This window comes from Kaistella jeonii (assembly GCF_000812865.1).
Classification (GTDB): Bacteria; Bacteroidota; Bacteroidia; order Flavobacteriales; family Weeksellaceae; genus Kaistella; species Kaistella jeonii.
Window position 1 is genome coordinate 171,879 of sequence record NZ_JSYL01000003.1, and the last position, 57,671, is coordinate 229,549.

The following is a 57,671-nucleotide window of genomic DNA, read 5'->3' on the forward strand; positions in this document are numbered from 1 at the left end:
TTATGGTGATGGAACCAATGCTCAGGATTTATCAAAATTATAAAGTTTATGTCGTAGATGAACCCAATACCAAATTTACAGTTGCAGAAAGTAATGCGATTGTAAATTTTGTGAAAAATGGAGGTTGACTTTCATGATCATTGATCATACAATGATTGATAGAAATAGAGATGGATGGGATTCTCCTGCAATATGGAATGATTTAATGACAAATAATACGGTGATGTCAAATCCTTTCGGAATTACTTTTGACCTTAAAAATATATCGGGAACTTATACAAACCTTGCAAACCAACCAGCAAATCCTCTTCTGCACGGGACTGCTGGAAATCCTTCGCAGATTCAACTTTCCAATGGAACTACGATGACTTTTGATCCTACGAAAAATTCTTCGGTAAAAGGTTGAATGTTTACTACAGAAACTTCTGGCAACACGAATACACTTGTTTCAATGGCAAATTATGGAGCGGGAAAAGTTGTCGCTCTTGGTGACAGTTCGATTCCCGATGATGGAAGCGGAAATTCAGGAAATACACTTTTATAACGGTTATACAGGAGAAGCGAATGGAAGTCACAAACCTTTATTACTCAACGCTGTAATTTGGCTGGCTTTATCCAGTAATTTAAATATTCCAAATGTTTCGACCTTAGAATTTATTTTTTATCCGAATCCGAGTTCAGATTTCCTTTATTTTAAAGGATATACTGGGAAAAATATAGAATACTCAATTATTGATGCTTCAGAAAGAATGATTTCAAAATCTGTTACTAATTGAAATCAGGTTGATGTTAGAAATCTTTCTAACGGGATTTATGTTTTAATCCTTAATATAGAAGGTCGGACGAAAACAGTGCGATTTATGAAAAATTAGTTTTACTGAAACCTACACAAACACTTAGCTTTTTACAATTATAGAAATGGAATTTAAATATACTTCAAAATGTTTTTAGATTCCATTTCCTTTTTATAGTTTTGCACTCGAATACTTCACGAGGAAAAATTTGAACTGATTGCAACCTCCATAAAAAATTGCTAAAACAGAATTTCTATTTTAGTTTCTTTTGTAATCACTTCGTTTTTCTTTAAAATTAATTTTTTAAAAAACAAAAGAAATATGTCATATTTATTTACGTCTGAATCTGTATCAGAAGGACATCCTGATAAAATCGCGGATCAAATATCTGATGCGCTCATCGATAATTTTCTTGCAAATGATCCCAATTCAAAAGTTGCGTGTGAAACATTAGTTACAACCGGACAAGTAGTTTTGGCGGGAGAAGTAAAATCTACTGCTTATCTTGATGTACAGGATATTGCCAGAAAAGTGATCAACGGAATTGGTTATACCAAAGGAGAATACATGTTTAATGGTGATTCTTGTGGGGTAATTTCTTGTATCCATGAGCAGTCTTCCGATATTAATCAAGGTGTTGACCGGAATTCAGCAACTGATGATTTTGAAACTAAAGCAAACAGTCAGGGAGCAGGAGATCAGGGAATGATGTTTGGTTACGCAACCAACGAAACCGATAATTATATGCCATTAGCATTGGATCTTGCTCATACTATTCTTAAAGAATTGGCGATTTTAAGAAGAGAAAATGATGCGATCAAATATCTTCGTCCAGACGCGAAATCTCAGGTTACCATCGAATATTCTGATGATCATAAACCCGTAAGAATCGATTCTATCGTAGTTTCTACTCAACATGATGAGTTTGGAAGCGATGAAGCAATGTCAGCAAAAATCGAAAAAGACATGATCGAAATTTTGATTCCAAAAGTAAAAGCGAATCAAAAGAAAGATATTCAAGATCTTTTCAACGATAAGATCAAATACCACATTAATCCAACCGGGAAATTTGTGATCGGTGGTCCACACGGAGATACAGGTTTAACAGGTCGTAAAATTATCGTAGATACCTACGGTGGAAAAGGTGCACACGGTGGTGGAGCTTTCTCTGGAAAAGATCCTTCTAAAGTTGATAGAAGTGCAGCTTATGCAGTTCGTCATATTGCCAAAAACCTGGTTGCTGCAGGAGTTGCAGACGAAATTTTGGTTCAGGTTTCTTACGCGATCGGTGTTGCTGAACCTTGTGGTTTGTATATCAATACTTACGGAACTTCAAAACTGGATATCAATGACGGTGAACTTTCTGAAAGAATTAAGAAGATTTTCGATTTGAGACCATACGCAATTGAGCAAAATCTGAAATTGAGAAATCCTATTTATCAGGAAACTGCTTCTTATGGACACATGGGAAGAGAACCTTATATTGCTGATAAAACTTTCAGAAAAGCAAATGGAGAAGATCTGGTTATAAAAGATTTAGAATTTTTCACCTGGGAAAAACTAGATAAAGTCGATGAAATTAAAAAAGAATTTGGACTTTAATTTTCTTAAAATAATTAAACTGCTTTATCCAAAACGATAAAGCAGTTTTTTTTTAACTTTACGCACAGAATAAATTTCCCCTATGAAGAAAATTCTTTTTTTCTCCCTTTTTCTAATGATGTTTTCCACGAGTTTTGTCAAGGCACAATATACCATGCACAAAATGATTCATGTCGGTTACGCCTATCAAAATCAGAGTTTTGGTGAGGTAGGCGGTCGTTTGCTTTTCCTGAAAACAGATGATGTTATTTACAGAATCGGTGCTTCTGCTTTGATGGGAGTTGCGAACAGTGAGTTTGCCATTATGCCGAAATTTCAAGGAGATATTTTAATTAATTTTGAAAGAAACGTCGATTTATATCATTCCTATTATTTTTTAGCAGGAGCAGAAGTTACTACCAAATACGCCGCTCCAAAAATTGGCGTCACGCTTTTTGGACTTATTGATTTAACCGCAGGTTACGCTTTCCCAATTGATAAAAAGGGAATAAATGGGAAAGAATTAAAGGGTTTGAATATTAATTTTACTCTCAACATACCGCTTGTTTTATTGCGTGATTTAACGAAAAAGTAAATTTTTTGTAAATATTTAAAATATTTTAACAGAGTATTAACTTTTTTACTACTTTTACCACTCCAACAAAAACAGTTCTATCGATTAAAACTATACTTCTTTAAAAGAAACCGAAATCAAAAGCCCGAATAAAATATTTGGTGTAATACTCGGGGTAAAAAACAGAAGTGAGTTATGACGACACAAACAGATAGCTGGTTAATCTCTGAATTTAGGAACGGAAACGAACGAACACTTCCTATTTTGATCAAGAGACATCAAAAAGATCTTTTTTCCTTTATATTCTTTAAGTTGATGGATGAAGATCTGGCCAACGATATTTTCCAGGATACTTTTATGAAAATTATTGTCACTTTGAAAGAGGGGCGATATAATGAAGAAGGTAAATTTATCCTTTGGGCAAAAAGAATTGCATATAATCTAATTATTGACCATTTCCGGTTGAAATCTAAACATGTGAAAGTTTCTGAAACGACTTATGAAAATGATGAGTTTTCAATATTCGATTTAATTTCAGAAAAAGAAGAAAACATTGAGGAGCGATTAATTAGTCAGCAAATTCAGGAAGATCTCATGAAGATGCTGGTTTATTTACCTGAAAATCAACAAGAAGTGATCAAATTACGCTTTTTTGATGGTTTAAGTTTCAAAGAAATTGCAGATCAAACCGATACAAGTATCAATACAACATTGGGAAGAGTTCGTTATGCCTTGATCAATTTGCGAAAAATAATGGAAGAACATAAGATTATTTTAACTCGTTCATAATAATTAAATTAAAGTTTCGTTTTTAGGGAAATAAAAGTTTCGCCTATGAAAAAAAATGACACTTTAAACGAAAACCTTTTGAAACCAAAAAGACAAACAATCGATTTTCTCTTGAGTTATTCCAAAAGTATTGCAGTTTTGAAAACCAGAACTAAAAATCAGATTGTTTCCCAAAATTAACCTTAATTTATTTAAATTTGTGCTGTATGAAAATTCAGCACATTTTTTTTGACCTCGACAATACTTTATGGGATCACCGCAGAAATGCCTATCTCACTTTGAAAGAAATCTTTAAGAAAGAACAGGTATCGGAAAGATACAATCTTGATTTTGAAGAATTCCACACCGAATATTTTACAATCAACGAAAGGCTTTGGGAGCAAATTCGTGATGGAGAAATCGATAAGGAATATCTGCGTGAACATCGTTTTTACGATACTTTCGTCTTTTTCGGAATTGATGATTTTGAACTTTCTCAAACCTTCGAAACTCAATTCCTCGATGAGATTCTGAATTATAATGATTTGGTAGAAGGTGCCTTTGAAATCTTAGAATATCTTTCCGAGAAAAAATATAAACTCCATATTCTTTCGAATGGTTTTAAGGAAGTTACTTTTAAAAAATGTGAACTTTCGGGAATCAAGAATTATTTTCAAACCATCACAAGTGCCGATGAAATTAACATCCGCAAACCACAACCCGAAGTTTATGATTACGCTTTAAAAAAAGCTGAGGCAAAAATTGAAGAATCAATGATGATTGGCGACGACTGGATCGCTGATGTTGAAGGCGGAAAATCTTTTGGTTTAAAAGTAGTTTTCTTTGATGTTTTTAATGATAATTTCGAAGCAGAAGACGTGAAAGTCATCAAAAAATTAAAAGAGCTTAAAGACTTTTTATAAAAAAAAACGGCACCTTTCGGCACCGTCTTCCTTTTTCCATCTTTTGTGTTTATTTGGAAAATTATTTACTGAATTTTAAAGTTTACAGCGTTCCAGTATTTTCATAAAACCTCCTGTAATTTCCATAATTACTATTTTGGTTTGGAATCTGATCAGATATTTCAGTTCTAATTGCATTATCTACCTCTTTAATATCTTTGGGCAAATGCTAATATTGGAAATGCAACTTGCTACGGATAATAATTTCCTTATAATAATTATAAGTTTTAATGATAGGCAAATATGAGAAAATGGTTCGCGGAAAGCGCTAACCTTAAGGTTAGTCTTTTTGTAAAGACAATAATTATAATTATGTAATTAATTGAAAATCAATATTATTGACTTGTAAATAAAAATATGAATCTATTTTCATATTTATTTTGGGATTTTTTCTTTAAAAAGAGAAAAATACAAGTATTTAAAAATGGAGGAAAAAATTTATTTTTTTGACAGTTTTGCCAATATATCTTTTCGGTTTTTAATATCTAAAATTGCATAGATGTTTCTCAGGTGATACTTCACCGTCGCCTCTGTGATCGAAAGTTTTTCCGCAATTTCTTTGTTCGATAATCCTTCCGAAACCATTTGCAAAAGTTCTTTTTGTCGCCTATTGAGTTGGGAAGAATTTAAAATATCATTTTCCATCTGATTTTGGGAAAATTGCATGGTAGAATAAAGTTTTAATTCTTCCTTGATTCTTTTTATTTCATCTTCAAAAACAATCGTTTCTTTCTTATGCAATTTCGATCTGCGAAAATAGTAGATTCCTAAGATCATCAATAATAAACCCAGGAAAAAAGCTAAAAGTATAAATAGGAAACGAGAACTTTTTTCCGATTCATTTTCTTCTTCCAAAGAAGTCTGGTTTTTCAAATGCATTTCCGAGAGGTTGTGATCTCGGTTATACTTCAAATTCAAAGAGTCTAATCTTGCGCCATATAAAAATACCTTCTGCTGGTTATTTTTACCTACATAAATATTCTTAATCTCCTCTGTGGCGTAAATTTTATATTTAATGATTTTGCAGGAGTCGGCAAGTGTCATGACATCTTCATATACTTGATCAACTTTGTCGAAAATTTTTAGTTTGGCGTAAAGTTGCATTTGCTTTACCATTACAACAGGTTGATTGCAGGTTGAATTTTTTTTCAAAATTCCCAGAGCTTCTAAATATTGTAATTCCGCGACACGATAATTTTTTTTCAAATAATTAATATAACCGATTTGCATGATTATATATGCTTTATCGGTCAATTTTAAATTGACATATTTTTTTTCGGTAATATTTTTGATGATTTTTTCGGCTGAATCATAATCACGATTATCGAAGTACGTAAAAGCCATTTCCGCAGCAATATTCATCTTCAAAGAATCATTAGTGCTTAGATTTTCCGCTGCTTTCTGGGATTTTTTCAAGTAGTTGATGGAACTACCATAATCATCGATGCTTCTAAAAGTAGTTGCCAACAACAAATTTATTTTTGCCTGTTCCTCCATAGTGCAATTTTCCTCCTCCAACAGTTTCATTAGCTGTTTCTGGGAGGTTAAATGTTTGCCGACTCTGTTGTTTTGCTGAACTTCCTTTTCAATTTCTTTTAGATTTAAATGCTGCGAATTTAAAATTCCAAAAAAAAAGATAAAAAATATAAGTGATTTATTCATGAGGGTTTAAGGAAAATGTGAACTTAATTTTATAAATTTTTCACGAAAATAACTTTACTTTTATTAGAAAATTAGCTCTAATCCTGAAGAAAAATTGGGATCAAACACCCAGACTTTCCCGAACCTTGGCCAGAGTTTGCGCTGCGATAGCTTTCGTTTTTACTGCGCCTTCATTCAATTTCTCCTCTAATTCTGGTAAATTATTCATGTAATAATTGAAGAGTTCTCTTTCTTTTGAGAATCGAGTCAAAATTAAATTCAACAATTCCGTTTTAGCGTGACCGTACCCAAAATTCCCACCTAAATATTTTTCTCTTAAAACTGCGGTTTGTTCCGGAGTTCCAATCAATTCATATAATGCAAAAACTTTGTCGGTTGCAGGATCTTTCGCTTCTTCCAAAGATTTAGAATCCGTTTCGATTCCCATAACTTGCTTTTTCAGTTCTTTTTCCGTTAAGAAAATATTAATGATATTTCCTCTTGATTTCGACATTTTCTGCCCATCAGTTCCGGGAACATATTTTGTGTCTTCCTGCAACTCTGCTTTTGGCAGCACGAAAACTTCACCCATTTGATGATTAAATCTCGCACCAATATCTCGCGCCATTTCTAAATGCTGCAACTGATCTTTCCCAACAGGAACTACTTCTGCATTATACAGTAAAATATCTGCAGCCATCAAAACCGGATACGTAAATAATCCTGCGTTTACATCGTCTAAACGATCTGCTTTATCTTTAAATGAATGCGCTAAGGTTAATCTTTGATAAGGAAAGAAACACGACAAATACCAGGATAGTTCGCAAACTTCTGCAATATCACTTTGTCTGTAAAAAAAAGTTTTCTCAGTATCTAAACCGCAAGCAATCCATGCTGCAGCAGTTTCATAAGTGTTTTGTTTAAGAACTTTGGCATCTTTAATCAAGGTTAAAGAGTGCAAATTTGCGATAAACAAAAATGATTCGTTTTCTGCTTTTTTCGAAAGTTCGATGGCAGGGATGATCGCACCAAGTAAATTTCCTAAATGTGGAGTTCCTGTTGCTTGGATTCCCGTAAGTATTCTGGACATTTTGTAATCTGATTTGGCGCAAAAATACGAAACAAATGCTTCTTTGCCAACCAAGTTCACTTTCTTTAAAGAACTTTTTTAACTTTGGTCAGTGTTTCTATCATTTTTCTTTGGCGACGATTCCTTTTCTTGAGGGAATAAATTTTCTTAGTGATAAAAGCAACTAAAAGCAAACTTACTAAAGCAGTAATGATTTGGTACAGTCTAAACTGTTTGTTGGTCAAAGTATTAGTATTTTGCTCCTCCAAACTCTGGGTGTCCAGATATCTATTGAGAGATTTCAGTTCGTTCTGCTCCAAAGTTTTTTGAACTGCGAGATATTTATTATTATAATTCTGAAATTTCTCAAAATTATTGAGAACCAAGTTATTATCGGCGATCAGTTTATAAAGTCCTTCGTTTAGAACCAGATCTCCCACTGGCAAAGCCATTTCTTCTGCCAGATAAAGCGTCTGGAGCGAAGAAGAATAATCCTGCGTCAAAAATAAAGTTTCACCTTTTCCCTTTAATGAGTAAGCTTCCAGACTTTTTGCCTTTGCAATTTTTGCGTAATCCTCCGACTTGTCAAAATTTTCTGAAGCTTGTTTCAACTGAGATAAGTCGATGTAACAGTAACCAATATTGTAGTAAATGATGCTTAAGTTTGCAGCAGATTTTCGGTCTAAACTGAGTTTTTGAAAATTGACTGCCGCCATTTTAAATTTCTCCAAAGCCAGATCAGGATTCGACTGATTGCGGTAAATCATGCCTCGAACCGCATAATTAAATCCCGCATTGAAAAGGCGGTCTTTATCATTCGCCTCTAATTGTTCAGTCAATTGAAGCGACTGATCCAAGGTTTCCAGCGCTTTGCCATACAGTTCCATTTGTTGGTATTGAACAGCAACTGAATTCAGAATTTTAATTTTCGTCGTCGGTAAAGCTTCTTTGTTAATAAGATCTGCAGCCTTTAATATATAAAAGAGAGAACTGTCATTATTTCTTTTCGCGATGTAAGCATTAGAAAGCAACATGTAAAGATGTGCAACTTCATCAACTTTCTTTTCTTCTTTAAGCAACTTCAATGCGATTGAAATGGTTTCATCAGGTTGTTCATAAATAACCGAATACGCCCTTTTTCTCAAGGAATCATTATTTTTTTGAGCTGTAAAATTTACAGACCAGAATAGAAAAAACAGAAAAGAAATTTTAAATAATCTCATGTTTAGTCTTTTCGTAAAGTTTGCATGTATTCTTGCGGCGACATTCCCGTAACTGATTTAAAAATATTGGTAAAAGCACTGTGAGAAGTAAATCCACCAATTTCGGCGATGTAGCTTATTTTATATTGCAGGTAAGAGCGGTCTTCAGATAATAATTGAATCACGTGTTTTATACGCAGCTCATTGATATAAGTATTAAAGTTTTTGTCTTTATATTTATTGATGATCTCTGAAACATATTTCGTGTTGGTTTCCAGATGAGCCGATAAAATTGCCAGTGACATCTTGTTATCCAGATATTTTTTAGATTCTTCAAACTGTTGCAAACCTTCCAGAATTTCGTTTTCGGTTTGCTTTGGAATAAGCAGTTGCTTTTTCGACGGATCTTTTTCCTTGATTTTTTCTACAATGATTTCGCTCGGAATATTAAGCGATTCGAAAAATTTAATCTGTCTCGCAAGTGTTTTGTCTTTTTGAATTTCTCTTACGTAGAGGTAAATAAAAACGGCGAGAATCATGAGCGAGATTCCAACGAAATAGAGTAGTTGTGTGGTCTTTTTCTGTTTTATTAACTTATTATTATCAGAATTTAGTTCGGTGCTGAGTTGGATGAGATCCCGTCGTGCTTCCTTTTTTTGAGCTTCTAAAAATTTACTGCTTTCACTCAGCTTTTTCTTATAAATTCCATACTCGTCATTTTTTTTGATGACGAGATAATTTTTGGTTAAATCTGCGTAAATACTATTTTTTAAAGGCTCGTAACCAATTTGCTCGATGGGCAATAAAGCATCCTGTAAACATGCAGCGGCTTCCTCATATTTTTGATCTTCAAAATACAAGCTGGCCCGAAATTGCTGGGTTAAAGAGCGAAGATAAACTGCTCGTGGAAATTTATCTAAACTTTTCAGTAGTTCATCTGCGACCTTCCAAGCTTCTTTTATTTGGCCTTTTTCTGATAAAATTCGTGCAGTAAGTAATTCATTTTCCTTTAAAATTAAGTCGAAGGTAATCCCAATATTTTTAGCAAATTCTGAACTTTGATTTAAGCTTTTCTGTGCTTTGTCTAATTCTTGGAGTGCAATGAAATTTTTAGCTTGTAACTGAAAAAGCTGCGCAAATAAAACATCGTCTTTTTCCGGATTTTTAGATTTACTTTTTCCAGAAACTAAGGGTGAAATTATTTTAGAGGTTTGTTCATAAAGATTTAAATGATAAAATTCCCGCGAGATCACCAAACTTCTGAGTAAGTTCTGATGAGAATTGCGCAGATCTGATTTTTCAAAAGCGCTGCGAACAGATTCCAGATAATCGCCTTTCAACAGATAAGCTTTCGTCAAAATATCTTTGATGATGGTTTGATCTCCTTCGTCCCGAATTTCTTTAGCAGCACGAATGGCAACATCTGGATTTTCGTATAATTTGATAAAACTGTTTTGCACGCGCAATTTCAGATCTGATGAACTTTGTGCCCACAGAATACCCGAACTTGAAAGAACGATAAAGAATATTGTCCAGAAATTACGCATCACGCAAAAATACTCAATTTTGAACTTAAATTAATTTTTAATACAGCGTTTGTAAATGATTTTTGGTCTAATTAAAAAGCATTTAATCATCGAAAATTACGTGCATTCTAATTGTTGGCTCTGAAAATTAGCAGTACGCTGATTCGATAACGTTTTGATTATCAATATTTATAAAACTCAATATTTTTGAAATTCATGAATTATGCAACAGCATTTTTATAAGTGGGAGTAATTTTGTTTTAAATTTGAAATAATCAAAAATAAAAAAGATATTATGAAAAATTTTTACGTTGCAGCTCTTTTCTTTGTAGGGTTGAATGTTGCGCAAGCACAAGTTTATGACACTGGAGAATATGCACAGATGACTGATGTTTCAAATACAGGTGTTGCTGTAGGAAATGTGTATAATGCTTATCAGGTAAAATGGACTGAAGGTGAAGGTTCTGTCAATATCGGGGAATTAACGAGTGGGGATTTTATTTCTGGTTGGACGAATGTTTCTTCAGACGGAAAATATATTTCGGGAACCATGACCAATCCAGCAAATGGATTAGATGAAATGGGTCGTTTCAATGTTCTTACTAATACATGGACTTTTCTCGGTGGTCTTAATGCCGTGTCATCTCCCACATTAAGTACAGCTTGGGGAATGTCAGATGATGGTTCAGCCGTAGTTGGTTTAGGTTATGTAAGTGTTTCTGTAGGACATGCAATTAAGTGGTCTCAATCTACAGGAATAGTTGATCTGGGAAGTACGGTGACAAGCAGAAGTTCACGAGCGAATTCTATTAATTCAGATGGAACTGTTGTTGTTGGATGGCAGGATAATGAGTACGGCGACAGAGAAGGTGTTTACTGGAAAAATGGCGTTCAAATCGCTTTAAAAGATGAAAATAACCTTCCTACAGGAGAAGCTGTTGTCGTGACACCAGATGGTAATACCATTGCTGGCTTTACGCTTGACAATCCTTTTGTTTGGAATGTTACTGATGGATATACAAAAATAACGCATCCAAATCCTGATTACAGTGGTGGAGCATCAGGTATTACCGATGATGGTAAAACCGTAATCGGATATTTCAGACCATTTGGTCCTGCACTTTTGGGTGAAGGTTTTATTTACACCAAAGAAACGGGCCGCGTTAACCTCAATGATTATGTTGCAAGTTTAGGTTTAGATGATATGGGAATGAATTTTTCTCTTCCCTTAGGAATTTCACCAAACGGTAAATATATTGTTGGAATTGGTGTTGCAAATGATGAAGCAAGAGGCTTCGTGATCAAACTTCCTACTGCTCTTGGAACAAGTGCCGTAAATACTACCAAAGTTGCAGTTTATCCAAATCCGGTACAGAATATTTTACATTTAACAAAGGCTGATAAAGTGTCGGGTGTAGAAATTTATAATATGGTCGGACAGAAAATTCTTTCTGCTGATAAAGTTTCGAAAGATGGTTTAGATGTTTCTAAATTGACAAAAGGTGCTTATCTTTTGAAAGTAAAAACAGAAACGCAGTCTGAAACGATTAAATTGCTTAAAAAATAAGCAGTCGATAATATCACAAAAAAATATCCGCCAATTAAGTTTGGCGGATATTTTTTTATATATATAATTAGATTTTTAAGGAATGGTGATCTTCTCGCCGCCAAATTTGGGTTCTACGCCAAACAAAAAATCCCAGAAAACTTTTACGCGCGCCAGATATTCGCGAAGATTGGTTTTTAAACCAGCATATTGATTCACGTCTTCTGCGTTGTAACCAAAAGCTTCGATACCGTTTTTTTGAGCCAGATAGACCGCTCGTTCGTTATGGAAACGCTGAGAAATAATAATAAATGATTGTTGCCCGAAAATCTCTTTTGCCCGAACGACAGAATCCAAAGTTCTAAATCCGGCAAAATCTTCAAAGATTTTCTCGGCTGGAATTCCCTGTTTGATGAGTTCTATCTTCATGTCTTCCGGCTCATTGTAGTTTTTTTGGGAATTGTCTCCGCTCACAATGATATTTTTAATTTTCCCTGCTTTATAAAGTTCAACTGCCGCAGTAATTCTATTGAAAAAGTAGGCATTTGGCTTTCCACTTGCCAGAGTTTTGCTTGTTCCTAATAAAAGTCCGGTTTTTTCTTTTGGTAAGTTGCCGAGATTGGAAGTTACCTGATCTTCGGTTTCACTATCGATGGTGAAATTGCACCAGTAAGTAAAAATCCCTACAATTAGGAACACAAAAAAGGCGACCAATACAAAGATTTTTATTTTTTTCATGAATGGTAATTCGTAAACAAAATTTGATTTCGAAGCGATAATCTGCAGCCCAACCTGAGTGGAGCTCTTTTTTATTGGTAACTGAGCGAAGTCGAATGCACCGATAAAAAAAGCGGGAACGGAGGGTGGAAAAAGCTGCCCAAATAAATCTTAAAAATCAAATCCGTTTGGAAATGCTTTCTTTCTAAAGATGATCAATAAAGCTGCTCCAACGGTAATCGCAGAATCGGCAACATTAAAAATATATTTAAAGAATTCGATGTGTTTTCCGCCAATTACTGGCCAGCTTTCAGGAACATTCCAGTCTACCAAAGGGAAATGAAGCATGTCGACAACGCAACCTTTCATAAAAGTAGAATAACCGCTTCCGAATGCAACCACTTTGGAAACTCCGCCGTAGTCGATCCATCTTTCAATACTTTCGTCGTAAACGGTTCCGCTGTCGAAGATCATTCCGTAGAACATTCCATCGATCAGATTACCGATTGCTCCGGCGAAAATAATCGCCATTGGAATCATGAGATAATTCGATTGCCCTTCTTTGAGCCATTTTCTAAAAAGATAGATCATAAAACCGATGAGCGCGATTCGTACGATCACCAGAAAATATTTTCCAAGCAGACCGCCGAAATGAAATCCATAAGCCATGCCTGGATTTTCAACAAAAGTCAATTTAAATCCCGGAAAAACTGGAGTGCTTTCGCCAAGATTGAAATGGGTTTTAATATAAAATTTCGAAGCTTGATCGATAAATAAAATGATAAAAGTAATTAATGCTATTTTCTTCATTATTCGCCGCTCTTTGGTTTGTCTTTGAAATTTCTTACCGGTTTATCTTTTTTTACCGCAGTTTTTGTTAAAAAAGGTTGCGTTTTGGTATTTCTGGTGTGAAATTTTTCATATCTGATTCCCATGTCTTTCATCACATCTTTTAATGCGTTCAGTTCCATTTGATTTTTGGGATGTACAATTAATGCTTCCATTTAAATTATTTTTTTGAGAGTTCGTCGAGTCGTTTTTGATCTTCTCTGGAAAGATCGTTCACTCCGTTTTTCCCCATTTTGCTGAGGATTTTGTCAATTTCGTTTTCGCGGTCTTTCTTGTCAGAATTATACTGATCGTCCATCGTGTAATTTTTTTCTTTATTGGGAATGATCTTTTCTTTGATATCCTTTCGAAAAAAATAGGCGAAAACAACTGCGACTGCGAGTAAAATAAGGACTGTATTCATGAATTTAAAATATAAATGCACAAAGTATAGGGTATAGAAATATACTTTATACTTTGCACATTATTTCATTTTAAGAAGGTAGATTACCGTTGCATATTCTTCGCTTCGATGCTTAATGTTGCGTGAGGAACAGCTCTCAATCGGTCTTTACCAATGAGTTTTCCTGTTGATCTGCAAATTCCGTACGTTTTATTTTCGATGCGGATCAACGCATTTTTCAACTCGCGCAAGAATTTCTCCTGTCTTCCGGCCAAAATTGCGTTCTGCTCTTTGCTCAATGTTTCTGCGCCTTCTTCAAAAGCTTTGAAAGTAGGTGAAGTATCATCTGTACCGTTATTTTGATCGTTGATAAAGCTCTCTCTAACCAGAAACAGATCTCTTTCTGCTTTTACTATTTTCGCCTGTATGAGTTCTTTAAATTCAACCAGATCGGCGTCGCTGTATCGTTGTCTTTCTTCTGACATAGTTTTTTATTTTTTTAGTAATTAGTTATAATCTGTTAAAAAGAAATTATGAATAGGTCTAATTTCCAGATGTTGCTAATTTATTAATGTATACTTTGAATTTTTTCTCTTCGATTTCGATTTCCTCAAAATTCGAAAGTGAAATTACAATTTCTATTTGATTCGACAATACTTCTTCTGAAATATATGTACTGTTGTTCAGAATTTCTTTTTCGAAGGGTGAATTTTCTTCCAATTGAATTGAAATTCTGTCAGTTAGCTCAAAATCTTTATCCTTTCTTAAATTCTGAATTCTATTGATAAATTCTCTCGCAATTCCTTCTGCTTTTAATTCGTCGGTCAATGTCAAATCGAGTGCCACAGTCATTTTTCCTTCATTTGCAACCGTCCAGCCTGGAATATCTTTCGTGAAAATTTCAACATCTTCCAAAGAAATTTCATGACCCTGAAGTTGCATTTTTCCTTCTTTTTCTAAAGTGGAGATCTGTTCCGCGGTAAAATTGATGATTTCACCTGCAACCATTTTCATATCTTTTCCAAGTCGAACTCCTAAAGTTTTAAAGTTCGGTTTGATCTGTTTCACGATGAGGTGAGAAGCTTCGTCTGCATTAATCAACTGAAGTTCCTTTACATTAACTTCCTGTTTGATCAAGTCAGAAACTGCTAATATTTGATTTTGAGTTTTCGAATCCATCACTGGAATCATCACTTTTTGCAAAGGTTGACGCACCCGGATATTTTCCTTTTTTCTCAAAGAAAATACCATTGAAGTGATTTGTTGCGCCAAATGCGTTTTTTCTACTAGATCCTGATCGATCAAACTTTCGTCTGCTTTCGGGAAATCCGTCAAGTGAACAGATTCTGCGGTATTTTTACCTGTAATTTTATTCAGATCCTGATATAATTGATCCATAAAGAATGGCGCGATCGGAGCTGCAATTTTTGCAATCGTTTCTAAACACGTATATAAAGTTTGGTAAGCAGAAATCTTGTCATCTGAGTAATCGCCTTTCCAGAATCTTCGTCTGCAAAGTCTTACATACCAGTTGCTTAAATTGTCATTTACGAAGTTATTAATGGCTCTTGCAACTTTCGTAGGTTCGTAATCGTTATAAAATTCGGTCACTTCTTTCACTAATAAATTCAGTTCAGATAAAACCCAACGGTCAATTTCCGGCCGGTTTTCGATATCTTTTTCTGAATAATTAAATCCATCAACATTAGCATAAAGCACGAAGAAAGAATACGTGTTATAAAGCGTTCCGAAGAATTTCCGGCGTACTTCATCAATTCCTTCTAAGTCAAATTTTAAATTCTCCCACGGATTTGCGTTGGAGATCATATACCAACGCGTCGCATCGGGACCATATTTATCTAAAGTCGTGAAAGGATCAACTGCGTTTCCTAGACGTTTGGACATTTTCTGGCCGTTTTTATCCAAAACTAAACCGTTCGACATTACATTTTTGTAAGCCACAGAATCGAAAACTGCAGTTCCAATCGCATGAAGCGTGTAAAACCAACCTCGAGTTTGATCAACACCTTCCGCAATAAAATCTGCCGGGAACGCTTTTCTTTCGTCGATCATTTCCTTGTTTTCGAATGGATAATGGAGTTGCGCATAAGGCATCGAACCCGAATCAAACCAAACATCGATCAGATCTGATTCTCTGTTCATCGGTTTTCCTGAAGCGGAAACCAAAATAATTTCATCCACAATATTTTTATGCAAATCTATTTTCGCATAATTTTCTTTCGACATATTTCCGGATTCAAATTCAGCGAAAGGATTTTCGGTCATAAAACCTGCATCCATCGATTTCTGAATTTCGTTCATCAATTCTTCTACAGAACCAATGATTATTTCTTCTTTTAAATCTTCTGTACGCCAAATTGGCAAAGGAATTCCCCAATATCTGGAGCGGGAAAGATTCCAGTCGTTTACGTTAACGAGCCAGTTTGCAAATCGACCTTCACCTGTGGATTTTGGTTTCCAGTTGATGGTTTCGTTCAATTCTACCAAACGATCTTTTACCGCAGTCATTTTCACAAACCACGAATCCAATGGATAATATAAAACTGGTTTATCGGTTCTCCAACAATGCGGGTAACTGTGAACATATTTCTCTACTTTAAAGGCTTTATTTTCTGTTTTTAAAAGAATCGCCAAATCGACATCCCAAGATTTCTCAGGTGCAGTTCCTTCGTCGTAATATTCGTTTTTAATATATTTTCCGGCAAAAAGTTCCGGTACATTTTCTCCTTTCAAAAATTTTCCCTGCAAATCAACCAAAGGAACGAGGTTTTCGTTTTCGTCTCTGATCAACATGGGCGGAATTCCATTTTCTTTTCCAACACGCGCATCATCTGCACCAAAAGTCGGCGCGATATGCACGATTCCTGTTCCGTCTTCTGTGGTAACAAAATCTCCGATGATCACACGAAATGCTTTTTCTGCATTTTCAGCAGGCAAAAACCAAGGAATTAATTGTTCGTATTCGGTTCCGGCTAGATCTGCGCCTGTAAATTCATATAAAATTTGATAAGGAATATTTTTTTCGTCGGCTTTATAATTTCCAAAATCTTCCTCAGTTCCTAGAAAATACTTTTTACCGAAATTTCTCTCCAGAAGAACTTTTGCCAAAATAACATTGATCGGTTCGAATGTATATTTGTTAAAAGTTTTCACCAAAACATATTCGATATCTCTTCCAACTGCTAAAGCCGTATTTGAGGGCAAAGTCCAGGGTGTTGTCGTCCAGGCTAGGAAATAAACATCAGCTTGAGATTGCTTAGTGTCAAATTCTTCCCAATGCAATGCGCCGCCACAAGTATTTTCTGCAATTTCAGAACTGTCAATTTTGGAAACAGGATAAGCGATCGCTGATAATTTTTTCCGGGTCTCACTCGCATTTTCAGGAGCTTGTTTTAATTTAAACTGCGCAACAACTGTCGTGTCAGAAACATCACGATAAGTTCCGGGCTGATTCAATTCGTGAGAAGACAAACCAGTTCCTGCTGCAGGCGAATACGGTTGAATTGTGTACCCTTTGTACAATAAATCTTTGGTGTACAATTGTTTCAAAAGCCACCAAACCGTTTCCATATATTTCGGTTCGTACGTAATATACGGATCTTCCAGATCTACCCAATAACCAATTTTTTCTGTCAGATCATTCCAAACATCAGTGTAACGCATTACGGCATTACGACAAGCTTGGTTGTAATCTTCAACAGAAATTTTCTTACCGATATCTTCTTTTGTAATTCCTAATTCTTTCTCAACTCCCAATTCTATTGGTAATCCGTGCGTGTCCCAACCTGCTTTTCTGAAAACCTGTTTTCCTTGCTGTGTTTGGTAGCGACAAAAAATATCTTTCAAAGCTCTCGCCATGACGTGGTGAATTCCGGGCATTCCGTTCGCAGAAGGCGGACCTTCATAGAATACATATTCGGGTTGTCCGTTACGAATTTCTACAGATTTTTTAAAAGTTTCGTTTTGATTCCAAAACTGCGTGATATTTTCGGCAACCGCCGCTAAGTCGAGATTTTTATATTCGGTAAACTTCTTCATTTTCAATCAGTTTAACAGGAATTACCCTATTTAATTAAGTTTGCGAATATAAGGAATTTTCGGGAAATTTTTTGAATTGAAATGAAGGTTATTCTTCGCGTTTCCGTTTAAATGTCTGCAGAATAAAATAGGTAGAAAACCCAAGGATGAAACTGGAAACAATTGCCAAAATAAAACTTCCAACCACGTATTGTAAAAGATGAGATTTTGCAAATTCAAAATCTATATTCTGATATTCAAAACTATTGGTTTCGCCTACAAAAGGTGCTCCAACGATCATCGATAGAAAAATAATGAACGGAATAAAAAGTGGAAAACTCACATGAGTACTCATATAAGACAAAACTTTATTGAGTTTAAAAAACGAGGCTAAGAATAGAACAATCACCATATGAAATCCCCAAAGTGGAGTTAATCCTATAAAAACTCCCAATGCAACGGATTTCGCTTTTACCTCATTGCTGCCTTCACTTTCCAAAATATTTTCTTTCAGGAATCTTTTGAAACCTTTTTTGCGAAAATAACGGTAGAATACTTTCTGACTTTGGACGGTATTTTTAATAAAATTTTTCAAGAAGATCCTTCTTTTTGTCAAAGGTAAGAGTTTTCAGATTTTAAAAGTTGTAACAGATTAAAGTGTAAAATTCAGAAAAAAGCCACTATTAAAAAAAAACTTCTACTTTTGCAAAAATTTCGAGGATGTCAAAAAATTTAGTGATCGTAGAATCGCCTGCAAAAGCAAAAACTATTCAGAAGTATTTGGGAAAGGATTTCGAAGTGAAATCCAGTTTCGGACATATCCGCGATTTGCCCAAAAAAGGAATGGGAATCGATTTGGAAACGTTCACTCCAGATTATGAAGTTTCTGCCGATAAAAAGAAACTTGTAGCCGATTTAAAAGCTGCAGTAAAAAAAGCAGATATGATCTGGTTGGCCTCTGATGAGGATCGCGAAGGTGAAGCAATTGCTTGGCATTTATCCCAGGAATTAAAATTGACCGATGACAATACCAAACGAATTGTTTTCCACGAGATCACCAAAACTGCGATTTTAAAAGCAATTGAAAATCCAAGGAAGATTGATCAAAATCTGGTAAATGCGCAACAGGCAAGAAGAATTCTTGATAGAATTGTAGGTTTCGAAATGTCGCCCGTTCTCTGGAAAAAAGTAAAAACAGGTCTTTCTGCAGGTAGAGTTCAATCTGTGGCAGTGCGATTGGTCGTAGAAAGAGAATTAGAAATCAGAGGTTTTCAGCCAAAATCTTCTTATAAAGTAGAAGGTATTTTCTTAAATAATGGTGATCAGGAAATCGCAGCAAAACTCAAAAAAGATTTTGTAAAAGAATCGGAAGCTGAAGAGTTTTTGAAACTTTCCAAAGATACCGAATTCAAAGTTTTAAATGTAGAAACAAAACCTGGAACGAGAACTGCTTCGGCACCGTTTACAACTTCAACTTTACAGCAGGAAGCGAGTAATAGATTGGGTTACGGCGTAACCGGAACGATGAGAGTTGCGCAACGCTTATATGAAGAAGGTTTCATTACTTATATGAGAACCGACTCCGTGAATCTTTCTCAAGATGCAATTAATGGTGCAAAAGAACAGATCATTTCAGAATTTGGAGAAGATTATTCTAATCCACGAAATTATAAGACTAAATCTGCATCTGCGCAGGAAGCTCACGAAGCGATCCGTCCCACAGATTTTTCTGTAAAAAGAATTGGTGATGAGCAACTGAATAAATTATATCAATTAATTTATAAAAGAACCTTAGCTTCTCAAATGACGAATGCTAAAATTGAAAAGACCGTTATCGAAATTGGTAGCGCAAAACTTCCACAACATTTTGAAGCGCAAGGTGAAGTTATAGTTTTTGATGGTTTCTTAAAGGTTTATGGAATTGTAAAAGCAGAAGATGACGATGAAGAAAACGACGAAAAATTATTGCCGAAAGTTTCTGTTGGAGAAAATTTAGACTACAAAAAAATAGAAGCAACCCAGAAATTCACGCGACCATCTGCAAGATATACAGAAGCTGGTTTGGTAAAAAAACTGGAAGAGCTCGGTATTGGAAGACCTTCAACTTATGCACCAACTATTCAAACGATTCAGAATCGCGAGTATGTTGATAAGAAAGAAATTATTCCGCAGGAAAGAGAGATCATGAAGATGACGCTTGGAAAAAGCGAAATTAAAAAAGAAATTCTCATTGATAAGTTCGGCGGCGATAAAAATAAATTTGTTCCGACCGATATTGGTGAAGTTGTAAATGATTTCTTAACGCAAAATTTCGCTGAGATCCTGGATTATGGATTTACAGCAAAAGTAGAGCAGGATTTTGACCACATCGCAAACGGTGAGGAAAAATGGAAAGAAGTTTTGCAGGGATTTTATAAAGATTTCCACCCAAGGATTGCTGATGTAGAAGAAAATGCGGACCGTGCAAATGGAGAGAGAATTTTAGGAGTTGATCCGAAAAGTGGTAAAAATATTTTGGTAAGAATCGGAAGATTTGGACCGATGGTTCAGATCGGAGAACAGGATGATGAAGAAAAACCAATCTTCGCCAGTTTAATGGCTTCCCAAAATATTGCAACCATTACTTTAGAAGAAGCTTTGGAATTGTTTAAAATTCCTTTTGATTTAAAGAATTTTGAAGATCAGACGGTAACGATCGGAGTTGGAAGGTTTGGGCCTTATGTGAAATGGGGAGAAGCTTTCATCAGTATTCCGAGAGGTGAAGATCCACTTTCTATTACCCAGGAAAGAGCCGAAGAAATCATCAAGGAAAAGAAAGTTGCAGACGCACCAATTGCTAGTTTTAAAGGCGAACCTGTAACAAAAGGAACTGGGAGATTTGGGCCGTTTATTAAATATCAGTCTATTTTTATCAATGTTCCAAAACGATATGATTTTGAAAATCTTTCCCAAAACGACATTAATGAATTGATCGAAGCGAAGTTAGAAAAAGAGGCGAATCGCTATATCCAGCATTGGGAAACTGAAAAAATTTCTATTGAAAACGCAAGATGGGGTCCGATTGTAAAACATGGAAAGAATATTTTTAAAATTCCAAAAAATCTGAAAGAGGAAAAATATACGCCGGAAGAATTGGCAGATGTTTCTTTGGATGAGGTAAAAAAATGGATTACGGCGCAAGATAAGAATGCCTTTAAAGAAAAACCAAAAAAAGCTGCTGCAAAGAAACCTGCTGCTAAAAAAGTACCGGTAAAAAAAGCAGTTGCTAAAAAGAAATAGAATAGTAATTACTTCTAAAATTTTGAATCTTCAAATGCTTTGTCATTTGAAGATTTTTTTTAAAATTGATTTCAAGAATTTTTCCAGGTTTTCTGGCAATGTAAAATTGTATTTTTTGCGATCATTTCAACTTAAAAATTAGGTTTGTGAGGGTAATTAATTAAACAGAAAAATTTATACTTATTTTATACATAGTTTTTGAAAATGTAATTCGGACACATAATGCTGTTTTACTAAACTTTACGATAGAAATGGTAGAAATTGTAACGGATAATTAAATTTAAACAGTAAATTTTTTTAAAAAAAGGTGTTTTATGTAAAATATCTTTTTACATTTGAACTCACACAAAAAAGGAAAAAAACACACACAACACACTTGATTTAGAACACACACACACAAAAGATGTTAAAAAGAATTTAATAATAATTTATATAATTTTTTTTAATGATGATTAAGTATCAACTGTTAGTTTTATGTTTTTTAGCTAATTTTTTCTATTCTCAGGCTCCAATTGAAGCCAAAGCTCCCAATAGTTATATCTACGATATCGGGCTTGCAAATTCCAACAATTATGGTGGGATTAAAATCCCCGTAAAAAAGGCCTACGAAATGTGGTCAAAATACGAGTATTTGAAATCGAATGGTGTTGCCAATCCGATTCCTGCTGGAGTTCAGTCTGCATCAATTTACTGGGAAGATGTTCCCGGTCTCGTTGAAAATGTAAGTATTGAAAACGGGACAGATCCAGCCAGTTCAAAAATTTTAGTAGAAATAAATAAAGGAAGAGGAAAGGGAAATGCAGTGGTAGCTTTCAAAGTTGATGGAACAATTTACTGGAGTTGGCATATTTGGGTAACCGATAATCCTGAAAATGGAGTTTTCTACAATTATGGTATGGAAGCAGATATCGACCTGAATCTCATCAATATTCAATACATGGATCGAAATCTAGGTGCTACAAGCAACAGTTTTCTAGATGATCAATGGCAAAAATCAGGTGGTTTAATGTACGAATGGGGGAGAAAAGATCCTTTTCCACCACTTGTTTACAAAGATTCTAACTTCTACGAAATTTCTGGTGAAGTGGGTGTGCTCAAACATAAACAGATAGATCCCATAAACACAATTCCTGTTGAGATAAGACCTTTTAATGAAATTGAAAAAAATATTCAATATTCAGTTAAAAATCCTATTACTTATATTATTAATACCGATTCCGGTGGAAACTGGTTTTCAAGCAGTAGGTATAAAGTTGCAGGAGCAAGTCCGAATTACATTACCTGGGATTTATGGTCAGATAATGCAAAAGGAGGGAATAGTAATGCAAACAGCTCAAGTACCACTTTGAAAAACGAAAGCCGTTCTTATGAATTAAAATCAGAACTGGATCCTTGTCCAAACGGATGGCGAATTCCTTCTTACAAAGGCAGAGAGACCCAAAATAATAACTTAGCTTTTTTTGGTAAGAACGACTGGAATAATGATGATATCGTGGTTGCAAACAGACAGCTTTTCCCAACTTCTGTGAATCCGAGTTTAAATGGTATTAAAGTTTATCCTGGTTTAGGAATGGATTTTACAAATGCACAAGGTGGCGGAAGAAATCTTGGTATGATGCCAATTTCTGGGGGATATGTTTATTATCCAAATTCGGCAGCACCTACTGCTCCAGTTGGTGTAACATTTCAAGATAATTCTGCCAATGGTGGTCTTTGGAGTGCGACTTTCGCTTATGATGGTGCACGATTATTTTCTATGATCTCTGATCCTTTTCGAACCAATACAACGGTTGGCCTTCATGCGATTTATAATAATCAAACCAATCCGACTAGATCTGGTAATGCAGTAAAATGTATGAGAGATCCTAATCTATTAAAAATAGGAGATTTTGCAACCCAATATTTCACGAGCGAGAAAGAAAATTTCGTAGAAGGATTAGAAAATCCAAATTCTTATATCGTAGTAAACCAAAGCCATCTGCAGATTCCTGTTAGCAAAGCATTCTCTGTATATAATCAATTGCTTTCTGATCAGGAGATGTTGCCTTATGAAAATTTAATGGTGAAACTTTTGTGGACTTCAAATCGCGGATTAGTTACTTCAATTACTCTTAATGCGCATCCTAAAGATGGTAGATTATCTTTTATAGATGTAGAATTAAATCCTGCTCAAAAAGGCAATGCGGTAATTTCTCTTCATGATGGTGATTTAAGCAGTCCTGCACTTTGGAGTTGGCATATTTGGGCTCCAGAAGATGACCCGACAACCAACGCAATATCTTACACGACTGAAACACCACTTCCTGTTTCTTATAATTTTGTAAATGCTTCCAACAGCAAGTTGCCCGCGTTGCAAACTGTTTTTATGGATCGTAATCTGGGTGCACAAAGCAGCTCATTGGAGTCCAGTTTTGCAAGTGGTCTTCATTATCAATGGGGTAGAAAAGATCCGATCCCTAATTTTGTAAATAAAAATTTCGAATATATTTACGTTTATAATGATGATCAACCTAGTATGCCAAATGGGCCAATATTTATGAAAGGTCTTGATAATATTGAGATCACAGACGAGCAATACCTTTACCAATTCACAGATCCTTACGAAATGTATGGATCAACGAATGAGTTGTCACATAAGAAAGTTCAGGAAAATATTATTTATTCCATCAATAACCCACTTCGCTTTTTGTACCAGAACAGTACTGGTTCTTTATATGATGGTGGAAATCATTACGCAAACGATTTAACCCAAATAAAAGACTGGGTTTCTGAAAAAAGAGGAGAAGCTGATGACCGATGGGGACACGCCGATAAAAAATCGGCATTTGATCCATGTCCGGAAGGTTGGAGAGTTCCTGACGTTTCTTTCACCAATCTTTATACAGGATCTAAAGGTAGTTCGCCGTGGTATAATGGATATCAAAATGATGCATACGGAAAATCTGGTGTCATTCAGGATCAGTGGCATGATGTGGCCTCTTTCTACGGAGGAACAGTAATATCAAGTGGAAGTAAAGGCTGGAAATTTGAAGGCGCCAACTTTAATATCGGAACTTTTCCACGAGATGGGATTCGAGGAGAATTGGGTGGAAGAGATAGTGAGGCGGTGAGATCTGGCGTTTGGACTGCTTCTTTAGCAGATTACCATACAGGTTTTGCATTAGCGCTACAATTTCAGGGAAATAAAATGCAAACCGGTACCGGAGTTTATCCGCAGGCGGGAATGAGCGTACGTTGCGCGAAAGACGAAAATCGACTTTTAGGAACTCCAGTTTCTAAAAATAAGCCGCCCGTTTTAGTTCAGCCGAATGCAGAAAAGCTGGTTGCTCAACCGGAAAATAATGAATTAAAAATTTATCCAAATCCTTTTAGAGATGAATTTTCGATAAGTAATCCTAATGCGATCAATTATGAAATATATGATTTCAGTGGAAAACTGGTTCTGAAAGGAAATGTACAGAATTCGAGAGTAAATGCTACTCAGATTCTAAACGGAATTTACCTGTTAAAAATTAAAATGAAAGACGGTTCATCAGTGACCAAAAAATTGATCAAACAATAAGTTGTTTTTTCAGTGAAGAGAAAGCACAATCGTTTTGGTTGTGCTTTTTTTGTTACTTTTGTTAAATATCGTTTCCCTTTAACAGAACAATAATTATCAATGAATATCGAAGACATTCTCCTTCCGCCCAGAGCAATTAAAACCGAAAAATGGCAACTTGGAAATATCATTTCTAATGAAATCCCGGAAAACGGAATCGTGCTGGTTTTTTGTTCAGATTATCGCGGTTTGAAAAATGGCAATGCCGAAATTCTTGATCATAAAAAAGTTCGAAAAGAATTGTATCAACTTTCGAAACTCGATTTTGATTTACCAATCTGTGATCTAGGAGATTTAATTTCAGGAAAATCTCATCAGGATACGCATTATATTTTGCAGGAAGTCTTATCGATGTGTCATTACAAAAACTCGATTCCTGTCATTGTTGGCGGAAGTAATGATCTGGCTTTTTCCTTGTTTTCTGCTTTAAATTTTCATCAGAAAAATATCAATTACACTCAAGTTTCAAATATTATTTCTTTGTTGAATGACAGCGAAGAAATCAACGAAAAGAATTTCCTTTCCAAAATTTTTAGTTCTAAAGAATTCAGCCTCAAAAATTATCATCATTTGGGTTATCAAAAACATCTGAACGAAGTTGATTCGGTAAAATTGATGAAGGAAGTAGAGTTCGACGTCATTCGATTAGCAGAAATGATGAATTCTACTGAACGAACTGAGCCTTTTTTCCGACGAGCAGATCTTGTCACTTTGAATTGTGATGCAATAGAAAGTCGAGGTGATGGTTTCTCCGTAAATCCGCAGGTAAATGGTTTAAACAATCGGGAAATTTGCGCATACATGAAAGAAATAGGTTTAAGTGAAAACCTGAAATCTGTTGGGATCTTTAACTTTAATGCAAATTCTGAAGAGTTTTTGAATCACCAACTTTTAGCGCAGATCATTTGGCATTTGATTGAAGGTATCAACATTCAAAAATCACATCCTGTGGAAAGGTCGTATGAAACTTTTTGGGTCTTGATCGATGACGGTCAATTTGCTTTTAAAAGAGATACTTTTACTAATTTATGGTACTTTGGCGAAGATGAAAAGGTGGCGAATTTGATTCCGTGTTCCAGATTTGAATATGAAGAGGCTAAACGAGGTTTTCTAAATGCTCGGTTGCTAAAAAACTAAATTTTTTCTTCAAATTAGGTCACTGAATTAAAATACTTATTTTTACGCCATAAACACCTGCATGAAAAGAGCTTTATTTAAAATTTTCAATAATTCTTTTTTGCTGATAATTATTACGGCTATCATAAAATTGCCGCTGTTATTAACCAGAAACATACAGGAAGATTCTTTTATAACATGGCGTGTTGCCAGAAATCTGATCAATTATGGCGTCATGGGTTTCAATGGTGAAGAGAGAATTTCTGCTTCTACGACTCATTTGTACGTTTTAATTACTGCTTTTTTTCAGCTCATTTTCGGGGAATATTTTATTTTCCCACTGCTCATTTTCAGCGGAATTCTTTTTGCAATTGGTTCATTGTGGCTTGCAAAAATTCTTTTTCCAGATGATATTTTAAAACGTGGATTTTTCGTGGTTTTTCTAAATATGCTTCCTCCTGCACTCACCGCTTCAGGTTTGGGAATGGAATACGGAATTTTATTTTTCCTCTACAATGCACTTATTTATTTCGGTATTTTCAAAAGTAAAAAATGGGCTTATTTGCTCTTTCCAATTTTACTGCTTTGGACGAGAATTGATACAGTAATTTTTCTCGGAGTATTTTTTTTGGCAGATTTAATCATCAGAAAGAAAATCAATTACCTCTTTATTTTAGGTGGAATTCTGGGACTTGTAAGTGTGGTTTATTTTAATTATTTATACTTTGGAGAATTGGTAAATCACACCATTACCGCTAAAAAAGTAGCTTATAAAAACCTCATCCAAAATAACAGTTTTACCTATTTCCTTTATCAATGGGCTTATTATGGTGGTTTGATCAAAAAATATTCTATATACACCTTTCTCGCATTTATCGCATTTCTAATTTTGCTGGGTTATTGTGTTTTTAAAATCATTAAAGATCAATCACGAATTCTATTTCAAACAAAAGTTATTTTAATTGCGGTGATTGTTTTTGCATTATTAAAAATCACGATTTTTTCTTATTTTAAAGCCTATTTCGATTGGTATTATTGGCTTCCGCGAGTTTTTATGTTTGTGGTGATTTTATATTACCTTCTTCATTTTTTACCTTTAAAAAAGAAAATTTTAATTCCAGTTACTTTTTTTATCACTTTTTGTTTATACAGTTTTCAGCTTCTTCAATCCTACACGATTGGTTATATGGAAGAGCGTCAAAGAATGCAGATTGCAGCTGATATTAAAGATGATAATGTGAATATGAAGGAATCGATCCTTTTGGAACCTGCTGGAATTATTCCCTTTTACACGAATCTTTACACTTATGATGAGGTCGGTTTGGTGGATAAAAGGATTAATGATGAAATGCTGAAAGATGAAAATTTTTGGTGGATCAATTCGGTGAAAAGATTCAAACCAAATTATATTTTAACTATTGCCAAAAAACCTGGCGAACCAAACAGTCGATACGCCATTAAACCTGAAGATACGGCTGAATTCGATGCCGATTATAAATTGGTGAAAGTTTATCCTATTGCAAAGATTCACGATAATGCGCCTTCAATTCTAAAATGGATTTATAAAATAAGACCGATCGGAAAAGATTATTTTCTTTATAAAATGGTGAAATAAATAATTTTTATGATGAATAAAGTTTCGATAATCGTTCCAGTTTATAATGTTGAAAAATACCTCAGAAAATGTTTAAATTCTCTGGTGAATCAAACTTTGCTGGAAATTGAAATTTTAGTAATTAACGACGGAAGTACAGACGGATCTGGGAAAATAATCGAAGAGTTTCAGGAAAAATTTTCTTTAAAAATAAAATCTTTTAATAAAGAAAATGGAGGTTTAAGTGATGCCCGAAATTTTGGTTTAGAACATACAAATAGCGAATTTATTGGCTTTGTTGATAGTGATGATGAGGTTTCTGAAAATATGTTCGAAGAAATGTATGATCTAGCCCAAAAACATTCTGCAGAAATGGTGATCTGCAATTTGCAAAAAGTAGATGAAAACGGAAAGGTCACTCAAAAACTGACTCAAATTCAGAATATGCCTGAGAAAATTAATTTAGAAGAAAATTTCTCTCTCTTCGCGGATATCAGTTATTTCGCTTGCAATAAGATTTTCAAAAAAGAATTATTTCAAAATAAAAGATTTAAAAAGGGGATTCATTTTGAAGATATTCAGTTAATTCCTCAACTTGTTTTAGAAAGTAAGACTATTGCTCAAACGCAAGCATATCATTATCAATATTTGGAACGCAGCGATTCTATCAGCAAAACACATACTGAAAAAGGTCTTGATATTTTAAAAGCAGTTGAAGATGTGGAAGTTGCGTTTAGAAGCTCTGTTTATTGCAATAAAATTTCGGAATGGGAAAATTTTCAGATTTTAGAAGGGGTTTATACTTTTCTCGCCTATCTTGCCTTTGTAAAAGAGGATGAACTTTACTTTAAAATGTCGGAAGAGTTAAAAAAATTCGTTAAGAAAAATAATATTTCAACCTTAGAAATCTTTTCTTATCAGCGCTTCGGAAAGAATTATCTATTATCTTTGCCGCTACGAAAAAAAATTTATTATCTACTGTACTTTTGCAAGCAGGAGAAACTGTTGCGAAAATTAGTTTAAAACACAATTCTGCCGATGCCGATTCTCCACCCAATTTTTATTTTGATTTTTCTCTTTCTTGCGGTTGCGAGTTATTGGGAAATTTTCAAATTAGAAAAAAAACAAAGCATATTTGTGTGGGTTGCGGCGATATTGGTGATCATTGCAGTAGGTTTCCGCGTCAATGCAGGTGCAGATTATCCTGTATATAAAATGCTTTTCTCTGGTTTTGCAATTTATACAAGTTATGGCGATGTTGTTGATAAAGCACTATTCCGCCCAAATACCGAAGAAATCGAATGGATTTTTGTGCTTATAAATAAAATTATTTTTGATTTCGGATTTCCATTTTACATTGTGACATTTATAATGGCTCTCATTACTGTATCTTTGAAATTTACGACGATCTACAAAAATGTTGCCTATCCTACATTGGCATTACTGTTCTACTTCATGCCAATTATGTTTTTTGAAGATTCGGGACAGATGCGGCAAGGTTTGGGAATTGCGGTTTGTGTTGCGTCTTTTAAATTTATTAAGGAGCGTAACTTATTTATGTTTTTGCTGTGTATCTACATTGCGTTGGGCTTTCATAAAACGGCAATCGTATTCTTACCTGCTTATTGGATTGTGAAAATTCCTCTAAACAGTAAAAGAATTTTTTGGATTTTGGTGGTTGCATTATTGACTTCTCCGTTCGAGTTGTATCGTTTAGGAGGCAGCTTTTTTAGCACGATTTCTCCCGAAGATGTTTCCGGAGCATATACAGGTTATTTAGATGATCGATATTATGGGACACAGGTTGAAACAGGGTTGAATGATATTGTGAAATTATTTTTCATCGTCATTTTAATTAAATATGATAAGAAAGGCTGCGAAGAGGTTTGGTGGTATGAATACATGAGAAATCTCTCGGTTTTCGGCTTGGCTTTATTTTATATCTTTCGGTCGAATGAGATTTTTGCAGTTCGGCTTCCGGGAGCTTATATGTTTTTTGTAACCATGTTCTGTATGAGCAATTTAGTATATGCAGTGAAGGATCGAACACGGCAGATTCTCTATCTTGGTTTTATGACTTATTTTATCGCCATGTTTTTTTACTTTGGTAGCGGCAATGGTCACCGTGGCAGTTTTACCTCCGAGAGATATAATAATGCACTTTGGTAGCAACAAATGAATGAAATAAAAGAGATTATTACCGGTATAGGAATCCCGCAGTTTTATCTGAAATTGGGATTAGGTATGCTGTGTTCCTTTTTACTGACTTTTTTATCCATTCCAACCATTGTGAAAATTTCGCGACGGAAAAACTTGATGGATGAACCTGGTTCCCGAAGTTCGCACCTTCGAAAAATACCTAATTTAGGGGGTATCGCAATATTTTATTCGTTGTCTGTTTGTGCTTCTATTTTCGCTTTTGAATTGTTCGATCTCTATAAATTTTTGTTCGCTTCTTTAGTTATTTTGCTTTATATCGGCGTGATGGATGATATCGTGGTGATGCGTGCTTACAAAAAATTGTTTGCCCAAATTATTGTCACCGCTTTGATGGTGATCGGTTCCGATGTGCGCATCAGGAATTTCTTTGGTCTCTTCGCTATCTATGAACTTTCTTATTTTTTTAGTGTTGTCATTAGTATTTTTACCTTTATTGTTTTAATTAATGCTTTTAATTTAATTGATGGGATTGATGGTTTAGCAGGAGGATATTCAATTATCTGCAGTGCTTTATTTGGCATCAGCTACTTTCGACTTGGGCCGTATAACTATCCTTTAGTTATCCTTTCTGGAGTAATTATTGGCTCTGTTGTTGGGTTTTTATATTATAATCTATCGAATTACCGCGCAAATAAAATTTTTATGGGCGATACAGGATCCATGATTCTGGGTTTTCTGCTAGCATTTACGGCCATTTGTTTTATTGATATTTTCATTGATAAAAAACTTCCGGAGGTTCCAAGATATTATCTACAGTCGGCTCCCGCAATCGCAATGGCAATTCTTATACTTCCACTTGTTGATACGCTTCATGTATTTATTATAAGGCTTTCCACGGGTAAATCTCCGTTTGTTGCAGATAAAAATCATATTCATCATTCATTATTGAATTTGGGCTTAACTCACAGACGTTCTACCTTTTATATTATTTTATATTATCTTTTCATTGTTACGGTTGCCTATTACTTTAGACATCTCAATGTGAATCTTTTGCTATTTATCATTATGGTTTTAGGATTTATCGGCGCTTATATTCCTCGATTTATTTTGGCAACTAGAAAAACAACTAATTAATTATTATTATTTTTGCAAACTACACCCTATAACTGATGAAAATTTATAAACCACTACTTCTTTTTATTTTACCATTTTTGCTCTACTCTTGCACCACTACCAAAGATGTAAGATATATGCAACCCAATGAAAATCTTGTGATCAACGAAGAGGGTTTGGTTCCTTACAATATCCCAACCTATCGGGTGACCAAAAATGATATGTTGAATCTCAATATTGTTACAACTCCAAAAGGTGATGCGGCGCAATTTTATTCCGCACTCAATGCTTCTTCCTCAGTTGGTGCAAATACTATGGCGGGTGGCGCATCAACAGGTGGAGCTGGCTCGCAAAGCGGAAACTCTAATTTTTATTTTAGTGGATTAAAAGTCGATTCTAAAGGCGACGTCAATATCATGGGAATTGGTTTTGTAAAGGCAGAAGGAAGAACCATTGAAGATATCACACAGGAAATTCAGACCCGGGTTAATGAAAATTTTGTTGAAGGAAAATCTGAAGTTCGCCTTAATACCGATGGGATCACGTATTATATTTTAGGAGATGTAGAAACCGTAGAGATAAGCGGTGAAAAGAAAGCACATAAGAATACCTTGACGATCACAGAAGCAATTGCAAGTAACGGCGGATTAAACAGAACAGTAGATCGTACCAATGTCGTCATTCACAGAAAATTACCAGAAGGAATAAAAATCGCAAAAATTGATCTTACCCGCGAAGATGTGATGAACTCTCCTTATTACTGGGTGCAAAATGGCGACGAAATTTTTCTGAATACACGATCCAAAAACTTAAATGGATTAGGGAAAGATCCGATACAGACTCTAACAACCGGAGTTTCGGTAATTACTACCGCCATCTCAATTTACTTAATTTTAACAAGACTCTAAGATGATTCCGGGAAAAGAAAATTTAGAAAGATCAGGCAGCACCCAAACTGAAAAGGAAGGTGCATTTGCGCTTTTCGATTTCGAACACTTTTTAAGAAGAGTCGTAAAAAACTGGTATTGGTTCGTCTTGATGGCAATGTTGGGATACGGCATTTCTTGGGTTTATAGTAAATACTACGCACAGCGAATTTACGCTTCCAACTTATCGCTGAGTATTTCTAATAATACAGCGAGTTATTTCACACCAAATCAGTCGATTAATTTCATTTGGGGTCAAAATGGCAATCAAGATGGAATTTATCTAAAAAAAATGCTCTTGTCGCGTTCACACAATGAATATTTGGTGAAACAGCTCGATCTGTATGTTAATTACACAACCAAAGGTCTCATTAAGCAAACATACCTGGATAAATACGATTCTCCTATTTTTTTAGAAATTGATAGATCTCATCTGCAGCAGGTTAATTATTCCATAACGCTTATTCCGCGAGGTGGTGATCGCTATGAAGTTGTTCTGCCAGACGAGGGTGAAACGACATCGCTCTATTCTTTTGTTACAGAAAATTTCAGCAATGTCTCCCATTACGCCAGACCAGCAAATAAAGTAATTTCTGTTAATGAATGGTATGTTTCGCCTAATCTTAAATTTAAGTTGGTAAAAAATCCGCAACCAAGCCAAATCAAATTTGATAATATTATTTTCTCACTTTCTACTGTAAATCAAACCGTAAACAGTTTAGTATCCACAATTGGCGTTGATTTCGATAAAGAAATTAATACGATCATGATCATTACAAAAAGTGGTTTTAACCTTAATGGAACGGTGAATTTTCTAAATACGTCGGTTGATGAATTACAAAAAAAGAGATTGATTGACAGAAATACCGTTGATAAAAACACTGAAAATTACCTCTTTGATAATCTTGCAAAAATCCGTAAAAAGTTAGATTCTAGCGCGACTCTTCTTAATCACATGAAAATTACAGAAGGTTTATATGACATCAAAGACCGAGACGAAAAATCCTTGCAAAGAATTAAAGATCTCGAAACCAAAAAAGCGGTGATCATCACTAAAATTAATTCTTTAAATAATATAAAAAACACGTTAGCTTCTCAGAATTTAGACCGCATGATCAGTATGAATGCTGCGGGAATCGAAGATGGCTCTTTCAATGCAACAGTTTCTGAGTTAAAGGCTTTATATTTGAAACGAAGAGAACTTGCGCTAATTTATACGCCGAATTCGGAGCCGATGCGCGAAATCAACAGGTTAATTAATGAAGCAAGAGGAAATTCAACAGGTTCACTCAAAAATTATTATACCAACTATTTAAATGAACTTTCCAAAATTGATCATCAGATCGCAGGGGAAAGTGCGGACTTAGTAACTTACCCCGAAAAAGAACGGCGATATCTGGATGTAGAGCGTGGTTACAACATGATCGAAGCTACTTATAACAGCTTACTCACCAAACAGAATGAAACACAGATTCGGGTAGCAACCAACAAATCAGATATTACCGTTATCGATAACGCAAAAAATCTTGGGCAAGGTCCAATCGCTCCGGATGTGAAAAAAACGAAATACACTATTATTGGTGGTTTATTACTTTTACCGCTCTTAATTTTAGGTCTTTCGGAAGCTATGGATAATAGAGTTCGGAATATTAAAGAATTGCTTCAGGCGACCAAAATTCCGCTTCTTGGTGTTGTGGGGAAAAACACGCATGAAAATAATCTCACTGTTCTGGATCAACCTCGATCTTCAATTTCTGAAGCTTTCAGGGGAATTCGTGCCAATCTGAGGTTTTTACACAAAGAGAATGATAAATCAAAAGTGATCCTCGTGACTTCTTCTGTTGGTGGTGAAGGTAAAACTTACGTGTCGATCAACATTGCTTCAGTTCTTGGATTAAGTGGTAAAAAAACCATCTTACTCGGAATGGATTTAAGAAAACCTAAAATTTTCGGGGATTTTAAAATTGACAATAAATACGGAATTTCAAATTATCTTACCGGTGAGGTAAAGATGGAAGAAATCATTAATAAAACCCGCATTGATGATCTTGACGTTGCAACCTCTGGTCCGATTCCGCCGAATCCTTCAGAACTTTTGATGAGCCAACGTAATATTGAATTTATTGAAGAATTGAAAAATCATTATGATTTTATTATTATCGATTCGCCACCTGTCGGTTTGGTTGCTGATTCATTTGAATTGATGAAGTATGCAGATGCCAGTATTTATGTGGTAAGACATGAATATACCGAAAAATATATGTTGAAGATGATTACCGAAAAATATCATAAACATGAAGTACAGAATCTTGGGCTGGTTTATAATGATTACCAGTCTCAGCAAGGATACGGATATGGTTACGGATATGGTTATGGATATGGTTACGGTTATTTTGATGAAGATAAAAATTATCGGGAACCAACCCTCATTAAAATTAGAAATAAATTAAGAAAACTTTTTGGTAATACTTAAGATTAAAACCCTCACAACGGAGGGTTTTATTTTAGTGAAATCATAAAAACATTTAATTATCGTTTTTAATTCAAAAAATTATGCTTTTTTGAGGGTATTTAACTAAAAATTAAGAATTTCCTTAAACTAAAATTGTTTTATATTTGCAAAATTATTTATGAAAATAGTCGTCAAGTCATCCATGCAAAAGAAAATTATTTATTCCATTATCGCGATCCTTTTTATTTCGGTTTCCTACAAAGGACAACGCCACGAAGTAGGGGTGCAGTTGGGGATGAGCAATTTGGTAGGCGATATTGGGAGAACCAATTATATTCTACAGCAACCTGTGCTCAATAAAATTTCAGATTATGGAGTTCCGTTATATGCCGGAGTTTTATACCGAATGAATTTCAACCCTTACCAAACGGTGCGTTTGAATATTGGGTATAGCAATGTGCAGTTTATAGATGCCCTGGCTAAAGAAAATTACCGGCGATACCGTAAACTTTCGGGAACTAATTCGATTTATGAAGCAGATTTGATTTTTGAATACAATTTCTTTCCCGTAAATAATGAGCAGAAAAGCCTTTTGAGTCCGTACATTTTTGGAGGAGTTGGAGCTTTGCTTGCGAATGACACGAAGGTTACGCTGGAAAATGATTTTAAAAGAGATCCCGGTGGTAACGCGATAAGACCAGTGACCAATGATGATTTTTCAACAACTCCTACTTATACTTCGGGACAGCAATTTACAATGGCGATCCCATTTGGAGTTGGATTAAAATATAAATTTAATTACAATTGGGCACTTTTTGGGGAATTTATGTTTAGACCCACTTTTTCAGACTCTATCGACTATAGCGTTATCGATGAAAAAAGTGTAAAACAAACTTATAATAAAGATATAGTGGTAGTTGGAACTTCAAAATCACTTTTACAGGAAAGTCCTTATAAAGAAATTGCAGATGCAAGAGCTGAAGCATTTTTAAAAAATCGCCAGATCGGAAATATCAATTCGAAAGATTGGGTAAATACAGTTTCTATAGGACTTACTTACTCATTCGGAAGACCACCTTGTTATTGTGAACAGTAAAATGCAGTCGATAAAAGATAAATTAAATTTGGATCAGCTTCCACAACATGTTGCCATCATCATGGATGGAAATGGAAGATGGGCAAAATCCCGTGGTGAAGAACGCACTTTTGGCCACAAAAACGCCATCAAAGCAGTGCGGGAAGTTGTAAATGCCTGTAATGAAATTAGTATTCCTTACCTCACTCTTTACACCTTTTCCTCAGAAAACTGGAACCGTCCGAATGACGAAGTAAGCACTTTGATGAGTCTTATTTCTGAAACTTTACTTTTAGAAGCAGAAGAAATTTTTTCTAAAGGGTTAAGAATGCATGTCATCGGAGATATAGATAAATTACCCGAATTGGTAAGAGACCAAATGTTGCGTCTCGTAGAAATTACCAAAGATAATAAGCGCGGGAATTTGATTCTAGCATTGAGTTATGGCTCTCAAAATGAAATTTTAAATGCCGTAAAACAAATTAGCGCAAAAGTGAAATCTGGTGAACTAACCGAAGAAGAAATCACCGAGAAAGTTTTCGAAAACCATCTATATACCAAAGATTTTCCACCAGTAGATCTGCTCATCAGAACAAGTGGCGAAGTAAGAATAAGTAATTTTCTGTTGTGGCAGATCGCCTATGCAGAATTACAGTTTCTAGAAATTCTGTGGCCAGACTTCGGTAAAGAAGATTTTTTTAAGTGTATTTATGATTATCAGAACAAAGAAAGAAGATTCGGCAAAACAAGTGAACAGCTCGACGAAAATATATAAAAAGAAAGTTAGCAAGATAAAAAATGAAGTTTAAATTCTTACCCATCATCATGTTTGTGGCTTCGGCACATTTCTATGGTCAGATTACCCCGGAACAGAATACCCCGGAAAAAAATCCTGTTCATGCTCAAAACGAAGCTGGAACTTATATTCTAAAAGACATTGTTGTAGATGGTGTAAAAAAATACACCCCCGCTCAGATCTTAAGATTTACAGGTCTTAATAAAAATGAAAGCGTAGAAATCCCGGGACAAAAAATAAGCAACGCCATCAAAAAACTTTGGGAAACACAGTCTTTCTCAGAAGTTGAAGTGTACATTCAAAGTATTGAAGGTGATCAGATCATTTTGCGTTTTAATCTTCAGGATCTGAAAGATCTGGGTGTCGTGAAATTTACCGGAAAAGGGATCGGAAAATCTAAAAGCGAAAAGCTTGCTAAAGACAACGGCTTAAAACCAGGCACAAAAATTACCCAGAATCTAATTTCTACCCTGAAAACTAATATTCCGAAAGAATATGTGAAGAAAGGTTTTGCCGATGCCAAAGTTACCATTCAGGATAAAGTGAATGCACAGGATCCTAATTTGGTAGACTGGACCATTAATGTTGAGAAAGGTAAAAAAGTAAAAATCAGCCACATCGAATTTGAAGGAAATACAAGTGTTTCTGATTCAAAACTTCGAAAAAAAGCCTTCAAAGACACAAAACAAAGGAGATTTGGAATTCAGGGAATTTTAAAACCATCGAAATTTATTGAAGATAAATATGATGATGACAAAGTAAACCTCGTTAATTATTACCGTTCATTGGGTTTCCGTGATGCTAAGATCGTTTCAGATTCTGTTTGGAGAAATCCTAAAAATGATTATGAAATCAACGTAAAATTAAGCGAGGGAAAAAAATATTATATCGGTGACATTAATTTCTTAGGAAACACTGCTTTCTCTACAGATTATTTACAAAAAATTCTTGGCTACAAAACGGGTGATATTTACGATGCAGTAGGATTCAACAAAAAAGTTGGAGAAGACGGTGGTAAAGAAGATGATTCCGATTTGAAATCCATTTATATGAATAATGGATATCTTTTCTCTAGTGTAACACCAATTGAAAAATCGGTGAAAGGAGACTCCATTAATGTAGAAATTAGAATTAATGAAGGCGAAAAAGCAACCTGGAACAGAGTAACATGGAGTGGAAATACTACTACTCATGACCACGTTATCCTGCGTTCTTTAAGAACAAAACCTGGAAGTTTATTTGCAAAAAGCGATATCAAAAGAACTTATTTTGATCTGGCCGGAATGCAGTTTTTTGACCCACAACAGGTTGGACAACAGATTACGCCAAACCCACAAGATAATACGGTAGATGTACACTGGACTTTGGTTGAAAAAGGATCGTCGCAGGTTCAGCTTCAGGCAGGTTACGGTGGTGGTTCATTCATTGGAACTTTAGGACTGACTTTCAATAACTTTTCCCTTAGAAATTTCTTGAAACTGAAAGATTTCAAACCAGTACCACAAGGTGATGGTCAAACGCTTTCCGTTCAGGCTCAAGCAGGGCAATATTTTCAGAATTATGGGATTTCATTTACAGAGCCGTGGTTGTTTGGGAAAAAACCAACCGCACTATCTGTAAGTTTAAACCAATCATTAGTAAGATATTCGGATCAATTTGGGGCAACTCAAAAATTAAATATTTTCTCTGCGAGTGCAGGTTTAAACAGATTGTTGAGATGGCCCGATGATTATTTCTCTCTTTACACAGGGATTCAGTACCAAAGCTATGACTTCAACAATTATCCTTTCCAGTTCGGAAATACGACAGAATATAATGGTTCTGCGAAAAATTTTAGTTTCAATGTAGGTTTAAGCAGAAATTCTGCAGGATTAGATCCTATTTTCCCAACGCAAGGTTCAAACATTGAAGCTTCTGTAAAATTTACGCCGCCTTATTCTCTCTTTAACAAAAAGGATTATTCAACCATCACACCGGTAGAAAAATACAAATTGTTAGAGTTTTATAAAGTTAAATTAAAAGCCGATATTTACAATACGGTTGTTGGCAAGATGGTTCTTAGAAGCACCGCTGAAATGGGCTTTCTTGATGGCTATAACAAAGAACTAGGTGCGCCACCTTTCGAGCGATTTTATGTAGGAGGAACAGGACTTATTGGTGGAAGATATGACGGACGGGAATTGGTTCCTTTGAGAGGTTATGAGAATTCTTCATCCACAGGTGGTGAAGCTGCTGATGTAACGCCTTATGGAGGTGCTACCGTTTATAACCGATTTGCTTTGGAATTAAGATATCCAATCTCCATGAATCAAACGGCAAAAATTTATGCGCTTACTTTCTTAGAAGGAGGAAACGCGTGGAATTCTTTCGGAACGTATAACCCATTCCAGTTGAAACGTTCTGCCGGAGTCGGAATTAGAGTTTATATGGGAGCTTTCGGATTAATTGGATTTGATTTCGCTTACGGATTCGATAAAACATTGATGGGTAACGATCCTTCAGGTTGGAAGACACACTTCTTGATGAATCAGTCATTATAAATATAATAACAATGAAAAAGTTTAAATTATTTTCAGCGCTCTTCATTCTGTTTGCGGGTTTATTAAGTGCCCAAAAGATTGGAGTTGTAGATACCAATTATATTTTAAGCAAACTTCCGCAGTATAAAGATGCAGAAGACCGTCTGAATTCTCAGATTGCTAACTGGCAAACAGAAATTCAAACCCTTCAATCGGAGTTTGATAAGAAAAAATTGCTGTTGGAAAATGAAAGAGTTCTTTTGGTTGGTGATCAGCTAAAACAAAGACAAAAAGAAGTTGATGATCTAGATAAAAAAATTAAAACCATGATCAACAATCGTTTCGGATCAATGGGTGAAATTAATAATGCAAGATCAAATTTGACCAAACCATTTCAGGATCAAATCTGGAACGCAATCAAGACCGTATCAGAGAAAAACACCTTAGGCATCATTCTTGATAAAAGCAATAACATCAGTGTAATTTTTCTCGAAAAAAGATATGATTATACAGATAAAGTATTAGATTTGCTGCTGAAAAATTCTGGAAGTAAAAAGACAGAATCACCGAACAGATCTAGTAAAGTCTCTGAAGAAGCAAGAGAAATAAAAGCGAAGATGAAGAGTGAAGATGGTGCTGCAAAATTGCAGAATACAGAAGCAAGAAAAGTAAAATAAAATTTAAAAACAATAAATTATTTATCCCTAGTTATGAAAAAATTAAGTGTATTATTTGCAGCAGTAATGATGTTTGTAACCGTAGGTGTTGCAAATGCTCAAAAAGTTGCCTCTATCGATTATGAAGCAATTTTAGCTTCAATGCCGGAAACCAAAAAAATGACATCTGATCTAGATACTTTTAGCAAATCCAAAGGTGATGAACTGAACAAACAAGCAGAAGCTTTTCAAAAAGAAGTTCAACAATATCAAGCAGATGGAGCTAAAATGACAGAAGCTCAAAGACAAGCGAAAGAAGGTGAATTGCAGAAAAAACAACAAAATTTACAAGCACTTCAGCAAACTGCTCAAGCAGATTTAGCACAAAGAAGAGATGCTGCGGTTAAACCGATCATCGAAAAATTAAATGGTGCTGTGAACAAAGTTGCTAAAGCAAGCGGATTTGAATTCATTATTGATTCAACTGCTTTGATTTACAAAAGCGGTCCAGATGCAACTCCATTAGTGAAAAAAGAATTAGGTCTTTAAGATATAATTTTAATAAACAAAACCATCTCGACTATTCGGGATGGTTTTTTTAATTTTGTAAAATGGAACAAGAAATATCAAGCGAAGTAAAAGTAAGATTCAGCGACTGCGACCCAATCGGTCATCTCAATAATGTGAAATATCTTGAGTATATGCTCAATGCAAGAGAAGATCATGTAGAAAGCGGTTATGGTTTCACCTACGAAGAATATACGCGCAGAACCGGCTGTACTTGGATTACGGTACAAAATGAGATCGCCTACTTAAAAGAGGTGCGTTATAATGCTAAAGTCCTCATTTCCAGCAAAACAATAGACCTTGGAGACCGACTGTCAAAAGTAGAAATTCTGATGAAAAGTGAAGATGGAAAAGTGATTCACAGTATTCTGTGGCTCACCGTGATTTATTTTGATATGAAAACGCGCGCATCTGTTTCACAACCAGAAGAAACCAAAGAGCTCTTCCGAAAGTTTTTGATTAATTTAGAAGAGAAAGATTTTCAAAGCAGGGTTTCTTACTTTAGAAAACAAAACAAAGCAGCACAGAAATTATGAAGAAAATACTAATCATTGGCGGGAACGGTCAACTCGGTAATTGTTTCAGAAAATTGGCAACCGATCATGATGATCGTTTTGAATTTGAATTTACAGATTCAGACACTCTAGATATTACCAACAGAGATCAGGTTTCAGATTATTTTTACGACTTCAAACCAGATTTTTGTATTAACGCTTCTGCTTATACAGCAGTTGATTTAGCAGAAACTGAACCTGAAAAATCTTATGCTGTAAACGCAGAAGGAGTTGCAAATCTTGCAGAAGCCTGTGCAGAGCACAACACCATTTTCATTCATATTTCGACCGATTATGTTTTTGATGGAGAAACGAACATTTCTTATTCAGAAGACGATTTTACCAATCCGCAAGGAGTTTATGGAGCGTCTAAAAGAAAAGGTGAAGAGTTAGCACTCGACCTTCAACCAAAAACAATTATTCTGCGAACTTCCTGGCTGTATTCAGAATTCAATAAGAATTTTGTGAAAACCATGCTGCACTTATTTTCTGTGAAAGAAGAAATGGGAATTGTAGCCGATCAATTTGGTCAGCCAACCAATGCGAATGATCTGGCAGAAGCAGTGATGACCATTATTGAAAAAGAATCCAAAACCTACGGGATCTTCCATTTTTCAAATTATCCGGAAACAACCTGGTTTGGTTTCGCCCAAAAAATTGCAGAATTTTCAGGCTCAGAAATTAAACTGAAAGCCATTACAACTGAGGAATTTCCGACACCTGCAAAACGCCCGAAACGAAGCACAATGTCTTTAGATAAAATAGAAGAAGTTTACAAAATAGAACCAAAATACTGGGAAAATTCCCTTGAAGAATGTATCGAAATTTTACAGAAAGCATGAAGAAATTAATCTATCTATCCATCTTATTTTTTGCTCAAATGTTTTTTGGGCAAACGGTAATTCTAAACAAAGTCCTGAAATCAAACACCAACTCTGATAAGATTCTTTATAAAATAGATCCCGAGAAAGTAACTTCCGAATATTTAGGTGAACTCGAAGTTCAGGGTTTTTCCGATGATGATGTGAAAGTATTTGGGATGATCTACAAAAAAGCCAAAGAAATCGGTGCAAATGCTTTTTCTTACCAACCTTTTGAAACCGTTGACGGCTCGATTCAGAAATTCGATTATGCGCATTATCGCCTCAATCTTTATTATGTTCCGGCAAATACTTTCCCCAAAGAAGACAATATTATTTATCTCATCGCGTCTCCTTATAAAAAACAGTCGATCGCTGTCAATAAAGATAATATCGTTTTTCAGCCCCGAACTTATATCAAAAAAACGTTGTCTGCAGGCGAGATCATCACTATTTCTACGAAGAAACTTTTAGGTTCGACCATCAAACTTGCAGGTCAGGAAAATCAACCGATACAATATTTCCAGTTTTCTGCCTTCTCTGTAAATTCAAATCCTTACGGAACTGCGGGAGTTAATGTGAAATCTGGTGATATCACTCGGTTAGAACAGTCTTATGGTCAGTTTCTTACCACGATCTATGAAGAATTTAAGTAATTGATGTAGGAGCAAAAAGAGTATTTTCTATTTCCAATTTATTTCCCGCTTTCCGCACTCGCTTTTTTGGGATCGCCAAATAATTGGCAATTCCAAAAAGAGCTCAAACAAATGCTCCAATCGGGGCTAGAATCGAGATTTCCTCTTCTTCCAAAGATTATTTCGGTGACAATATACTTGTTTGACAAGAAGAGAATTTGTATCCGTAACAAAAATCATAAAAAGACTTTTTCGCGCTCGCTTCGCTCGCGCCAAAAACCAATATAAAACACTCAATTTCGTATCTTTGAATTATGAAAGTAGATATTTTAGCAATCGGTGCTCATCCCGATGATATAGAACTCGGTTGTGGCGGCACAATCGCCAAACTGATCAGCGAAGGAAAAACCGTTGCCGTAGTCGATCTTACACAAGGTGAACTCGGAACACGCGGAACAAATTTTACCAGAGCAGAAGAAGCTGCAGAGGCCTCCAAAATATTAGGAATTTCTGCACGTGAAAATCTCAAAATGAAAGATGGTTTCCTTCTGAACACTGAAGAACATCAAATGCAGATCGTAAAAATGATCCGCAAATATCAACCTGAAATTATTTTCGCCAATGCAATTGATGATCGACATCCGGATCATGCAAAAGCTGCAAAATTAGTTTCAGATGCGTGTTTCCTGTCAGGATTAGTAAAAATAGAAACGGTTTCCGAGGGACAAAACCAGAAAACTTGGCGGGCGAAACAGGTTTTCCATTACATTCAATGGAAAAACATCACTCCCGATTTTGTTTTCGATATCTCCGATTTTATGGAGAAAAAAATTGAAGCGTGTCTTGCCTATAAAACTCAATTTTACGATCCCAATTCGAAAGAACCAATAACGCCGATCGCGACCAAAGATTTCCTGGAAAGCCTGACTTACAGAGCTCAGGATTTGGGCAGACTCTCAGGAGTAGATTTTGCAGAAGGCTTTACGACAGAAAAATTGCTGGCATTCAAAAATTTCGACGGAATAGTTTGTTAATTTTAGAGAAAATCTTATATTTGCACTTCTGAAAACGGTGGTTGTAGTTCAGTTGGTTAGAACGTCGGTTTGTGGTACCGAAGGTCGTGGGTTCGAGACCCATCATCCACCCAAAATTAAAACGTATTGATTTTCAATGCGTTTTTTTTATGTCCAGGAGTTATTTAGAGATTTTTTAAAAGATAATGACGTCGTAATTATCAAAGTTTTTATCGTGGCTTTTTTATTGGATTTTTTGAAGTGTTGAAAACTGAGTAAACAATGATTTTCATTTCTTCGATTTCAAAAATAATCAAATAAGGAAATTTATAAGATAAGCTTCTCGATAATTCTTGGTCTTAACTTCAAAATGTTTAGGATTACTTCAAATTTTTTTAAAATAGATTTCCAATTGTAGTAAGAATTTTTCTCCTAGTCCGACTTGTTTCCTTTCGTAATAAAGATAAGCATCAATAATTTCTTCATCAGTTTCTTCTTTAATTTCTAATTCGTAAATCATTTTATAGCGCCTCTTGTTCTGTCTTTAACCTCTTCCCAATCATAAGATTTAGACTCGCCCCTTAAATGACGCATCTTGCGTTCATCTATTTCGTCATAAAAAGATTCTGGTACTATAGATTTTCCTTCCTCTTCAAATTCCTCATTTGTGATAATTGCGTTGATAATACGAAGCATCCGCTCATCTGCATGGTCAATAAACGTGTGGATTCTTTTTTTAATATCGAGTGTGGTTTCCATTACTTTATTCTTTGCATTTTCAAAGTTAGCAAATTTTTTATCATTAATAACTGCGAAATATTCAATAAAAAAAAGCACCCAATTGAGTGCTTTATATTTTCTTTATACTTCGTCGTCAGACTCTATTGTGAAAGATTTCGATTTATAATCTTTATCGTGTTTTTCAGAAATTACATCTTCGCCTTTTTCGTTGAGTATAAAATCGGTCGATTCTTTAAACATTTCTTCAAAACTTTTGAAATCTTCTTTATACAGATAGATCTTATGTTTTTCGAAACTGGCTTCTCCATTATCACCAAAGTGTTTTTTACTTTCGGTAATGGTTAGATAGTAATCTCCTGCTTTTGTTTCGCGCACGTCAAAGAAATAAGTCCTTCTTCCTGCCTTTAACACCTTCGTGAAAATTTCATTTTCGTTGCGCTCCTTGTAATCACTCATTTTTACTATTTTTTGAAATCTTGTTTAACAAATATAAAAGATTTCTTTTAATTGCAAAATTTATTTTTACGTTTTGGCTAATAAAATTGAATTATCGATAATAAATGTGCATTTATTAAGATTCAGAATTTTCTATTTTAGTGAGATTCAATATTTTATCCGCGCGTTTTGCACTACTTTCCCGGTGCGTAATGATGATTGAACTGCTTTTCTGAATTTCGTTTTCTATGTTTTGAAGGATATTTTCTTCCGTTTCTGTATCCAAAGCGGAGAGTGAATCATCGAAAATAAGAATTTTCGGTTCTTTAATTAAAGCTCTTGCTATACAAATTCTCTGTTTCTGACCACCCGAAAGCATCACGCCTCTTTCTCCAACCATGGTTTTATACCGGTCTTTGAATTCTACAATATTTTTATGAACGTCTGCTTTTCTAGCAAATTCCTCAACCAGTTTTAGCGAAGGTTTATCAATCGCAAAACCAATGTTATTTTCAATCGTATCCGAAAAAAGGAAACTTTCCTGCGGAATATATCCTATGAATTTTCGGTAGTTGACCAAATTGTGTTCTTTCAAATTTTTACCATCGATTAGGATTTCACCTTCTGTTGGATCAATTAACCGACAAAGCAAAAGCGCGATGGTCGATTTCCCACTTCCGGTTTTCCCCATGATTGCGAGAGATTTGCCGGCTTCGATCTTAAAACTGAGATTATCCAATGCTTTAATTCCAGTGTTCGGATAAACATAGGAAACATTCCGAAATTCAATATCTCCTTTGATTTTATAATTTTCGTGATTCGTATTAATGATATCAGTTTTCATATCCAAAAACTCATTTATTCTCGACATCGATGCAGCGGCTCTTTGATTTACTGAAGTTACCCAACCGAGCATGGAAAAAGGAAAAATTAGAATATTAATATAGAGAAAGAAATCAGCGATTTTCCCTACCGAAAGTTCGTTACTCATGTATTTTTGTCCACCAATCAGCAGAATAACAACGTTCAGCATTCCGATAACAAATAAAATAATGGTAAAGAAGTAAGCTTCAGTTTTCGCCAGATCCAAAGCTTTATCCTGATAATCTTTTACTTTGGTGCCGTAATTATTTTCGATATATTTTTCTTTCGCAAAAAATTTGACCACACGAATTCCTGAAAAACTGTCCTGTACAAAAGTGGAAATTGCAGACTGGCTTTTCTGCATTATTTTCGATTTCTTATTGATGATCGAACTCACCTTATAAATTCCAAAGGAAAGTATGGGTAAAGGTAAAAGTGACCAAACCGTCATCGTAACATCGGTCCTCAACATATAAACACAGGTAATTATGAGTAATATTATAAGATTTGCAACGTACATAACACCGGGACCGAGATACATTCTTACTGCAACAACGTCTTCACTCAAACGGTTCATCAAATCTCCGATCGTCGTTTTTTTGAAATCGGTTAGCGATAGATCCTGGTAATGGCTGTAAATTTTGTTTTTTAATTCGTATTCGATTCTGCGGGAAGCGACGATGATGGTTTGTCGCATCATAAAGGTGAAAAAACCTGTTAGCAAAGAGGAACCAACAATGATTCCAACATAAATTAAAACCTGTTTATTAAAGCCCAGACTGGTTGTTCTGGAAATTTCATCGACTGATTTCCCTACAAATTGAACCTTAAAAATATTGAAAAAATTACTGGCTATAATAAAGAAGAATCCATAAAATAATAAAATTCTATGTTTCCAAAAATAGGAATTCAGCGTTTTTAGTGAGTTCATAATTTTCTTACGGTTTTCAGCTTATTTCGTCCTGCATTAATAAGATGCAAAAGTAATAAATTGAAATTTGATTTGGTTTTTTTTATCGATTCAGAATACTCAAAACAGAACTCATTTCTAAAAAAAAGCTATCTTTGCACCCACAAAAAGTTCTTTGAAATGTTAGGAAGAAGACAAATCCGCGAAAAGGTAGTAGAATCGTTGTATTCTTACTGTCAAAACCCCATTAAATTCGATATTATAGAGAAAAATATGTTCTCTGAAATCGAAAAAATCTATCATCTTTACATTTACCAACTTAATTTTCTCGTGGCTTTGAAAGCTTTAGCAGAAAAACAAATGGAAATCGGTAAGAATAAATACATCAAAACCGAGGAGAATGTAAATCCAAATCAAAAGTTTATCAATAATCAAATCCTGTTGAAATTAGAAGAAAATACAGAACGTCTTTCTTTTACTTCAAAACATCAGGAATTGAAATGGGATATTAACGATGAATTACTGGTAAAGACTTTCCAGAGAATGACTGCCGGAAAAAGGTATCAGGATTTTATGAAAGAAGAAGGCTATTCTTTTGTAGAAGATCAAAAATTTATCGGGAAATTATTTTTAAGATATATTGCTGAGAACGATGATTTTCATGATCATCTGGAAGAAAAAGAAATGAGTTGGGCCGATGATTTTCACATCGCCAATTCGATGATGCAAAAAACGATTGGTTTCCTGAAAGAAGATGAACCAAGTCACACTTTAATTAGAATGATCAAAGATGAAGACGATCGTGAATTTGCACGCCGATTATTAAAAGAGTCTTTAAACCATTTTGAAGAAACTGAAAAAAAGATCGGATCAATGCTGGATAACTGGGATCTGGACCGTATATCACTGCTCGATAAAATTATCTTGATCGCAGCGATTTCAGAAATCGAGTATTTCCCTTTAACACCGGGAAGAGTTATTATTAATGAATACATTGAGATTTCAAAAGTTTTTTCTACCGACCGTTCCAATATTTTTATCAATGGGATCTTAGATAAATACACGAAAGATATAAACAGAAATTAATACAGAATTTATGAAAAATTTAATTAAAATAGTGCCGTTAGTTGCTGCTTTAAGTTTAGTGGCTTGTAAAAAAGACCAGTCTGCAGATCAGTTGGTTGTGAACGAAGAAACTACAGTGACAGCGCCTGATTCAACTGCAACAGCGACCGCAACCGCAGCTCCAACTTCAGATGCGACACTTGTTACTGCAAATGATCAAGCTAAAGAAGCATCGTCTAAACCTTTAACATCCGTTGCGCTTTCAGAATCAAGTTTTGAATTCGGAAAGATCAAAAAAGGAGATCACAAAGAACATACTTACGAAATCACCAATACCGGAAAAAATCCTTTGATCATTTCTCAGGTAAAGCCAGGTTGTGGTTGTACTGTTCCTGATTACACGAAAGATCCTATTATGCCAGGAAAAAAAGGAAAAATCACTTTGAAATTTGACTCTTCTAATTTCGACGGATTGGTTCAAAAGCAAGCTGAAGTTTTCGCAAACGTAGAAAAATCGCCGATGGTAATTACATTTTCAGCAGATATTCAACCTAAATAATTTAAACAATAATAATGATAGCAATATTTTTACAAGCAGCAGCGCCGGAAAGCTCTTTGATGCCGACAATGCTGATGATGGGCTTAATGTTCGTTGGATTTTATTTTCTGATGATCCGCCCACAAATGAAAAAATCGAAGCAGGAAAAAAACTTCCAGTCTGAATTAAAAGTGGGTAGCAGAATAGTAACCACTTCTGGAATGCACGGAAGAATCGCTCAAATTCTAGAAGATGGGATCATCATTGAAACCCTTTCCGGAAAGTTGAAATTCGAAAAAGCAGCCATCTCCAGAGATTTCACACAGCAGAGATTTCCAGATGCAGCTACTGACGATAAAAAATAATATTTTTTTAGGATATATTTTAAAAGCAACCAATTACGGTTGCTTTTTTTAGCTAAAAATTAAAATTAACAAACTCGCAACAAAGATCCTGAAGATCGTTACCAAAGGATAAACCTGCGCATAACTTTGAATCGGAATATCGGAATCTAGATAGTTCGTACTGAACGATAATGCAGCAGGATCGGTATAACTTCCGCTCATAATTCCAACCAACTGCAGATAATTTATTTTCATTATAAATCGTCCTACAATCACCATGGTTATTAAAGGAATAAAGGTTATTGCGGAACCGAAAAGCAACCAGTTCCAGCCATTATATTTTACAAAGTTTTCGTAGAAACCGTCACCTGCGTGAATTCCAACGGCCGCAAAAAAGAGGCAAATCCCAAAATCTTTCATAAAGTAAATTGCGCCGTTATTAATGTAGGAATGGATAAATGATATTCCGCCATATCTCGAAATTAGAAGTGCCACGATCAAAGGTCCAGCTGCGAATCCCAGTTTTATCGGAACCGGTAAACTTGGGATCATGATAGGAATTGATCCTAAAATTACGCCTAAAAGTAAACCTCCGAACAGAGAAAGGAAATCTGGTTCTAATAATTTTTTCTCGGAGTTTCCGATGATTTTTTCTACTTCTTCAATCGCTTCCTTCGAACCGATGACTCTCAATTTATCACCATAAAATAATTCTAAAGATGGTCGTGGTAAAATTTCTCTTCCTGCACGAAATACGCGGGTAACTTTCAGATCATAAGTATTAAAGAGATCGAGTTGCGAAAGTGTTTTATGAAGTACCGAAGATTTGGTAACGAAAATGTTTTTTTTGTGAAGGTCAGTATCAGATTCAATGAAAAGATCTTTTGATTCTCTACCCAGTATGCTGATAAACTCATCCAAATCTTTTTCTAAGCCAACAATCATCAAGACATCGCGGTCTCGCAATTCGTGATCTAAAGTCGGTGATTTCACTACAACACTTCCACTATGTTTTAGTCGGGAGATTACAATTTCACGACCAAATTCTTTCAGGATCTGATGCAGTGTTTTCCCGAAAAATTCTGCATTCGTAACGCGCATTTTTTTGTGAACTAAAGGCAATTCACTGTCGATTTTTGATTTCCGGAATTTTTTCATCTCTTCATCCGGATCGATTTTTAATAAAATTTTAGAGAGAATAATAGTGCCAATAATCCCGAAAACTCCGAGCGGATAAGTAATTGCGTAACCAATTGTTGGATCATCGAATGTCTTCTCAGGGAAAGAGTTTTTTATTTCTTCAATGGTATTTTTTGCGGCTCCCAAACCTGGAGTGTTCGTTACGGAACCACTCATTATTCCTACTAGATCTTCAATTTTGAGACCAGTAACCTTAAAAAGGATCAGAGTAACTAATCCCCCAAAAAGTACTGTGGAAACAGCTAAAATATTAAATTTCAAGCCATCATTTTTGAAGGAGGAAAAGAAAGATGGACCAACTTGTAAACCGATCCCATAAACGAAAAGGATCAAACCAAAATCTCTAATGAAGTCTAAAATTCCTGGCTGAATTCGGTACCCGAAATGTCCTAAAATTAATCCTGTAAACATCACCGCAGAAACACCAAATGTAATTTTGCCCAACTTGAGTCTTCCGAAAAAAATACCGGTCGAAATTGCCAGCATGATGGCGACAATTGAATTCGTAACGGTAGGATTTTCTACTGGAAGAAGAAGAACTTTTAACCAATCAAACATTTTTATTAATTTTCAACAAAATTAGCTTTAATAACGGCTAAAAGAGAGGAAATAGTGATGAAGTTTGTCAGAATTGATTAAATGGTATTTTGTCAACGATTTCTCAGCAACTGAAATCCAATTCCGCAATCTAAACACTTCTTCTTCTCACAGAAATTTTTGTGATGATAAAGTAATGCTTGAGTTTCAAGGGCATTTTCAACTTTTACTTTTAAGTCTTTCCAACCTTCAATAATTATGTTTTTTTCCGGTGAATTGTTTCGATAAAAATTTAATATTTCGTCTGCGATATTTTCTTCAGAATTTTTGTGATAGGTATATTTCACTGGAAGAATTGCATTGATTAAAATGAGGTCAACGAAATCTTTAGTTAATAATTTTTCGCCTTCAACAGGCGATATTTTTCCGAAATTAAAACGATTATTCCAATATTCACTTGCTTTTACGTTTTCAAAAATCTTATAGATCTCTCCAATATTTCTTGCTGAGATCAATTTTGAAAATAGATTTTGATTTAAATGATACAAAGAAGCAAATTGTGAAAGACGAACCGTAGGGAAATTCGGCGGCCGAAGTTTCGAAAATTTGGGATTAAAGCGAACTTCATTAATATTATATTTTACTTTTAGGAAATCAAATTCGCGTTTCCAGATTTTGGTTTGCTCTTCTTGTGGATTTTCAAGCCAATTGCTCATTCCATAAAATAAAGCTTCTAACTGCGTCTGATTTTGCCTGATTTTATTCACCATAGAAAAATCTAAACTTTCCGCTATTTGCTGGAAAATTTGTGAATTAACCTTTAAGCCAAAAGAATAGGCTAAATTTTGAAAGAGCACTGCTTCGTAATTATTTTTGTTGAGAACTAACGCGGCTTCAATTTCTAGGGATTTTTCATCTAATTTTTTCAATAGCGTTTCTTCCCAAAAATAAAATGGAATTTTTTTAGCATCAAATAAATTAGAGCACGGAATAAATTGATTTTCGTTTAATAAAGATTCGTATTTCCAAAGTAAAGTTTCATCGATATAATCTTTCAATTCAAGGGTCGGAATTCCTTTGTTATTCAATTCTTCAACTTCAACATCCTGAATAAAAACAGCGTGCAAGATTAGATTTTCAAATTCGGGATTGCCTGAATGCTGATGAAAGATATAATCGGAGGATTTTACGTGAAGCTCAATGTTTCCTGCTAAAACGACATTGTTGGTTTTGACCTTTCCAAATAAAAAATCCGGTCCGGAATCGAAATTCCATTTACCAAAATCAAGAATTTCCAGATCATTTCCTCGCACATCTTTAAAATCAAAACTTTTAAAAATCTTGAAATTCCAAAGATATTGAAGAAGCTTTTCGTTCATAATAAATGATACTTCATGCAAAGTAACGAAGCAATCATGAGATTATGACCGTGTAAACACTATTTTTTGAAGTTGGCTAAAGTCTTTTCGTACATCTTTTCATACACTGGTAAAATGTTTCTAAGATCGAATCTGAGTGCCTGTTCTTTCGCGTTTTTCTTCATTTGAGCCAACAGATTTTCGTCGCTTAGTAATTTGATGGTATAATTACTCATGGCTTCAACATTACCAATTTCGGCTAAAAATCCGGTTTCTCCCTGAATATTAACTTCGGGAATTCCACCAGCGTTTGAGCTGATGACAGGAGTTGACGCAGCCATTGCTTCCAGCGCCGCTAAACCAAAACTTTCCTGCTCGGAAGGTAAAAGGAAAACGTCGGAAAGCTGTAGAATTTTGTATAAATCGTTGACTTTTCCTAATAAACGAACTCTATTGATTAGATCAGGATGCTCCTCCAAAAACTGATTGATGACTTCCATGTCGGGTCCTTCGCCAATAATAATAAGTTTGCAGTTGATTTTTTTCTGAACATTTTTAAAAATTTCCAGAACTTCTTCCACTCTTTTTACGGGACGAAGATTAGAGACGTGAATCAGAATTTTTTCATCTGGCGTTGCAAATTGATCTCTTTGACATGCTGACTTGTTGATAAATTCTGAATTATCGATAAAATTAGTGATGACTTCGATTTCTTTTTTAATATTGAAGAATTGAAGCGTATCTTTTTTTAAACTTTCAGAAACTGAAGTAATCGTATCGGATTGATTGATAGAGAATTCGACCGCATGTTTGTAACTTGGATGTTGACCAACCAAAGTAATATCGGTTCCGTGAAGCGTGGTTACCAAAGGAATATCTTTGCCTTCTTCCTTCAACATTTGTTTCGCAGTAAACGCCGCGTACGCATAAGGAATAGCATAATGAGCGTGAAGCAAATCTAATTTGTACAAATTTACAACCCGATAAATCATTGATGAAAGCGCAATATCATAAGGTTGATATTGAAAAAGCGGATACGTTTGAACGTTTACTTTATGGAAAAAAATATTCGGATTGGTAATATCTAATCTTGCGGGCAGAGCTGAACTTATAAAATGCACTTCGTAGCCTTTATCGGCAAGTGCCATACCAAGTTCTGTAGCAACGATGCCACTTCCACCATAAGTTGGGTAACAGAGAATTCCGATTTTCATAGGTTTAAATATTTTTAAATTGAAATTACTCAATTACAGTTTTTGTGTTGTCTTTTAAATTAATTTTAGAAGATGCATTCAAATCGATTCCTTTTCCGGCTTTCAAATTTTCATTGACTAAAACTGGAAGTTTTCCTGAAATTTTTGTCGCTCCATTCAAGGCCATCGCAGTTGCAGTCATCGAATCATCATTGTTTTCGTAAGAAACTAAAACGGTAGGAATTTTAGAAATGTCAATATCTTTTAAAGCATAAGCCGAGCCAAAAACATTCAAAATAACGTTTTGATTTTTACTCAAATCAGCCAACACTTTTTTGCTTTCTTCTGAAATTTTGTATGGTTTATAAGCAGTAGAATTGTCTTTGTGAAAGCCAACAATCACGGTTGAATTTGCTGGAATACTGGAGATTTCTAAAGCTTTCTTTACGATGACGGTTGTATTTAAATTCAATTGATCCAAGAAATTTTGATAAGGCGCTTCTTCTAAAGGTACATAATAGTAAGTTTTCTTGCAGTCTAAAGGCAAAAGTTTTTTATCATCTTTTAATAAAGTCAAAGCGTTGCTGTATAAGTTTTGAACTAAAATTTTGTGCGAATCATTGTTGAGATCTTCGTTAATGTTTTCAGGATTTCGCGGTTGATATTGAGTCAAACCTAAAAAGTATTTGGTCAGAAGAATTTTTTTTACACTTTCTTCAACTCGGTTTTGAGAAATTTCTTTATTATCAATTGCTAGTTGAATCAGTCTTTTTCCTTCTTTTACACCGTCGGAAAAAAGCATAATGTCATTTCCAGCTTTGAAAGCCAACGCATCTAATTCTCCCGGTTTGTACCGTTTTGCAACGGCACCCATATTTAAAGCATCGGTGATGATCAAGCCTTTGTAGCCGTATTTATCTTTTAAAATTCCAGTGACAATATTTTTAGAAACTGAAGCTGGAACTCCTTTTTCACTTTCTAAAGCGGGAACATATAAATGAGCGACCATAACGCCACCAATTCCTTTATCCATTAATGCTTTAAACGGTGCTAATTCAATTTCGGTAAGTCGTTTTAAATTGTGAGAAACTACGGGCAGATCCAAGTGAGAATCAGTATTGGTGTCACCATGTCCAGGAAAATGTTTGATGGCTGCTAAAATATTATTATTCTGTAATCCGTTCGAATAAGCAAGTCCAGAACTTACCACATTTGAAACTTCTGAACCGAAACTTCTGTTCCCAATAATAGGATTATCAGGATTGGTGTTGACATCTACAACAGGTGCGAAATCCCAGTTGATGCCCATTCTTTTACAATCCTCTGAAATTTTAGCAGACATTGCAGTAATTAAATTCTTGTCCTGAATCGCACCTAAAGTCATTGCCCAGGGAAACTTATGTGCCGTCGCGATTCTTTGAAAAACGCCCCATTCAGCGTCCATTCCTATTATTAAAGGAACTTTTGATTTTGTTTGAAATTCATTAACTAAATTAATTTCTCTGGCGGCATCATCCTGCATCAAAATTAAGCCGCCAATTTGTTCGTTAACTACAATGTTTCTTACATTATTTATGAAGTCTTCTCCTTTATTAGTGTAAAGTGCAATAATAAATAATTGACCGAGTTTTTGATCTTGTGAAAGAGAACTGTATGTTTTATCGACCCAATCGCTGGCTTTTTTTAAATCCTGTTTGCTTAGATTTTTTGGTTGATACTGTGCTGAGATTTTTAAAGAAAATAAAATAATTATTAAGAAAGAGATTTGACTTTTTACGTTTTTCATTATCTAAAATATGAGAGAAAACAAAAATACAATTTTTAATTTTTAGATTTTAAATTTATTGGCATACATCTTGAAATCTTTAGAATACAATTAATCTATAAATACTTTTAAAAATGAAAAAATATTTTACATTCATGCTTTTAGCGATTTTTGGAATTGTTGCACTAAGTTGTAACAATAGAGATAATGACGTTGTTCCTCCTGATACTTACTCTAAAATGCTCGATGTGAAATCGAGTTTTACAAGTGCAAATAGTTACACTATCACTCAGGGAATAACAATTAATAGTACCGATGTAGTATTGGTTTATCGAAACTATAATTCAAATTCTACGGGTTCGCCAGTTTGGCAACTCCTGCCTGCCACAGAATATTTAACAACTGGTAGAATTGATTACAGCTTTTTATTTGATACTAATAACGTAGAAATTTATGCAGATTTTGATCCTGCTACGACGACACCTTCCGAAATGGCTTCATACGTTAATAATCAAACGTTTAGAGTTGTTTTAGTTCCTGCTTCACAAGGTAAAAATGCTAATCTTGATTATAAAGATTACAATAGCGTGATAAAATATTATAATATTCCTGATCGAAAATAATTTCAATTCGAAATTAACCGTAATACAAAGATAAAGCCTGATGATTTCAATTGGGCTTCTTTCTGTTTTTTGTTAAAAATCATATTCTATTTATTTTACTTCTGTTCAGAATTGCTTACATTTAAAATTCAATTTAAATTACAATTATGAGTGTTCACATCGCTGCAAAAAAAGGAGAAATTGCAAAAACTGTTTTACAACCTGGAGATCCACTGCGGGCAAAATATATTGCTGATCATTTTTTGGAAGAAGTAAAATTGGTAAGTCAGACCAGAAATATTTACTATTTCACAGGAAAATATAAAGGTAAAGAAATCTCGGTGGGAGCGAGTGGAATGGGAATCCCAAGTATTGGAATTTATTCTTTCGAACTTTTTACAGAATTCGATGTCGATACGATCATCAGAATCGGTACTTGTGGTGCTTATACAACAGATTTGAAACTTTTTGATTTGCTGAATGTAGAATTTTCAGCAAGTGAATCAACTTACGCCAAATTTGCGTGGGGAATTGAAGATGATTTAATTTCACATCAAGGAAATGCATTCGGTTTAATTAATGAAACTGCAAAGAATATGGATTTAGCGATTAAGGCGACGCATATTCATACGAGTGATATTTTTTATCGAAAAGAAGAAGGTTTACCTGCACTTGCAAAGAAATATAATTGTTCGGCTGTAGAGATGGAAGCTTTTGCTTTGTTTGCCAACGCAAAATATTTAGGAAAAAATGCAGCGACCATTCTTACGGTTTCAGATATTATTCCGACACGCGAGGAAATATCTGCAGATCAAAGAGAAAAAGCTTTGAAAACAATGATTGAATTAGCTTTAGAAACTACTTTGAAGTTTTAAAAGGAGCGATTTAACCGTAAAAAAATAACGCTTCGAGGTCATCTTAGCGTTATTCTTTTTCTTCTTCTTTTTCTAAAAGATGACCGAAATAATCTTTTTTTACTTGCAGATATCCTGCACTTTCTCGCGTAGAATGAATTTGTATAGGAATCCGTTTGTTTAAATGAATGTTACTGTTTTTTACAATCTTAATTTTTTCCGGATTATTGGTCAAAAGATTGATGTCTTTCACTCCTAGAATATTTAAAATATCAATAGCAACTGCAAAGTTTCTGTCATCTGCAGGAAGTCCTAGTTCTAAATTAGCTTCTACCGTATCAAAACCTTTTTCCTGTAAAGAATAGGCTTTCAACTTATTGATGATGCCAATATTTCGCCCTTCCTGTCGAAGATATACAATCAATCCTCCATTTTCATGCATATATTTCATGGCAGCATCTAGTTGTTGACCGCATTCACATTTTTTTGAATGAAAAACTTCTCCAGTAATACATTCAGAATGAAATCGCACATTTATGGGACGGAAAAAATCAGTATTTTCGGCAATAATTGCCATGTGTGGCATCCAGTCACTTTCGTCTTCAGAGAAGGCTATCATCCGGAAATTACCATGTTCAGTAGGAACGTTAGCTTCCGCTTGAATTTTCAACATATAAAAAAAGATTTTTTAACTGGCTGATTGTTGTTTAGGTGAAATATTACTATTTAAAAACGACATATTTATTTTTATTCTTACCAAATATCTGTTCAAGACTTCATCATCTTGTTTTTTGAGAAATTTGCGCAAATGTTGAAGTTTTTTGTAAGATTTCTCAAATTTCCTTTGAGAATTGGCTAAATTGTTGAGATTAGATTCTTCCATTGCACCAATATAATCCTTTAAATGATATTTCAAATTAAGGACCTCTTTATTTACCGCCTCATTACCAAATTTCGGAAAAGAAGCAATCAAATTTGTAATTTCTGAGGAATAAAAAATAAGATTTTTTCGTTGCTCTAAAGTATAATTGAATGTTTTCCCGCTATTTTTAGACATACTGTCTGAAACTGGGGAAAGATTAATTTTTTCTGTAGAACAAGATAAAGTTAAAAGCAACAATAAAATATACCTAAATTTTAGTTTGATCATTTTTCACATTTTGATAAAGGATCGGATTAAGACTTTCATCATTATACATTTTCATCTGTTTATAACTTTTCATCTTAATTTTACCGTTCTCTATATCATCAAGTAATTGCTTGATTGCTTCAGAAAGATCTTTCTTTTGCTCTAATAAAACATTCAGTTTTTTTGAACAATTATTTCTGTGCTCTTCGCTTGCCGACTCTCTGTGAGCTTCAAGTGACATGTGATAAATTTTTAATGCTAAAATCGAAAAGCGATCAAAAGCCCATGCAGGCGTCTCACTATTTAGTTTAGCATCAGTATTTGGTGTTATGTTTTCGTATTTCTGTAGAAACCAACTGTCTAAAAACTCAACCATATCAGTTCTTTCCTGATTGGATGCGTCAATTCTTCTTTTAATTTTCAGAGCTTCGATGGGCTCTATATTGGTATCCCGAATAATATCTTCCAAATGCCATTGAACGGTATCAATCCAGTTCTTCGCATACAAAATTCGTTCCAAAGTCCCGCTTGAAAATGGGTTATTTACAGGTTCGTCTACATTATCTTTTACATGATAATTGTTGATCGACTGATTAAAAATTTCCCAGGCGGTATCTGTAATACTCATAAAGTGCAGAATTTAGTTCGTCGGTGTTGAGTTGTTGTTCGGAGGTGTGGTGGTAGTGTTAGTTGGATCTTCCGGAGCTTTTTTGTCCTCCTCCTTAACAGCATCTTTAAACTCTTTGATCCCAGATCCTAAACCTCGCATCATTTCTGGAATCTTTTTTCCACCGAAAAGAATGAGTAAAATAATTGCAACAATTAATAAGTGTTGCCAGGAAAGTGCTAATATCGTAAGTGTTTGCATTATGAAATTTTTACAAAGTTAATTTATATTTTTTTAATTGATCCAACCTAAAGGGTCTACTGGGCTTCTGTCATTCCAAATCTGGAAATCCAGAGTATAAGTTCCGTCAAAATCCTCGCCAATAGTTCCTATTGACGTTCCTGCCGAAACCTGCTGATTCGCAGAAACCATCGTGTTTGAAAGGTTTGCATAAACTGTAAAATAATCTCCGTGTTTCACCATGACCATTTTACTTCCATCTCCGGATGCAACTACTCGGGAAACTGTTCCCGGAGCAACGCATTTTGCAACTGTTCCTTTCTTTACTGAAATTTTTATTCCGTTATTCTCTTCTACAATATTTTTGAAAACGGGGTGCGGCTGTCTTCCAAATCGGTGGGTAATTGTTCCGTAAGCCGGCATTCCCATCTTGCCACGATTGGCTGCAAAATTATTTCCGACAACACTTGAAACCCCATAATTTGTCATTGCTTTGTTTTCAGCAGCTTTCTTTTCATCATTTGTTTTTTTCACCAGGTCTGCTTCTGCTGCTCTTGCGGTTGCTGCTTTGTCTGCTGCATTTTTTGCATTCGCTGCTGCAATTCTTGCGTCATTTGCCGCTGCAGCTCTTCTCGCTTCCGTTTTTTCAGCATCTGCTGCCCGTTTCGTATCTTCTGTTTTTTTCGAATCTGCTAAAGCTGCAATTTTTGCGCGGTCCACTTCT

Annotated in this window: 56 protein-coding genes, 1 tRNA gene and 1 pseudogene (1 of these 58 only partly in view); 34 read left to right on the forward strand and 24 right to left on the reverse strand. The window is 34.9% G+C overall.

Annotated elements, in window-relative coordinates:
* Nucleotides 1-133: 133 nt before the first annotated feature.
* The 9 genes and pseudogenes from OA86_RS15295 (at nt 134) to OA86_RS07300 (ending at nt 4,640) form a co-directional block, all read left to right on the forward strand.
* Nucleotides 134-406 (forward strand): hypothetical protein, encoded by a 273-nt coding sequence (locus OA86_RS15295; RefSeq protein WP_052257433.1) that lies wholly within the window; start codon nt 134-136, stop codon nt 404-406.
* Nucleotides 407-544 carry a hypothetical protein gene (locus tag OA86_RS15665; protein WP_156127375.1) on the forward strand — a complete coding sequence of 46 codons (138 nt, stop codon included), beginning with the start codon at nt 407-409 and terminating at the stop codon, nt 542-544.
* Nucleotides 507-776, forward strand: coding sequence for a hypothetical protein (locus tag OA86_RS15300; RefSeq protein WP_126340479.1), 270 nt, complete (start codon nt 507-509; stop codon nt 774-776). The genes OA86_RS15665 and OA86_RS15300 overlap by 38 nt, the downstream gene beginning before the upstream one ends.
* Nucleotides 777-788: 12 nt before the next feature.
* Nucleotides 789-872 (forward strand): annotated as a pseudogene (locus OA86_RS16175) (hypothetical protein); the annotation flags it as partial.
* A 243-nt stretch (nt 873-1,115) separates the two neighbouring features.
* A complete protein-coding gene (gene metK, locus OA86_RS07285) occupies nt 1,116-2,396 on the forward strand; it encodes a methionine adenosyltransferase (protein ID WP_039351080.1) in 1,281 nt (426 codons plus the stop codon).
* An 82-nt stretch (nt 2,397-2,478) separates the two neighbouring features.
* The gene (locus OA86_RS07290) at nt 2,479-2,970 is read left to right on the forward strand and encodes a hypothetical protein (RefSeq protein WP_039351084.1); all 492 of its coding nucleotides are present in this window, start codon (nt 2,479-2,481) and stop codon (nt 2,968-2,970) included.
* Nucleotides 2,971-3,144: 174 nt separating this feature from the next.
* Entirely contained in the window at nt 3,145-3,738 is a 594-nt protein-coding gene (locus OA86_RS07295) for an RNA polymerase sigma factor (RefSeq protein WP_039351086.1), read from the forward strand.
* A 45-nt stretch (nt 3,739-3,783) separates the two neighbouring features.
* Nucleotides 3,784-3,918, forward strand: coding sequence for a hypothetical protein (locus OA86_RS15975; protein WP_260241760.1), 135 nt, complete (start codon nt 3,784-3,786; stop codon nt 3,916-3,918).
* 26 nt (nt 3,919-3,944) lie between these two features.
* Nucleotides 3,945-4,640 carry a YjjG family noncanonical pyrimidine nucleotidase gene (locus OA86_RS07300; protein ID WP_039351089.1) on the forward strand — a complete coding sequence of 232 codons (696 nt, stop codon included), beginning with the start codon at nt 3,945-3,947 and terminating at the stop codon, nt 4,638-4,640.
* A gap of 477 nt (nt 4,641-5,117) precedes the next feature.
* Here the strand turns inward: OA86_RS07300 and OA86_RS15305 are convergent, their stop codons facing one another.
* The 4 genes from OA86_RS15305 to OA86_RS07320 form a co-directional block, all read right to left on the reverse strand.
* The gene (locus OA86_RS15305; RefSeq protein ID WP_052257435.1) at nt 5,118-6,341 is read right to left on the reverse strand and encodes a LuxR C-terminal-related transcriptional regulator; all 1,224 of its coding nucleotides are present in this window, start codon (nt 6,339-6,341) and stop codon (nt 5,118-5,120) included.
* Nucleotides 6,342-6,441: 100 nt separating this feature from the next.
* A complete protein-coding gene (trpS, locus tag OA86_RS07310; RefSeq protein ID WP_039351092.1) occupies nt 6,442-7,410 on the reverse strand; it encodes a tryptophan--tRNA ligase in 969 nt (322 codons plus the stop codon).
* A gap of 65 nt (nt 7,411-7,475) precedes the next feature.
* Nucleotides 7,476-8,612 carry a tetratricopeptide repeat protein gene (locus tag OA86_RS07315; RefSeq protein ID WP_039351096.1) on the reverse strand — a complete coding sequence of 379 codons (1,137 nt, stop codon included), beginning with the start codon at nt 8,610-8,612 and terminating at the stop codon, nt 7,476-7,478.
* Between the two features lie 2 nt (nt 8,613-8,614).
* The gene (locus tag OA86_RS07320; RefSeq protein WP_039351099.1) at nt 8,615-10,138 is read right to left on the reverse strand and encodes a helix-turn-helix domain-containing protein; all 1,524 of its coding nucleotides are present in this window, start codon (nt 10,136-10,138) and stop codon (nt 8,615-8,617) included.
* Nucleotides 10,139-10,412: 274 nt separating this feature from the next.
* Between OA86_RS07320 and OA86_RS07325 the strand changes: the two genes are divergently transcribed.
* Entirely contained in the window at nt 10,413-11,684 is a 1,272-nt protein-coding gene (locus tag OA86_RS07325) for a T9SS type A sorting domain-containing protein (protein ID WP_039351102.1), read from the forward strand.
* A 75-nt stretch (nt 11,685-11,759) separates the two neighbouring features.
* Here OA86_RS07325 and OA86_RS07330 read toward each other — a convergent pair whose 3' ends face one another.
* The 7 genes from OA86_RS07330 to OA86_RS07360 all read right to left on the reverse strand — a co-directional run bounded on the left by OA86_RS07330 (nt 11,760) and on the right by OA86_RS07360 (nt 18,244).
* A complete protein-coding gene (locus tag OA86_RS07330; RefSeq protein ID WP_039351104.1) occupies nt 11,760-12,401 on the reverse strand; it encodes a SanA/YdcF family protein in 642 nt (213 codons plus the stop codon).
* 150 nt (nt 12,402-12,551) lie between these two features.
* Nucleotides 12,552-13,190, reverse strand: a complete 639-nt coding sequence (locus OA86_RS07335) for a lipoprotein signal peptidase (RefSeq protein ID WP_039351107.1) — start codon at nt 13,188-13,190, stop codon at nt 12,552-12,554.
* Nucleotides 13,190-13,384 carry a DUF2683 family protein gene (locus tag OA86_RS07340; protein WP_039351108.1) on the reverse strand — a complete coding sequence of 65 codons (195 nt, stop codon included), beginning with the start codon at nt 13,382-13,384 and terminating at the stop codon, nt 13,190-13,192. Before OA86_RS07340 ends, OA86_RS07335 begins: the two co-directional genes overlap by 1 nt.
* 5 nt (nt 13,385-13,389) lie before the next feature.
* Nucleotides 13,390-13,632 (reverse strand): DUF6576 domain-containing protein, encoded by a 243-nt coding sequence (locus OA86_RS07345; RefSeq protein WP_039351110.1) that lies wholly within the window; start codon nt 13,630-13,632, stop codon nt 13,390-13,392.
* 83 nt (nt 13,633-13,715) lie between these two features.
* Entirely contained in the window at nt 13,716-14,096 is a 381-nt protein-coding gene (locus tag OA86_RS07350; RefSeq protein ID WP_039351112.1) for a TraR/DksA family transcriptional regulator, read from the reverse strand.
* A gap of 58 nt (nt 14,097-14,154) precedes the next feature.
* Nucleotides 14,155-17,670, reverse strand: a complete 3,516-nt coding sequence (gene ileS, locus OA86_RS07355; protein WP_039351114.1) for an isoleucine--tRNA ligase — start codon at nt 17,668-17,670, stop codon at nt 14,155-14,157.
* A gap of 88 nt (nt 17,671-17,758) precedes the next feature.
* Entirely contained in the window at nt 17,759-18,244 is a 486-nt protein-coding gene (locus tag OA86_RS07360) for a DUF2062 domain-containing protein (RefSeq protein WP_052257436.1), read from the reverse strand.
* Between the two features lie 125 nt (nt 18,245-18,369).
* Here OA86_RS07360 and topA point away from each other — a divergent pair, with 125 nt between their 5' ends.
* The 19 genes from topA to OA86_RS07455 all read left to right on the forward strand — a co-directional run bounded on the left by topA (nt 18,370) and on the right by OA86_RS07455 (nt 42,697).
* Nucleotides 18,370-20,928, forward strand: coding sequence for a type I DNA topoisomerase (gene topA / locus OA86_RS07365; protein ID WP_039351117.1), 2,559 nt, complete (start codon nt 18,370-18,372; stop codon nt 20,926-20,928).
* A 445-nt stretch (nt 20,929-21,373) separates the two neighbouring features.
* Nucleotides 21,374-24,490, forward strand: coding sequence for a T9SS type A sorting domain-containing protein (locus OA86_RS07370; RefSeq protein ID WP_082017301.1), 3,117 nt, complete (start codon nt 21,374-21,376; stop codon nt 24,488-24,490).
* A gap of 99 nt (nt 24,491-24,589) precedes the next feature.
* Nucleotides 24,590-25,666, forward strand: coding sequence for a formimidoylglutamase (locus tag OA86_RS07375; protein ID WP_039351123.1), 1,077 nt, complete (start codon nt 24,590-24,592; stop codon nt 25,664-25,666).
* Nucleotides 25,667-25,796: 130 nt separating this feature from the next.
* Nucleotides 25,797-27,260 carry a DUF8728 domain-containing protein gene (locus OA86_RS07380; protein WP_126340481.1) on the forward strand — a complete coding sequence of 488 codons (1,464 nt, stop codon included), beginning with the start codon at nt 25,797-25,799 and terminating at the stop codon, nt 27,258-27,260.
* A 12-nt stretch (nt 27,261-27,272) separates the two neighbouring features.
* Entirely contained in the window at nt 27,273-28,262 is a 990-nt protein-coding gene (locus tag OA86_RS07385; RefSeq protein ID WP_039351125.1) for a glycosyltransferase family 2 protein, read from the forward strand.
* A gap of 15 nt (nt 28,263-28,277) precedes the next feature.
* Entirely contained in the window at nt 28,278-29,408 is a 1,131-nt protein-coding gene (locus tag OA86_RS07390) for an EpsG family protein (RefSeq protein ID WP_039351127.1), read from the forward strand.
* A gap of 6 nt (nt 29,409-29,414) precedes the next feature.
* Nucleotides 29,415-30,533 (forward strand): glycosyltransferase family 4 protein, encoded by a 1,119-nt coding sequence (locus OA86_RS07395; protein ID WP_039351130.1) that lies wholly within the window; start codon nt 29,415-29,417, stop codon nt 30,531-30,533.
* Between the two features lie 35 nt (nt 30,534-30,568).
* On the forward strand, nt 30,569-31,420 hold the full coding sequence (locus OA86_RS07400; protein ID WP_039351133.1) for a polysaccharide biosynthesis/export family protein: 852 nt from the start codon (nt 30,569-30,571) through the stop codon (nt 31,418-31,420).
* A 1-nt stretch (nt 31,421) separates the two neighbouring features.
* Nucleotides 31,422-33,911: an exopolysaccharide transport family protein gene (locus OA86_RS07405; protein ID WP_039351136.1), complete on the forward strand. Its 2,490-nt coding sequence runs from the start codon at nt 31,422-31,424 to the stop codon at nt 33,909-33,911.
* A 157-nt stretch (nt 33,912-34,068) separates the two neighbouring features.
* Entirely contained in the window at nt 34,069-34,986 is a 918-nt protein-coding gene (gene porG / locus OA86_RS07410; RefSeq protein ID WP_246008033.1) for a type IX secretion system protein PorG, read from the forward strand.
* A gap of 1 nt (nt 34,987) precedes the next feature.
* Complete coding sequence (uppS, locus tag OA86_RS07415) at nt 34,988-35,740, forward strand: undecaprenyl pyrophosphate synthase (RefSeq protein WP_039351143.1); 753 nt, start codon at nt 34,988-34,990, stop codon at nt 35,738-35,740.
* 23 nt (nt 35,741-35,763) lie between these two features.
* On the forward strand, nt 35,764-38,301 hold the full coding sequence (locus OA86_RS07420) for a BamA/OMP85 family outer membrane protein (RefSeq protein ID WP_039351146.1): 2,538 nt from the start codon (nt 35,764-35,766) through the stop codon (nt 38,299-38,301).
* An 11-nt stretch (nt 38,302-38,312) separates the two neighbouring features.
* Nucleotides 38,313-38,957, forward strand: coding sequence for an OmpH/Skp family outer membrane protein (locus tag OA86_RS07425; RefSeq protein ID WP_082017302.1), 645 nt, complete (start codon nt 38,313-38,315; stop codon nt 38,955-38,957).
* Between the two features lie 33 nt (nt 38,958-38,990).
* Nucleotides 38,991-39,485 (forward strand): OmpH/Skp family outer membrane protein, encoded by a 495-nt coding sequence (locus OA86_RS07430; protein ID WP_039351148.1) that lies wholly within the window; start codon nt 38,991-38,993, stop codon nt 39,483-39,485.
* Nucleotides 39,486-39,547: 62 nt separating this feature from the next.
* Nucleotides 39,548-40,039, forward strand: a complete 492-nt coding sequence (locus OA86_RS07435) for an acyl-CoA thioesterase (protein WP_039351150.1) — start codon at nt 39,548-39,550, stop codon at nt 40,037-40,039.
* Nucleotides 40,036-40,899: a dTDP-4-dehydrorhamnose reductase gene (rfbD, locus tag OA86_RS07440; protein WP_039351152.1), complete on the forward strand. Its 864-nt coding sequence runs from the start codon at nt 40,036-40,038 to the stop codon at nt 40,897-40,899. The genes OA86_RS07435 and rfbD overlap by 4 nt, the downstream gene beginning before the upstream one ends.
* Nucleotides 40,896-41,573 (forward strand): hypothetical protein, encoded by a 678-nt coding sequence (locus OA86_RS07445; RefSeq protein ID WP_039351156.1) that lies wholly within the window; start codon nt 40,896-40,898, stop codon nt 41,571-41,573. The genes rfbD and OA86_RS07445 overlap by 4 nt, the downstream gene beginning before the upstream one ends.
* Nucleotides 41,574-41,866: 293 nt before the next feature.
* On the forward strand, nt 41,867-42,586 hold the full coding sequence (gene bshB1 / locus OA86_RS07450; RefSeq protein ID WP_039351160.1) for a bacillithiol biosynthesis deacetylase BshB1: 720 nt from the start codon (nt 41,867-41,869) through the stop codon (nt 42,584-42,586).
* A gap of 37 nt (nt 42,587-42,623) precedes the next feature.
* A tRNA-His gene (locus tag OA86_RS07455) sits at nt 42,624-42,697 on the forward strand.
* Nucleotides 42,698-42,950: 253 nt separating this feature from the next.
* Here the strand turns inward: OA86_RS07455 and OA86_RS15980 are convergent.
* The 4 genes from OA86_RS15980 to OA86_RS07475 form a co-directional block, all read right to left on the reverse strand.
* A complete protein-coding gene (locus OA86_RS15980; RefSeq protein ID WP_260241772.1) occupies nt 42,951-43,085 on the reverse strand; it encodes a hypothetical protein in 135 nt (44 codons plus the stop codon).
* Nucleotides 43,082-43,324: a hypothetical protein gene (locus OA86_RS07465; protein WP_039351165.1), complete on the reverse strand. Its 243-nt coding sequence runs from the start codon at nt 43,322-43,324 to the stop codon at nt 43,082-43,084. The genes OA86_RS15980 and OA86_RS07465 overlap by 4 nt, the downstream gene beginning before the upstream one ends.
* 102 nt (nt 43,325-43,426) lie before the next feature.
* A complete protein-coding gene (locus OA86_RS07470) occupies nt 43,427-43,762 on the reverse strand; it encodes a DUF3276 family protein (RefSeq protein ID WP_039351168.1) in 336 nt (111 codons plus the stop codon).
* Nucleotides 43,763-43,877: 115 nt separating this feature from the next.
* A complete protein-coding gene (locus tag OA86_RS07475; protein WP_039351171.1) occupies nt 43,878-45,536 on the reverse strand; it encodes an ABC transporter ATP-binding protein in 1,659 nt (552 codons plus the stop codon).
* A gap of 159 nt (nt 45,537-45,695) precedes the next feature.
* On the opposite strand from OA86_RS07475, the gene nusB reads away from it, so the two are divergent.
* The 3 genes from nusB to yajC are packed head-to-tail and all read left to right on the forward strand — an operon-like array spanning nt 45,696 to nt 47,483.
* Nucleotides 45,696-46,601: a transcription antitermination factor NusB gene (gene nusB / locus OA86_RS07480; protein WP_039351173.1), complete on the forward strand. Its 906-nt coding sequence runs from the start codon at nt 45,696-45,698 to the stop codon at nt 46,599-46,601.
* A gap of 10 nt (nt 46,602-46,611) precedes the next feature.
* Complete coding sequence (locus tag OA86_RS07485; protein WP_039351176.1) at nt 46,612-47,139, forward strand: DUF1573 domain-containing protein; 528 nt, start codon at nt 46,612-46,614, stop codon at nt 47,137-47,139.
* A gap of 14 nt (nt 47,140-47,153) precedes the next feature.
* On the forward strand, nt 47,154-47,483 hold the full coding sequence (gene yajC / locus OA86_RS07490) for a preprotein translocase subunit YajC (RefSeq protein WP_039351179.1): 330 nt from the start codon (nt 47,154-47,156) through the stop codon (nt 47,481-47,483).
* Nucleotides 47,484-47,531: 48 nt separating this feature from the next.
* Here yajC and OA86_RS07495 read toward each other — a convergent pair whose 3' ends face one another.
* The 4 genes from OA86_RS07495 to OA86_RS07510 all read right to left on the reverse strand — a co-directional run bounded on the left by OA86_RS07495 (nt 47,532) and on the right by OA86_RS07510 (nt 53,536).
* Nucleotides 47,532-49,220, reverse strand: coding sequence for a putative transporter (locus tag OA86_RS07495; RefSeq protein WP_052257438.1), 1,689 nt, complete (start codon nt 49,218-49,220; stop codon nt 47,532-47,534).
* Between the two features lie 92 nt (nt 49,221-49,312).
* Nucleotides 49,313-50,578, reverse strand: coding sequence for a DUF2851 family protein (locus OA86_RS07500; protein ID WP_039351182.1), 1,266 nt, complete (start codon nt 50,576-50,578; stop codon nt 49,313-49,315).
* A gap of 59 nt (nt 50,579-50,637) precedes the next feature.
* The gene (bshA, locus tag OA86_RS07505; protein WP_039351184.1) at nt 50,638-51,771 is read right to left on the reverse strand and encodes an N-acetyl-alpha-D-glucosaminyl L-malate synthase BshA; all 1,134 of its coding nucleotides are present in this window, start codon (nt 51,769-51,771) and stop codon (nt 50,638-50,640) included.
* A 25-nt stretch (nt 51,772-51,796) separates the two neighbouring features.
* The gene (locus OA86_RS07510; RefSeq protein WP_039351187.1) at nt 51,797-53,536 is read right to left on the reverse strand and encodes a glycoside hydrolase family 3 protein; all 1,740 of its coding nucleotides are present in this window, start codon (nt 53,534-53,536) and stop codon (nt 51,797-51,799) included.
* A gap of 113 nt (nt 53,537-53,649) precedes the next feature.
* On the opposite strand from OA86_RS07510, the gene OA86_RS07515 reads away from it, so the two are divergent.
* A complete protein-coding gene (locus tag OA86_RS07515; protein WP_039351190.1) occupies nt 53,650-54,138 on the forward strand; it encodes a hypothetical protein in 489 nt (162 codons plus the stop codon).
* A gap of 146 nt (nt 54,139-54,284) precedes the next feature.
* Nucleotides 54,285-54,992, forward strand: a complete 708-nt coding sequence (gene deoD / locus OA86_RS07520; protein ID WP_039351193.1) for a purine-nucleoside phosphorylase — start codon at nt 54,285-54,287, stop codon at nt 54,990-54,992.
* A 49-nt stretch (nt 54,993-55,041) separates the two neighbouring features.
* Here the strand turns inward: deoD and ribA are convergent, their stop codons facing one another.
* The 5 genes in view from ribA to OA86_RS07545 are tightly spaced (at most 33 nt apart) and all read right to left on the reverse strand, a layout consistent with a single transcriptional unit that may run on beyond the window.
* Complete coding sequence (ribA, locus tag OA86_RS07525) at nt 55,042-55,644, reverse strand: GTP cyclohydrolase II (RefSeq protein WP_039351196.1); 603 nt, start codon at nt 55,642-55,644, stop codon at nt 55,042-55,044.
* 15 nt (nt 55,645-55,659) lie between these two features.
* A complete protein-coding gene (locus tag OA86_RS07530) occupies nt 55,660-56,121 on the reverse strand; it encodes a hypothetical protein (RefSeq protein WP_039351199.1) in 462 nt (153 codons plus the stop codon).
* Nucleotides 56,102-56,728: a DUF4254 domain-containing protein gene (locus OA86_RS07535; RefSeq protein WP_039351202.1), complete on the reverse strand. Its 627-nt coding sequence runs from the start codon at nt 56,726-56,728 to the stop codon at nt 56,102-56,104. The genes OA86_RS07530 and OA86_RS07535 overlap by 20 nt, the downstream gene beginning before the upstream one ends.
* Nucleotides 56,729-56,740: 12 nt before the next feature.
* Nucleotides 56,741-56,968 (reverse strand): Sec-independent protein translocase subunit TatA, encoded by a 228-nt coding sequence (gene tatA / locus OA86_RS07540; protein WP_039351205.1) that lies wholly within the window; start codon nt 56,966-56,968, stop codon nt 56,741-56,743.
* A 33-nt stretch (nt 56,969-57,001) separates the two neighbouring features.
* On the reverse strand, nt 57,002-57,671 hold the 3' end of the coding sequence (locus OA86_RS07545) for a murein hydrolase activator EnvC family protein (RefSeq protein WP_039351208.1). Its footprint extends 914 nt past the window's final position; only the last 670 of its 1,584 coding nucleotides appear in the window; its start codon lies beyond the right edge, outside the window — the gene reads right to left on this strand; it ends in the stop codon at nt 57,002-57,004.

Bases quoted from the DNA above. Each gene is read 5' to 3' on its own strand.
- OA86_RS15295 (WP_052257433.1), top strand. From the start codon at position 134: ATGATCATTGATCATACAATGATTGATAGAAATAGAGATGGATGGGAT.
- OA86_RS15665 (WP_156127375.1), top strand. From the start codon at position 407: ATGTTTACTACAGAAACTTCTGGCAACACGAATACACTTGTTTCAATG.
- OA86_RS15300 (WP_126340479.1), top strand. From the start codon at position 507: ATGATGGAAGCGGAAATTCAGGAAATACACTTTTATAACGGTTATACA.
- metK (WP_039351080.1), top strand. From the start codon at position 1,116: ATGTCATATTTATTTACGTCTGAATCTGTATCAGAAGGACATCCTGAT.
- OA86_RS07290 (WP_039351084.1), top strand. From the start codon at position 2,479: ATGAAGAAAATTCTTTTTTTCTCCCTTTTTCTAATGATGTTTTCCACG.
- OA86_RS07295 (WP_039351086.1), top strand. From the start codon at position 3,145: ATGACGACACAAACAGATAGCTGGTTAATCTCTGAATTTAGGAACGGA.
- OA86_RS15975 (WP_260241760.1), top strand. From the start codon at position 3,784: ATGAAAAAAAATGACACTTTAAACGAAAACCTTTTGAAACCAAAAAGA.
- OA86_RS07300 (WP_039351089.1), top strand. From the start codon at position 3,945: ATGAAAATTCAGCACATTTTTTTTGACCTCGACAATACTTTATGGGAT.
- OA86_RS15305 (WP_052257435.1), bottom strand. From the start codon at position 6,341: ATGAATAAATCACTTATATTTTTTATCTTTTTTTTTGGAATTTTAAAT.
- trpS (WP_039351092.1), bottom strand. From the start codon at position 7,410: ATGTCCAGAATACTTACGGGAATCCAAGCAACAGGAACTCCACATTTA.
- OA86_RS07315 (WP_039351096.1), bottom strand. From the start codon at position 8,612: ATGAGATTATTTAAAATTTCTTTTCTGTTTTTTCTATTCTGGTCTGTA.
- OA86_RS07320 (WP_039351099.1), bottom strand. From the start codon at position 10,138: ATGCGTAATTTCTGGACAATATTCTTTATCGTTCTTTCAAGTTCGGGT.
- OA86_RS07325 (WP_039351102.1), top strand. From the start codon at position 10,413: ATGAAAAATTTTTACGTTGCAGCTCTTTTCTTTGTAGGGTTGAATGTT.
- OA86_RS07330 (WP_039351104.1), bottom strand. From the start codon at position 12,401: ATGAAAAAAATAAAAATCTTTGTATTGGTCGCCTTTTTTGTGTTCCTA.
- OA86_RS07335 (WP_039351107.1), bottom strand. From the start codon at position 13,190: ATGAAGAAAATAGCATTAATTACTTTTATCATTTTATTTATCGATCAA.
- OA86_RS07340 (WP_039351108.1), bottom strand. From the start codon at position 13,384: ATGGAAGCATTAATTGTACATCCCAAAAATCAAATGGAACTGAACGCA.
- OA86_RS07345 (WP_039351110.1), bottom strand. From the start codon at position 13,632: ATGAATACAGTCCTTATTTTACTCGCAGTCGCAGTTGTTTTCGCCTAT.
- OA86_RS07350 (WP_039351112.1), bottom strand. From the start codon at position 14,096: ATGTCAGAAGAAAGACAACGATACAGCGACGCCGATCTGGTTGAATTT.
- ileS (WP_039351114.1), bottom strand. From the start codon at position 17,670: ATGAAGAAGTTTACCGAATATAAAAATCTCGACTTAGCGGCGGTTGCC.
- topA (WP_039351117.1), top strand. From the start codon at position 18,370: ATGTCAAAAAATTTAGTGATCGTAGAATCGCCTGCAAAAGCAAAAACT.
- OA86_RS07370 (WP_082017301.1), top strand. From the start codon at position 21,374: ATGATGATTAAGTATCAACTGTTAGTTTTATGTTTTTTAGCTAATTTT.
- OA86_RS07375 (WP_039351123.1), top strand. From the start codon at position 24,590: ATGAATATCGAAGACATTCTCCTTCCGCCCAGAGCAATTAAAACCGAA.
- OA86_RS07385 (WP_039351125.1), top strand. From the start codon at position 27,273: ATGAATAAAGTTTCGATAATCGTTCCAGTTTATAATGTTGAAAAATAC.
- OA86_RS07390 (WP_039351127.1), top strand. From the start codon at position 28,278: ATGCCGATTCTCCACCCAATTTTTATTTTGATTTTTCTCTTTCTTGCG.
- OA86_RS07395 (WP_039351130.1), top strand. From the start codon at position 29,415: ATGAATGAAATAAAAGAGATTATTACCGGTATAGGAATCCCGCAGTTT.
- OA86_RS07400 (WP_039351133.1), top strand. From the start codon at position 30,569: ATGAAAATTTATAAACCACTACTTCTTTTTATTTTACCATTTTTGCTC.
- OA86_RS07405 (WP_039351136.1), top strand. From the start codon at position 31,422: ATGATTCCGGGAAAAGAAAATTTAGAAAGATCAGGCAGCACCCAAACT.
- porG (WP_246008033.1), top strand. From the start codon at position 34,069: ATGAAAATAGTCGTCAAGTCATCCATGCAAAAGAAAATTATTTATTCC.
- uppS (WP_039351143.1), top strand. From the start codon at position 34,988: ATGCAGTCGATAAAAGATAAATTAAATTTGGATCAGCTTCCACAACAT.
- OA86_RS07420 (WP_039351146.1), top strand. From the start codon at position 35,764: ATGAAGTTTAAATTCTTACCCATCATCATGTTTGTGGCTTCGGCACAT.
- OA86_RS07425 (WP_082017302.1), top strand. From the start codon at position 38,313: ATGAAAAAGTTTAAATTATTTTCAGCGCTCTTCATTCTGTTTGCGGGT.
- OA86_RS07430 (WP_039351148.1), top strand. From the start codon at position 38,991: ATGAAAAAATTAAGTGTATTATTTGCAGCAGTAATGATGTTTGTAACC.
- OA86_RS07435 (WP_039351150.1), top strand. From the start codon at position 39,548: ATGGAACAAGAAATATCAAGCGAAGTAAAAGTAAGATTCAGCGACTGC.
- rfbD (WP_039351152.1), top strand. From the start codon at position 40,036: ATGAAGAAAATACTAATCATTGGCGGGAACGGTCAACTCGGTAATTGT.
- OA86_RS07445 (WP_039351156.1), top strand. From the start codon at position 40,896: ATGAAGAAATTAATCTATCTATCCATCTTATTTTTTGCTCAAATGTTT.
- bshB1 (WP_039351160.1), top strand. From the start codon at position 41,867: ATGAAAGTAGATATTTTAGCAATCGGTGCTCATCCCGATGATATAGAA.
- OA86_RS15980 (WP_260241772.1), bottom strand. From the start codon at position 43,085: ATGATTTACGAATTAGAAATTAAAGAAGAAACTGATGAAGAAATTATT.
- OA86_RS07465 (WP_039351165.1), bottom strand. From the start codon at position 43,324: ATGGAAACCACACTCGATATTAAAAAAAGAATCCACACGTTTATTGAC.
- OA86_RS07470 (WP_039351168.1), bottom strand. From the start codon at position 43,762: ATGAGTGATTACAAGGAGCGCAACGAAAATGAAATTTTCACGAAGGTG.
- OA86_RS07475 (WP_039351171.1), bottom strand. From the start codon at position 45,536: ATGAACTCACTAAAAACGCTGAATTCCTATTTTTGGAAACATAGAATT.
- nusB (WP_039351173.1), top strand. From the start codon at position 45,696: ATGTTAGGAAGAAGACAAATCCGCGAAAAGGTAGTAGAATCGTTGTAT.
- OA86_RS07485 (WP_039351176.1), top strand. From the start codon at position 46,612: ATGAAAAATTTAATTAAAATAGTGCCGTTAGTTGCTGCTTTAAGTTTA.
- yajC (WP_039351179.1), top strand. From the start codon at position 47,154: ATGATAGCAATATTTTTACAAGCAGCAGCGCCGGAAAGCTCTTTGATG.
- OA86_RS07495 (WP_052257438.1), bottom strand. From the start codon at position 49,220: ATGTTTGATTGGTTAAAAGTTCTTCTTCTTCCAGTAGAAAATCCTACC.
- OA86_RS07500 (WP_039351182.1), bottom strand. From the start codon at position 50,578: ATGAACGAAAAGCTTCTTCAATATCTTTGGAATTTCAAGATTTTTAAA.
- bshA (WP_039351184.1), bottom strand. From the start codon at position 51,771: ATGAAAATCGGAATTCTCTGTTACCCAACTTATGGTGGAAGTGGCATC.
- OA86_RS07510 (WP_039351187.1), bottom strand. From the start codon at position 53,536: ATGAAAAACGTAAAAAGTCAAATCTCTTTCTTAATAATTATTTTATTT.
- OA86_RS07515 (WP_039351190.1), top strand. From the start codon at position 53,650: ATGAAAAAATATTTTACATTCATGCTTTTAGCGATTTTTGGAATTGTT.
- deoD (WP_039351193.1), top strand. From the start codon at position 54,285: ATGAGTGTTCACATCGCTGCAAAAAAAGGAGAAATTGCAAAAACTGTT.
- ribA (WP_039351196.1), bottom strand. From the start codon at position 55,644: ATGTTGAAAATTCAAGCGGAAGCTAACGTTCCTACTGAACATGGTAAT.
- OA86_RS07530 (WP_039351199.1), bottom strand. From the start codon at position 56,121: ATGATCAAACTAAAATTTAGGTATATTTTATTGTTGCTTTTAACTTTA.
- OA86_RS07535 (WP_039351202.1), bottom strand. From the start codon at position 56,728: ATGAGTATTACAGATACCGCCTGGGAAATTTTTAATCAGTCGATCAAC.
- tatA (WP_039351205.1), bottom strand. From the start codon at position 56,968: ATGCAAACACTTACGATATTAGCACTTTCCTGGCAACACTTATTAATT.